This is a genomic window from Pseudomonas sp. URIL14HWK12:I5 (assembly GCF_900176445.1).
In the GTDB taxonomy this organism is placed as follows: Bacteria; Pseudomonadota; Gammaproteobacteria; order Pseudomonadales; family Pseudomonadaceae; genus Aquipseudomonas; species Aquipseudomonas monteilii.
In genome coordinates, this window is the sequence record NZ_FWXQ01000011.1 from 57672 (window position 1) to 113488 (window position 55817).

The 55817-nt window shown below is 62.8% G+C and carries 55 protein-coding genes, 1 tRNA gene and 1 riboswitch (2 of these 57 cut by a window edge); of the genes, 26 read left to right on the forward strand and 30 right to left on the reverse strand.

Going from position 1 to position 55817, the window contains the following annotated elements:
* The 5 genes from B9A31_RS22930 to B9A31_RS22960 form a co-directional block, all read right to left on the reverse strand.
* Nucleotides 1-1205, reverse strand: the 5' portion of a protein-coding gene (locus tag B9A31_RS22930) for a tetratricopeptide repeat-containing response regulator (RefSeq protein WP_019099592.1). The gene continues 403 nt to the left of window position 1, outside the view; the window shows 1205 of its 1608 coding nt (coding positions 1-1205); the start codon lies at nt 1203-1205; its stop codon lies off the left edge, out of view.
* 159 nt (nt 1206-1364) lie between these two features.
* A complete protein-coding gene (locus B9A31_RS22935) occupies nt 1365-4082 on the reverse strand; it encodes a LuxR C-terminal-related transcriptional regulator (RefSeq protein ID WP_019099593.1) in 2718 nt (905 codons plus the stop codon).
* Nucleotides 4083-4346: 264 nt separating this feature from the next.
* Entirely contained in the window at nt 4347-5711 is a 1365-nt protein-coding gene (locus B9A31_RS22945; RefSeq protein ID WP_019099594.1) for a DUF1329 domain-containing protein, read from the reverse strand.
* A 25-nt stretch (nt 5712-5736) separates the two neighbouring features.
* Complete coding sequence (locus B9A31_RS22950; protein ID WP_016713279.1) at nt 5737-7623, reverse strand: DUF1302 domain-containing protein; 1887 nt, start codon at nt 7621-7623, stop codon at nt 5737-5739.
* Between the two features lie 332 nt (nt 7624-7955).
* On the reverse strand, nt 7956-9638 hold the full coding sequence (locus tag B9A31_RS22960) for a fatty acid--CoA ligase (protein WP_019099793.1): 1683 nt from the start codon (nt 9636-9638) through the stop codon (nt 7956-7958).
* A gap of 219 nt (nt 9639-9857) precedes the next feature.
* Between B9A31_RS22960 and B9A31_RS22970 the strand changes: the two genes are divergently transcribed.
* From B9A31_RS22970 to B9A31_RS22980, 3 genes are all read left to right on the forward strand, one after another.
* Nucleotides 9858-10823, forward strand: a complete 966-nt coding sequence (locus tag B9A31_RS22970) for a 2-hydroxyacid dehydrogenase (protein ID WP_019099794.1) — start codon at nt 9858-9860, stop codon at nt 10821-10823.
* 54 nt (nt 10824-10877) lie between these two features.
* Nucleotides 10878-11876: a class I SAM-dependent methyltransferase gene (locus B9A31_RS22975; protein ID WP_016713282.1), complete on the forward strand. Its 999-nt coding sequence runs from the start codon at nt 10878-10880 to the stop codon at nt 11874-11876.
* Between the two features lie 40 nt (nt 11877-11916).
* A riboswitch (yybP-ykoY riboswitch) is annotated at nt 11917-12056 on the forward strand.
* A 91-nt stretch (nt 12057-12147) separates the two neighbouring features.
* Nucleotides 12148-12729: a TMEM165/GDT1 family protein gene (locus tag B9A31_RS22980; protein ID WP_174244692.1), complete on the forward strand. Its 582-nt coding sequence runs from the start codon at nt 12148-12150 to the stop codon at nt 12727-12729.
* 103 nt (nt 12730-12832) lie between these two features.
* Here the strand turns inward: B9A31_RS22980 and B9A31_RS22985 are convergent, their stop codons facing one another.
* The 4 genes from B9A31_RS22985 to B9A31_RS23000 form a co-directional block, all read right to left on the reverse strand.
* On the reverse strand, nt 12833-13651 hold the full coding sequence (locus B9A31_RS22985; protein ID WP_019099796.1) for a M48 family metallopeptidase: 819 nt from the start codon (nt 13649-13651) through the stop codon (nt 12833-12835).
* 89 nt (nt 13652-13740) lie between these two features.
* The gene (locus tag B9A31_RS22990) at nt 13741-14361 is read right to left on the reverse strand and encodes an SOS response-associated peptidase (protein ID WP_027615753.1); all 621 of its coding nucleotides are present in this window, start codon (nt 14359-14361) and stop codon (nt 13741-13743) included.
* A gap of 15 nt (nt 14362-14376) precedes the next feature.
* Entirely contained in the window at nt 14377-14637 is a 261-nt protein-coding gene (locus B9A31_RS22995) for a putative signal transducing protein (RefSeq protein ID WP_016713286.1), read from the reverse strand.
* Complete coding sequence (locus B9A31_RS23000; RefSeq protein ID WP_012270508.1) at nt 14637-14819, reverse strand: CPXCG motif-containing cysteine-rich protein; 183 nt, start codon at nt 14817-14819, stop codon at nt 14637-14639. The genes B9A31_RS22995 and B9A31_RS23000 overlap by 1 nt, the downstream gene beginning before the upstream one ends.
* A gap of 122 nt (nt 14820-14941) precedes the next feature.
* Here B9A31_RS23000 and B9A31_RS23005 point away from each other — a divergent pair, with 122 nt between their 5' ends.
* Nucleotides 14942-16111 (forward strand): 1-acyl-sn-glycerol-3-phosphate acyltransferase, encoded by a 1170-nt coding sequence (locus B9A31_RS23005; protein ID WP_161751628.1) that lies wholly within the window; start codon nt 14942-14944, stop codon nt 16109-16111.
* 34 nt (nt 16112-16145) lie between these two features.
* On the opposite strand, the gene B9A31_RS23010 is transcribed toward B9A31_RS23005, so the two are convergent.
* Nucleotides 16146-16406 carry a hypothetical protein gene (locus B9A31_RS23010; RefSeq protein WP_019099798.1) on the reverse strand — a complete coding sequence of 87 codons (261 nt, stop codon included), beginning with the start codon at nt 16404-16406 and terminating at the stop codon, nt 16146-16148.
* Between the two features lie 159 nt (nt 16407-16565).
* On the opposite strand from B9A31_RS23010, the gene B9A31_RS23015 reads away from it, so the two are divergent.
* The gene (locus B9A31_RS23015; RefSeq protein ID WP_003247353.1) at nt 16566-16772 is read left to right on the forward strand and encodes a hypothetical protein; all 207 of its coding nucleotides are present in this window, start codon (nt 16566-16568) and stop codon (nt 16770-16772) included.
* 65 nt (nt 16773-16837) lie between these two features.
* On the opposite strand, the gene B9A31_RS23020 is transcribed toward B9A31_RS23015, so the two are convergent.
* On the reverse strand, nt 16838-17422 hold the full coding sequence (locus tag B9A31_RS23020; RefSeq protein WP_016713289.1) for a YajG family lipoprotein: 585 nt from the start codon (nt 17420-17422) through the stop codon (nt 16838-16840).
* Between the two features lie 145 nt (nt 17423-17567).
* Between B9A31_RS23020 and B9A31_RS23025 the strand changes: the two genes are divergently transcribed.
* Both B9A31_RS23025 and mqo read left to right on the forward strand, forming a co-directional pair.
* Complete coding sequence (locus tag B9A31_RS23025; RefSeq protein ID WP_016713290.1) at nt 17568-17801, forward strand: hypothetical protein; 234 nt, start codon at nt 17568-17570, stop codon at nt 17799-17801.
* Between the two features lie 600 nt (nt 17802-18401).
* Nucleotides 18402-19910, forward strand: coding sequence for a malate dehydrogenase (quinone) (gene mqo / locus B9A31_RS23030; protein WP_016713291.1), 1509 nt, complete (start codon nt 18402-18404; stop codon nt 19908-19910).
* 57 nt (nt 19911-19967) lie between these two features.
* On the opposite strand, the gene B9A31_RS23035 is transcribed toward mqo, so the two are convergent.
* The 4 genes from B9A31_RS23035 to B9A31_RS23050 form a co-directional block, all read right to left on the reverse strand.
* Nucleotides 19968-20258 (reverse strand): PA4642 family protein, encoded by a 291-nt coding sequence (locus tag B9A31_RS23035; protein ID WP_003247360.1) that lies wholly within the window; start codon nt 20256-20258, stop codon nt 19968-19970.
* Nucleotides 20259-20326: 68 nt separating this feature from the next.
* The gene (locus B9A31_RS23040; RefSeq protein ID WP_019099799.1) at nt 20327-20797 is read right to left on the reverse strand and encodes a hypothetical protein; all 471 of its coding nucleotides are present in this window, start codon (nt 20795-20797) and stop codon (nt 20327-20329) included.
* A gap of 51 nt (nt 20798-20848) precedes the next feature.
* The gene (locus B9A31_RS23045; protein ID WP_027615755.1) at nt 20849-21322 is read right to left on the reverse strand and encodes a WbuC family cupin fold metalloprotein; all 474 of its coding nucleotides are present in this window, start codon (nt 21320-21322) and stop codon (nt 20849-20851) included.
* 2 nt (nt 21323-21324) lie between these two features.
* Nucleotides 21325-21882, reverse strand: a complete 558-nt coding sequence (locus B9A31_RS23050; protein ID WP_019099801.1) for a hypoxanthine-guanine phosphoribosyltransferase — start codon at nt 21880-21882, stop codon at nt 21325-21327.
* A gap of 162 nt (nt 21883-22044) precedes the next feature.
* Here B9A31_RS23050 and upp point away from each other — a divergent pair, with 162 nt between their 5' ends.
* Both upp and B9A31_RS23060 read left to right on the forward strand, forming a co-directional pair.
* Nucleotides 22045-22683: a uracil phosphoribosyltransferase gene (upp, locus tag B9A31_RS23055; protein ID WP_011532223.1), complete on the forward strand. Its 639-nt coding sequence runs from the start codon at nt 22045-22047 to the stop codon at nt 22681-22683.
* Nucleotides 22684-22685: 2 nt separating this feature from the next.
* Complete coding sequence (locus B9A31_RS23060) at nt 22686-23960, forward strand: uracil-xanthine permease family protein (RefSeq protein WP_016713295.1); 1275 nt, start codon at nt 22686-22688, stop codon at nt 23958-23960.
* Nucleotides 23961-24030: 70 nt separating this feature from the next.
* Here B9A31_RS23060 and hemH read toward each other — a convergent pair whose 3' ends face one another.
* Together hemH and B9A31_RS23070 are read right to left on the reverse strand one after the other, a co-directional pair.
* On the reverse strand, nt 24031-25044 hold the full coding sequence (gene hemH, locus B9A31_RS23065; protein WP_016713296.1) for a ferrochelatase: 1014 nt from the start codon (nt 25042-25044) through the stop codon (nt 24031-24033).
* A 13-nt stretch (nt 25045-25057) separates the two neighbouring features.
* Nucleotides 25058-25963 carry a TIGR01777 family oxidoreductase gene (locus B9A31_RS23070; protein ID WP_027609754.1) on the reverse strand — a complete coding sequence of 302 codons (906 nt, stop codon included), beginning with the start codon at nt 25961-25963 and terminating at the stop codon, nt 25058-25060.
* 187 nt (nt 25964-26150) lie between these two features.
* Between B9A31_RS23070 and B9A31_RS23075 the strand changes: the two genes are divergently transcribed.
* The 5 genes from B9A31_RS23075 (at nt 26151) to B9A31_RS23095 (ending at nt 31228) form a co-directional block, all read left to right on the forward strand.
* The gene (locus B9A31_RS23075; RefSeq protein ID WP_027609755.1) at nt 26151-27137 is read left to right on the forward strand and encodes an NAD(P)/FAD-dependent oxidoreductase; all 987 of its coding nucleotides are present in this window, start codon (nt 26151-26153) and stop codon (nt 27135-27137) included.
* 100 nt (nt 27138-27237) lie between these two features.
* The gene (locus B9A31_RS23080) at nt 27238-28206 is read left to right on the forward strand and encodes a YbgA family protein (RefSeq protein ID WP_019099803.1); all 969 of its coding nucleotides are present in this window, start codon (nt 27238-27240) and stop codon (nt 28204-28206) included.
* Complete coding sequence (locus tag B9A31_RS23085; RefSeq protein ID WP_084297402.1) at nt 28196-29095, forward strand: MerR family transcriptional regulator; 900 nt, start codon at nt 28196-28198, stop codon at nt 29093-29095. The genes B9A31_RS23080 and B9A31_RS23085 overlap by 11 nt, the downstream gene beginning before the upstream one ends.
* Nucleotides 29086-30513 carry a deoxyribodipyrimidine photo-lyase gene (gene phrB / locus B9A31_RS23090; RefSeq protein WP_027609757.1) on the forward strand — a complete coding sequence of 476 codons (1428 nt, stop codon included), beginning with the start codon at nt 29086-29088 and terminating at the stop codon, nt 30511-30513. The genes B9A31_RS23085 and phrB overlap by 10 nt, the downstream gene beginning before the upstream one ends.
* A gap of 13 nt (nt 30514-30526) precedes the next feature.
* A complete protein-coding gene (locus B9A31_RS23095; protein WP_084297403.1) occupies nt 30527-31228 on the forward strand; it encodes an SDR family oxidoreductase in 702 nt (233 codons plus the stop codon).
* A gap of 16 nt (nt 31229-31244) precedes the next feature.
* On the opposite strand, the gene B9A31_RS23100 is transcribed toward B9A31_RS23095, so the two are convergent.
* The 6 genes from B9A31_RS23100 to hemA form a co-directional block, all read right to left on the reverse strand.
* Nucleotides 31245-31763: an acyloxyacyl hydrolase gene (locus tag B9A31_RS23100; protein ID WP_025754819.1), complete on the reverse strand. Its 519-nt coding sequence runs from the start codon at nt 31761-31763 to the stop codon at nt 31245-31247.
* 106 nt (nt 31764-31869) lie between these two features.
* The gene (gene murI, locus B9A31_RS23105) at nt 31870-32667 is read right to left on the reverse strand and encodes a glutamate racemase (RefSeq protein ID WP_019099808.1); all 798 of its coding nucleotides are present in this window, start codon (nt 32665-32667) and stop codon (nt 31870-31872) included.
* A complete protein-coding gene (locus B9A31_RS23110) occupies nt 32660-33415 on the reverse strand; it encodes a molybdopterin-synthase adenylyltransferase MoeB (protein WP_016713305.1) in 756 nt (251 codons plus the stop codon). The genes murI and B9A31_RS23110 overlap by 8 nt, the downstream gene beginning before the upstream one ends.
* Nucleotides 33409-34239, reverse strand: a complete 831-nt coding sequence (gene prmC / locus B9A31_RS23115; protein WP_084297404.1) for a peptide chain release factor N(5)-glutamine methyltransferase — start codon at nt 34237-34239, stop codon at nt 33409-33411. The genes B9A31_RS23110 and prmC overlap by 7 nt, the downstream gene beginning before the upstream one ends.
* Nucleotides 34239-35321 (reverse strand): peptide chain release factor 1, encoded by a 1083-nt coding sequence (prfA, locus tag B9A31_RS23120; protein WP_016713307.1) that lies wholly within the window; start codon nt 35319-35321, stop codon nt 34239-34241. Before prfA ends, prmC begins: the two co-directional genes overlap by 1 nt.
* On the reverse strand, nt 35318-36595 hold the full coding sequence (gene hemA / locus B9A31_RS23125; protein ID WP_019099810.1) for a glutamyl-tRNA reductase: 1278 nt from the start codon (nt 36593-36595) through the stop codon (nt 35318-35320). The genes prfA and hemA overlap by 4 nt, the downstream gene beginning before the upstream one ends.
* A 986-nt stretch (nt 36596-37581) precedes the next feature.
* Between hemA and B9A31_RS23135 the strand changes: the two genes are divergently transcribed.
* From B9A31_RS23135 to B9A31_RS23180, 10 genes are all read left to right on the forward strand, one after another.
* Complete coding sequence (locus B9A31_RS23135) at nt 37582-39303, forward strand: tetratricopeptide repeat protein (RefSeq protein ID WP_019098858.1); 1722 nt, start codon at nt 37582-37584, stop codon at nt 39301-39303.
* Nucleotides 39304-39307: 4 nt separating this feature from the next.
* On the forward strand, nt 39308-39925 hold the full coding sequence (lolB, locus tag B9A31_RS23140; RefSeq protein WP_019098859.1) for a lipoprotein insertase outer membrane protein LolB: 618 nt from the start codon (nt 39308-39310) through the stop codon (nt 39923-39925).
* A gap of 4 nt (nt 39926-39929) precedes the next feature.
* The gene (ispE, locus tag B9A31_RS23145) at nt 39930-40787 is read left to right on the forward strand and encodes a 4-(cytidine 5'-diphospho)-2-C-methyl-D-erythritol kinase (RefSeq protein ID WP_019098860.1); all 858 of its coding nucleotides are present in this window, start codon (nt 39930-39932) and stop codon (nt 40785-40787) included.
* A 20-nt stretch (nt 40788-40807) separates the two neighbouring features.
* Nucleotides 40808-40882 (forward strand) — tRNA-Gln (locus B9A31_RS23150).
* A 48-nt stretch (nt 40883-40930) separates the two neighbouring features.
* Nucleotides 40931-41872, forward strand: coding sequence for a ribose-phosphate pyrophosphokinase (locus B9A31_RS23155; protein ID WP_003247410.1), 942 nt, complete (start codon nt 40931-40933; stop codon nt 41870-41872).
* Nucleotides 41873-41990: 118 nt separating this feature from the next.
* Nucleotides 41991-42584 carry a 50S ribosomal protein L25/general stress protein Ctc gene (locus tag B9A31_RS23160; RefSeq protein WP_016713313.1) on the forward strand — a complete coding sequence of 198 codons (594 nt, stop codon included), beginning with the start codon at nt 41991-41993 and terminating at the stop codon, nt 42582-42584.
* 79 nt (nt 42585-42663) lie between these two features.
* A complete protein-coding gene (gene pth, locus B9A31_RS23165) occupies nt 42664-43248 on the forward strand; it encodes an aminoacyl-tRNA hydrolase (RefSeq protein ID WP_012270476.1) in 585 nt (194 codons plus the stop codon).
* 24 nt (nt 43249-43272) lie between these two features.
* Complete coding sequence (gene ychF, locus B9A31_RS23170) at nt 43273-44373, forward strand: redox-regulated ATPase YchF (protein WP_016713314.1); 1101 nt, start codon at nt 43273-43275, stop codon at nt 44371-44373.
* 204 nt (nt 44374-44577) lie between these two features.
* Nucleotides 44578-45048, forward strand: a complete 471-nt coding sequence (locus tag B9A31_RS23175; RefSeq protein WP_084297405.1) for an OsmC family protein — start codon at nt 44578-44580, stop codon at nt 45046-45048.
* Nucleotides 45049-45137: 89 nt separating this feature from the next.
* Complete coding sequence (locus B9A31_RS23180) at nt 45138-46850, forward strand: SulP family inorganic anion transporter (protein WP_025754677.1); 1713 nt, start codon at nt 45138-45140, stop codon at nt 46848-46850.
* Here B9A31_RS23180 and B9A31_RS23185 read toward each other — a convergent pair.
* The 7 genes from B9A31_RS23185 to ycaC form a co-directional block, all read right to left on the reverse strand.
* Entirely contained in the window at nt 46847-47857 is a 1011-nt protein-coding gene (locus tag B9A31_RS23185; protein WP_025754678.1) for a DUF2955 domain-containing protein, read from the reverse strand. The two genes, B9A31_RS23180 and B9A31_RS23185, sit on opposite strands and share 4 nt — an antisense overlap.
* A complete protein-coding gene (locus tag B9A31_RS23190; protein WP_016713318.1) occupies nt 47847-48944 on the reverse strand; it encodes an HlyD family secretion protein in 1098 nt (365 codons plus the stop codon). Before B9A31_RS23190 ends, B9A31_RS23185 begins: the two co-directional genes overlap by 11 nt.
* Complete coding sequence (locus B9A31_RS23195) at nt 48941-50455, reverse strand: efflux transporter outer membrane subunit (RefSeq protein ID WP_084297406.1); 1515 nt, start codon at nt 50453-50455, stop codon at nt 48941-48943. Before B9A31_RS23195 ends, B9A31_RS23190 begins: the two co-directional genes overlap by 4 nt.
* 13 nt (nt 50456-50468) lie before the next feature.
* Nucleotides 50469-51566, reverse strand: a complete 1098-nt coding sequence (locus B9A31_RS23200) for an AI-2E family transporter (RefSeq protein WP_025754680.1) — start codon at nt 51564-51566, stop codon at nt 50469-50471.
* Between the two features lie 39 nt (nt 51567-51605).
* Nucleotides 51606-52802 (reverse strand): monovalent cation:proton antiporter-2 (CPA2) family protein, encoded by a 1197-nt coding sequence (locus B9A31_RS23205; RefSeq protein WP_019098864.1) that lies wholly within the window; start codon nt 52800-52802, stop codon nt 51606-51608.
* A gap of 36 nt (nt 52803-52838) precedes the next feature.
* Nucleotides 52839-53657, reverse strand: coding sequence for a polyphosphate kinase 2 (ppk2, locus tag B9A31_RS23210; protein ID WP_027615760.1), 819 nt, complete (start codon nt 53655-53657; stop codon nt 52839-52841).
* Nucleotides 53658-53765: 108 nt separating this feature from the next.
* Nucleotides 53766-54386, reverse strand: a complete 621-nt coding sequence (gene ycaC / locus B9A31_RS23215; RefSeq protein WP_019098866.1) for an isochorismate family cysteine hydrolase YcaC — start codon at nt 54384-54386, stop codon at nt 53766-53768.
* Nucleotides 54387-54614: 228 nt separating this feature from the next.
* Here ycaC and B9A31_RS23220 point away from each other — a divergent pair, with 228 nt between their 5' ends.
* Together B9A31_RS23220 and B9A31_RS23225 are read left to right on the forward strand one after the other, a co-directional pair.
* Nucleotides 54615-55004: a YybH family protein gene (locus B9A31_RS23220; RefSeq protein ID WP_025754682.1), complete on the forward strand. Its 390-nt coding sequence runs from the start codon at nt 54615-54617 to the stop codon at nt 55002-55004.
* Between the two features lie 93 nt (nt 55005-55097).
* On the forward strand, nt 55098-55817 hold the 5' end (the start) of the coding sequence (locus B9A31_RS23225; protein WP_084297407.1) for a purine-cytosine permease family protein. It continues 780 nt past the right edge of the window; the window shows 720 of its 1500 coding nt (coding positions 1-720); its start codon is at nt 55098-55100; the stop codon falls past the right edge of the window.

A 55817-nucleotide genomic window follows, 5' to 3' on the forward strand; every position in this document is an offset into this window, starting at 1 on the left:
ATAGCCTGCAACTGTGCGGCAACGGTCAGGGCCGAATCGACCGAGAAAAACTGGTTCATCTTGTCCAGGCGCTGGATCGCCTGCTCGGTCAGCTTGGCCGCCGTTTCCGGGTCGCCCGCCTGCTGCAGACTGGCGGCTTTCATCATCCGCGCGCGCACCTGCAAACCCTGGTCTTCGGGGTTTTCCTTGGCCACTTCGCTGAGCGTGGTGTTGATCTCGACCCGGGTACGGGCGTCCAGGCCGAAGCCTGCATTCTTGCTCATCAGGGCCTGCACCAGGCCCAGGTTGTTTTCGGCGTCCTTGTAGCGCGAGCTCTGCCCTTGGTTCACCGCATGACGGAACGCCTTCGACGCGCTCTCGAAGTCCTCGTTTTCCAGCGCCAGCTTGCCTAGGGTCGACTGCCGACGCACTGACAGTGGCGACAGGCGTACCGCCTCTTCCAGCAGGTTTTGCGCACGTCGGGTATCGCCCTGAGCCACCAGCACTTCGGCCATACCGTCGTAAAGCCCTGGCATGATCGGGAACGCCTTGAGTGCCTGCTCGTACACGCCCTGGGCCTGGGCATTCTGGCCACGCTTGTGCATCAGGGCGCCCAATGCAGCGTACACCCACGGCTGCGGGCGACTGGCCAGGATGGCCTTGAGGAATTTTTCCAGCTCCTCGAAGCGGTTGAGGTTGCGCAAGGCATCGGCCCGGTAGCGCAGGCACAGTGGTGCCAGGCGCGGGTCTTTCTTGCACAGCTCGGCGCAAGCCGCCAGCACTTCGGCCGGGCGACTGCGGTCCAGGGCCTGCAGAATCGGCTTGAGCAAGGTCTTGCGCTGATACAGCTTCTCGACGCGCTGGGCCAGGCCAACCCGGTTGAAAGGTTTGGTCAGGTAGGCATCGGGCTCGTGCTCGATGGCACTGAGGACAATGGCCTGGCTGCTCTCGGCCGTGACCATGATGAACACGCACTCATGGCTGATGTGCTTGTCGATGATCAGGTCTTCGAGCACCTGTTGGCCGTTCTTCTTGCCATCACCCAGGTGAAAATCCTGCAGGATGAAGTCATAGCGCTTCTGCGCGCACATGCGCAGCGCCTGCTCGCCGCTGTCAGCGGTGTCCACGTCGCGCACGCCCAACTCGCGCAGCATTGAACGGGTCGACGTGCGAAAGTCGGTAAAGTCATCGACGATCAGAAAGCTTTTTTGCCCGTACTGCAGCATCAACACGACCTGCCTTGGAATGATTGAAAAATCGCGCGAGGCGATGCCACCGATCGCTGTATCGGCAGCTGGTCGGGAAAGATGAGGGTAGAGCTTTGGCGGCCACAAACCATGGCCTCAGGCCATCACTTTAGCGGGCAATGACCTGCAGGGCCAGCATCACGCCAGCAACCCCAGGGATTTGGCCTTGGCCACCGCCTGCGTACGCCGCTCGACGCCCAGCTTGCTGTTGATGTGGCTGGCGTGGGTCTTGACCGTGTGCAGGGAAATGAACAGCCGCTCGCTGATCTGCTGATTGGAACAACCCTGAGCGATCAGTTCGAGCACTGCCAGCTCACGGCCACTCAACGCCTCGCCGCTGCCCGTGCTGGCGCTGGGCAGCGGTGGCAGGCGTTTGAGCAGTTCGGCCTGAACCGCGCACGCGGCACCTGCCTGCAGTTGCTCGTGAAGCCATTGCGGGTGTTTTTCCAGCAGCGGCTGGAACGGTTGCAGCACGCCGCCACGGGCGGCCTCAAGCAAGCCTGGCAGCAACCGCGCGGCCTGCGCTTCGCGGCCTTCGGCCAGCAGCAGGGAGAGCCATTGGCACAGGGCGCTGACGGTGAGCATCATGCCGCCACTGGCCTGCCCGCGCTCGACCAGGCTGGCCAGGCGTTGCACTGCATCGTCGCCACGTAACTGGATGCGCTCGAGCAGCGCCTGCTGCAGCGCAATGTGCAACGGCAGCAGTGGGTGGAACTCCGGTGCTGCCGCTGGCTGCTCACCGCCGTAGGTCTGGCCCAGGCGCAGCAGCCAGGACTCGGCCAGGTCGGTGCGCCCCTGGGCCAGCCACAGTTCGCATTTGACCAGGGTAATCATGGCCAGGTAGTAGACCGGGGGCACGTCCCAGATATGCATCAGGCGCTCAGCCTCTGCCAGTTCGGCAAAGGCCTCGGCAAAGTGACCTTCCCGCCCATCGAGCGTGGCGATCACGCAATGGCCGATGAGCACACTGATGTCCCGGCAGGCCCGCGCCTCGCCCAGCCCCGCGCGCAACCGCGCACGGCCCTGGGCAGGCTGCAGGCGCGAAACCAGCAGATAGCCCTCGTAAAGCGTCAGACGTGCGCGCACGGCATACAACCGCTGTGCCGAAAGCCCTTGCAAGCGTTGCAGCCCTTGGCGCACTTCGTCCAGCGCCCGCAATACTTCGCCACGGGCGTGCAGTACACGCGCCCGGTCGTAATGGGCCAAGGCCTCGAACAACGGGTTGCCGACTCGCTGGGCCAGTTCCAGGGCTTCTCGGTTCCAGCCGCGGGCCCGCCAGAAATCACCATCGGCGATGGCCAGGTTGGACAGCGTCGACAGGCACACCAGGCGCTGGCCATAGCGCTTGCTTGGCAGGCTCTGCAGCGCTTCGCTGCAATAGGCCAACGTGCGCTCACGGTCACCCCGGCCTCGGGCAATCACCCCACTCAGCGCCAGCCACTGGGCCAACATCGACTTTTGCGCGGTCGCCGAAGGTGCGGGCAGGAAGCGGCTGAGGTAGCCGGCAAGCTCCTCGGCCGCGTCCAGTTGGCAAGCCAGGCCCAACGCCCAGCTGTACAGCACGATCAGCCTTGGCGTGCTGATCAGCAGGCTGTCGGGCAAGTCCATCTTCCAGCGCAGCAACATGCCGACGTTCTGTTCGGCCAGCAGTTGCTCCTCGGACAGGCTCTGCACCAGGTCGGCGGCAACATCAAGGTGGCCGGCACGCAAGGCCTGCTCCACCGCCTCGTCCAGCAGGCCCTGGGCTTCGAACCAACGGCTCGCCCGCAAGTGCAAGCCGGCCAGCGGTTCGTTGGCCTGGCGACTGCGCAGCAAGTCGGAGAACAAGTGGTGATAACGGAACCAGTGGCCGTGCTCGTCCAACGGCACCAGGAATACCTGGTGCGCCTGCAGGAAACGCAGGATCTCGACACTGTCGTGGCGACCCCGCACGGCATCGCAAAGTTGGGCGCAGAAACGCTCCTGGCACGCGGTTTCGTACAAGAAGGCCTGCACATCGGCGGGCAGCATATCGATGACTTCTTCGAGCAGGTAGTCGCGAATCAGCCCTTCGCCACCATGCAGCGCCTGGGGCAAGGCCTGCTCGTCGGCACTGTCGCTGGCCGCCAGTTGCCAGAAACGCAACCCGGCCACCCAGCCATCACTGCGCTGGATAAGGTTGTCCAGGGCCTGGCCACGCAGGCCCGTGGGCTGGCGACCGATTACCGCCAGCGACTCTTCGGCGGTGAGGCGCAAATCCTGTTCGTTCAGCTCGACAAGCTGACGCGACAGCCGCAGGCGCGCCAGGTGCCAGTCCGGGCGCTGGCGACTGGTAACCAGCAACACCAGGCCGGCCGGCAGGTGGTTGAGGAAAAACTGCAGGCAACGGTCCAGTACAGGCCCTTGGGCCAGGTGGTAATCATCCAGTACGAGCAGCAACGGTGTATCCGCTTGCAGGTACAACGCCAGCTCGTCGAGCAGGCCGTCAAGCCACTCTTCGAAGGCGAACGGCTGATGGCGCTGGCGCATTTTCAGCAAGCCCATGGCCTGACCACCCAGGGCCGGGCAGTATTGCTGCAGCCCTTCGAGCAGGCGCTCAAGGAAGCGGCCTGGGTCTGCATCTCGCTGGCTCAGACCAAGCCACAGGCTGCGCCAGTGTTCGGGCAGTGCCTCGCAAAACTCGATGGCCAGGGAGCTTTTGCCGAAACCCGCCGGGGCGTTGACCAGCAGCAGGCGAGCGCCGAGGCCGGTGTACAGGCGCTGGCACAGGCGCGGACGCGGCACATGCCCCTCCGGCAGGGGGGGCCGAAAGAAACGCCCGTCCAGCAGGCCCAGGGCCTGGCTGGCGAATCCATGCGTACGGGACAAGTCTGTCATGGCCGGCTCGTTCTGGTTGGAAGACTACGGCGATATGGATGCTTGCGAGACTAGCCGGTAACGCAGCGCATTTGAAGATGATGGGCGCATTTGCCCCGGGAAAGACTGCGACAAAAAGCGACAAGGCTGATGGACAGCGGCTGGTGCGGGGGTTTGGGTGGGTATTCAGCAGGTTTATGGCCTGCCCGCGAAGAGGACGGGGCAGGAAAATAGAAACGCCCCGGCAGGCCGGGGCGTTCTGGGGATCACACGGAGTCTTTCAGGTTACCGAATACCCGACTGACGCAGCGCTGCTGGCTGGAAGTCAGCCTTGCTGGCACTGAAGCCGAAGTCGTAGGCACGCTTCTCTTCGTTCTTCATGCCCAAGGCCAGGTAACGACCCGACTGCAGGTCGTAAATGGCCTCCAGGGTGTACCAAGGCACCTCATTGTTGTAATACGGCTGGGAATGAGCTTCGGAAACGCGCCACAGCTGGTTGCGACCGTCGTACTGGTCGATCACCGCCGCCTGCCAGGTGTCTTCGTCGATGTAGAAGTCACGCTTGGCATAGATGTGGCGCTGGCCTGGCTTCAGGGTCGCGACCACATGCCACACGCGGCGCAGCTCGTAGCGGGCAAGGTCCTGGTTGATGTGCCCGGCCTTGATGATGTCGGTGTACTTCAGCTTGGGGTCGTCCAGCTTGAAGGCGTTGGAGGCGATGTACAGCTCTTTCTTGCCTTCCAGCTTCCAGTCGTAGCGGTCTGGCGCACCGTTGAACATGTCCAGGTTGTCGGAGGTACGCAAGCCATCGGCAGCGGTACCCGGGCCGTCATACGACACCTGCGGCGCCTGGCGCACACGGCGCTGGCCGGCGTTGTAGATCCACGCCTTGCGCGGTTCCTTCACCTGATCGAGGGTTTCGTGGACCAGCAGCACGGTACCGGCCAGGCGCGCAGGTGCGGTCACTTCCTGCTTGAAGTAGAACAGGATGTTGCCCGGGTTGTTCGGGTCGTAATCCTTCATCTTGTCGCGGAAGACGAACTGGTCGGAGAAGTACACCGGGTTGAACGAGCCGTTCTGCTGTGGCGTGGCCTGGGTTACCAGGCGGCTGACACTGCCCCCCCGGTAGCGGGTGATGTGGTTCCAGATCACCTCCAGGCCGGTTTTGGGGATCGGGAACGGCACAGCCGTGCGGAAGTTGTTCAGGCCGTTGCCGCCTTCCACCAGGGTGGTCTTGGTGGCGTTTTCCTTGATGGCCGCAAACACATCGGCCGGGACGGTTGAACCGCGATGGGTTTTGAATACCGGGATCTTGAAGGTGTCCGGGTAGCGCTTGAGCATGGCCAATTGGCCCGGCGAAAGCTTGTCCTTGTACTGGTCGGCGTTCTGCGCGGTGATGGTGAACAGCGGTTTTTCACTGCCATACGGGTCGGCCAAAAAGCCCTTGCCGTCGACGCTGCCCGCACTCTTCGACAGCGGCTCCCACGGGCCGATCGAGCCATCGGCGTTGCCGGCCTTCTCGGCGCCCATCGGGGTCAGGGTACTGCCCAGCTTGGCCGCCTCGTCGGCGGATACCGCAGCCATCACGCTGGTCGCCAGCAGGGACAGGCCCAGTACACCGGCTTGCAGCAGACTTCTGGTCTTGTTCATGTCGTGTCGTCCTGGATCTGTGTGCTTAGAAGTTCACGCCGAAGCTGAGCGCGACGAAGTCACGGTCATCCACAGTGGTGTACTTGCCATCGAAGAAGTTGGTGTACGACAGGCTCGCCGTGTAGGTGTTCTGGTACTCGGCGTCCAGGCCCAGGCTAACTGCCTTGCGGCCCTCCTCGAAGTTCGCACCAGGGCCTGGCGAGTAGCCAGACACGTCATGCGACCAGGCCACGCTCGGCTTCAGGTTCACCCCGGCGAAGACGTCGTTGTAGTCCCAGATGACGCGGGCGCGGTAACCCCAGGAAGTGCTGGTGGTGTAGCCGTCGTTCTCACAGTTGCGGTTCAGGTTGGCAGTGGATGCCCCCGCACCAGCGCCTGCGATGGTGCTGGCATTGAGCGCCTGGCAGGTGTCTGCGCCACCAGTGGATGGCAATGGACCAGGGCCGAACACCGGGTCACGACCGTAACGCGTGTCGTGTGCGTTCTCCAGCCCGCCGACATGGGTGACACCCACTTCACCCACCACGGTCATCCGGCTGGCGCCCATCACCTGGTCGAAGAAGTGCGTCAGGGTGGTCTGGAATTGAGTGATCTCCTTACGGCGATACCCGTGCAGGTCTTCCCCTGGCGTACCGGTCAGCAGCGAGGCGTTGGTCAATGCACCGCCAATCGGACGCACACCCGCGAACAGGATATCGGTGGTATTCAGCTGCACCGGGGCATTCGGCCGGTAGCTGATTTCGCCGCTCCACGCGGTGCCGGTGGGCAACGTGGTGGAGAAGCTCAGGCCATACAGGCGGATATCTTCCGGGTATTCGACGAAATACTTCGAGTTACCCGCGACGATCAACGGCGCCAATGCACGCAGCTGCGCCGGCAGCGCGCTCAGCCCGGCAAATACCGAAGGCGAGGCGCCGGTGGCGCTGAAGATCGGCGCACGGCTGTGGTAGTTCATGAAATAGGCGCCAAATTCAGTGTCGAGCGGTTCGAACATGTAGCGCATGGCCACACCGAACTGGCCACTGTCCCGGGCGTCGCGGTCGGCGCCGCGCGCCACCATCACACCTTCTTCATTGATGTTGACGCCACGGGTGGCGAGGAACTGCTGGGCCGCAGCCGGCACTGTGCGGCTGCTGTTGAGCACACGCAGGTTGTCGGTACAGCCGTCGGCGATGATGTCCGGCTGAGAGAAGAAGGTGCCGCAGTTGTCGACAACCGTCTGGTCCCACTCGATCTGGTAGAAGGCTTCGGCCGACAGGTTGTCGGTCAGGCTTTGCGAGATGTAGAACATGTTGACCGGGATCAGGCCTTCCTTGATCTCGGCCCCTGGGCGGCGGAACGCCGATACGTCGATGGGGTTGATCGAGTTGATGCCGCCGCCGATGAAGGTACTTTCGCCCCAGCTCACCACCTGCTTGCCAAGCCGCACAGAGCCAGGCTGATCAGCGATGGAGTAGTTGTGGTACACGAAGGCGTCGAGCAACTGGGCGCCGGACGACTTGGCGCCTTCCTTGCGATTGGAGTCGCTGATGTCCTTGAACTCGCGGCTTTCGTCCTTGAGTTCGAAGTCATACCAATACTTGCCGCGCACGAACACACCGGTATCGCCGTACTTGAGCTCCAGGTCATGGATGCCCTTGAAGATCTTGGAGAAGGTTTCGCCCTTCTTGAAGTTCAGGTGGCCATCGTCGGAGGTCTGCGACAGGCCCTTGCCGCCGTTGTTGACACCGATCAGGTTCTTGTTGGGGTTGGCCGTCGACCAGCTGGCGCCGATGGAGAGCGAGGAGTCGAACTGGCCTTCGATTTCACCAATGTTGAAGCTGACAGCGAAAGCAGGACTTGCGAGCGTGGAAGCAAGGCTGACGGCCAGGGGCAACTTGGCCCGGCGCCAGAACAGGTTTGCAGATTTCATCGACGCTACTCCATGTACTTTTTTGTTATGGCAGTGAGTCCTTTCAAGAACGGCCCGAGCGACCGGTTTGCAGGTTTGCACCTGCGACGACACGGCTTGCGCGTGTCGCCCTCCCCCATTCCTGAAAATCCCCTGGCCCCGACTATAGCCAGCAAGGCACAGGCGCTTGATCCCTCTAAAGTGTGATTTGCGCTCCATGCCGCCAACTCGCTGCACTGTTATCCCGGTTGCGGGCTGGCAGTGCTAAAGGATGGCGCATTTCAGCCGTTTGGCAAGGCGTGAAGGCCTCTAGCGTGCGGGTCGCGTTCTGGCGTTCGCGACCCGCACGGCGGTTACAGGGTGGAAAGGAAGGCGCTGTTGCTGGCTTGCCACTGGACGATGTCCTGGCGGATGCGTTTCTTGTCGAGCTTACCGACACTGGTCTTGGGAACTTCAGTAACAACGGCGATCTGGCTAGGAATCGCCCACTTGTTGATGTGCCCTTGCTCGACGAACGGTTTGAGGTGTTCCTTGAGCGCCTTGGCATCGATGGCCTGGCCGTCGCGCACCACCAGCAGGGCAAACGGGCGCTCGCCCCACTGCGGGTCGGCCACTCCGACCACCGCCACTTCACGTACGGCCGGGTGGCGGCTGATCAGGTCTTCCAGATCGAGTGAGGAAATCCACTCGCCACCGGTCTTGATCACATCCTTGATACGGTCACGGATGTCGATGTAGCCCATGCCGTCGAGGGTGGCGACGTCACCGGTGTGGAGCCAGCCGCCCTGCCACAGCTCCTCGCTCTTCTCCGGCTCCTTGAAATAACCCATGGTCAGCCACGGCGCACGCAGCACCAACTCGCCCTGGGTCTCGCCATCCGACGGAAGGAAGTTGCCGTCGCCATCGACAATCGCCGCTTCGACCAGTGGCACCGGCACGCCGGCCTTGATGCGGTAGGTGATGCGCTCGTCTTCGCTACCGGCCTGCAGTTCGTCGTTCAGGTGCGCGGCGGATATCAGCGGGCAGGTCTCGGACATGCCGTACGCTGCGGTTAGCTGGATACCCCGGGCCAGGGCTGCCTGGTACAACGAGCGGTTGAGCGCGCTGCCGCCGATGATGATCTTCCAGCCGCCGAAGTCCTGGCCCTGCGAGGTCGGGCAGTTGAGCAGCATCTGCAGAATGGTCGGCACACAATGAGAGAACGTGACCTTCTCCTCGCGCCACAGCTTGACCAGCATGTCTGGCTCGTAGCGTCCCGGGTACACCTGCTTCATACCGAGCATGGTGGCGGCGTAGGGGATGCCCCAGGCATGCACATGGAACATCGGGGTGATGGGCATGTACACGTCGTTGCTGCCCAGCAGGCGCACGCTGTCGATACTGCCGGTGACCGAAGCCTCGGCCAGCGTGTGCAGCACCAGTTGCCGGTGGGTGAAATACACGCCCTTGGGGTTGCCGGTGGTGCCAGTGGTGTAGAAGGTGGTGGCCACCGAATTTTCGTCGAAGTCGGGGAAATCGTAGTGCGGGCTGGCAGCGGCCAGCAATTGCTCGTATTCGCCCACCAGATCGGGTAGCTCGGCGGTCTTGTCCGGGCCATCGGTCAGCAGCAGGGTCTTGTCGACGGTGGTCAGCTGCCCGGCAATACCCTGGTAGAGGCCGACGAAATCACTGTTGACCAGCACCACGCGGTCTTCGGCGTGGTTCATGGTGTAGAGGATCTGCTCGGGCGACAGCCGCACGTTGATGGTGTGCACCACGGCGCCGATCATCGGGATAGCGAACATGCATTCCAGGTAGCGATGGCTGTCCCAGTCCATCACCGCCACGGTGTCACCGGCCTTTACTCCGGCCTCGGTCAGCACATTGGCCAGGCGTGCAATACGTTCGTTAAGCTGTGGATATGTCAGCCGCAACTGGTCGCGATAGACGATTTCACGGGTCTTTTCATAGCGGCTACCGGACATCAGCAGGCGCTTGATCAGCAGTGGGTAGGCGTAGGCGCCCTCGGCGGGCTTGATGATGCGGGTCTGCAACATGGGTATCCCTTTTCTGAAAAGCGAGCCGGACAGGTCTGACAACTACTGTAGTGCGGCAATGTGACGGCTAAATCAGCCGAAGGAATGATTTGCGAGCCAAAGGTATGAGTGGCAGGCGTTGACGGGCGGTAACCCCGGGCTAGACACTGCGCCTGTAGACGCGGGCGTACCCGCGAATGGCCATAACACCAATACCCCGCCCTGCCACCGGAGCCCCCCATGCCCAGCCCGCGTCGCGCCGTGTTTCTCGATCACCAGTCCCTGGACCTTGGCGACCTCGACCTCTCGCCCCTGAAGCAGCAGTTCGATGAATTCGAACTGTTCGCCGCCACCCGTCCCGACCAGGTGGCAGAGCGCCTGCAAGGCGCGGTCGCCGTGGTTAGCAACAAGGTAATGCTCGACGCCCCCACCCTGGCCGCCAACCCGCAGCTCAAGCTGATCCTGGTGGCCGCCACCGGCACCAACAATGTCGACCTGGCAGCGGCGCGCGCCCAAGGCATTACCGTCTGCAACTGCCAGGGTTACGGCACGCCGTCCGTCGCACAGCACACCCTCGCCCTGCTGCTGGCCCTGGCCACCCGCCTGTGCGACTACAACCAGGCCGTAGCCGACGGCCAATGGGCCAAGGCCAGCCAGTTCTGCCTGCTGGACTTCCCTATCGTCGAGCTGGAGGGCAAAACCCTCGGCCTGCTCGGTCACGGCGAGCTCGGCGGCGCGGTGGCGCGACTGGCCGAAGCCTTCGGCATGCGCGTGCTGAGCGGGCAGATTCCCGGCCGGCCGGAACGTGACGACCGCCTGCCACTGGACGAACTACTGCCGCAAGTGGACGCCCTGACGCTGCATTGCCCACTGAACGAGCACACCCGGCATATGCTCGGTGCCCGCGAACTGGCCCTGCTCAAGCCCAATGCGCTGGTGGTCAACACTGCCCGTGGCGGCCTGATCGACGAACAGGCGTTGGCCGACGCCCTGCGCCAGGGCCACTTGGGCGGCGCGGCAACCGATGTGTTGAGTGTGGAGCCGCCGGTCAACGGCAACCCGCTGCTCGAACCGGGCATCCCGCGCCTGATCATCACCCCGCACAGCGCCTGGGGTGCGGTAGAGTCACGCCAGCGTATCGTCGGCCAGCTCAGCGAGAACGCCCAGGCCTTCTTTGACGGGCAGCCACGCCGCGTGGTCAGCTGAGCCCGGCGCCCGCCTCTGCTACACTGCGCCACTTTTTTCCAGGAGGCGTCGTCCATGGACCCGCGCAGTGAAGTGTTGCTCCGCCAGGCAGAGCTGTTCCAGGGGCCGCTGCTGATCGCTGGCGCCCCCGCCGACGGCCTGCTCGCCCAATTGCCACAGGCCAAGGCCTGGACTTGGCATGCCGGCGATCAGGCCATGCTCGACAGCCGCTTCGCCGGCCGCAGCCATTACGGGGTAGAGCCGCCTGAAATGGCATTCGACAGCGCCGTGCTGTTCCTGCCCAAGTCCCGTGAGCTGGCGGCCTACCTGCTGAATGCCCTGGCATCACGCCTGGCCGGCCGTGAGCTGTACCTGGTCGGCGAAAAACGCGGCGGCATCGAAGGTGCGGCCAAGCAACTGCAAGCCTTTGGCAAACCGCGCAAGCTCGACAGCGCCCGCCACTGCCAGCTGTGGCAAGTGACCATCGAGCACGCCCCCGATGCCAAGCCGCTGGCAAGCCTGGCCGAGCACTTCGAGCTGGCGCTGGAAGACGGCCCCTTGCAGGTGGTCAGCCTGCCGGGCGTATTCAGCCACGGCCGCCTCGACCGCGGTACTGCCCTGCTGCTCAAGCACCTCGACGGCCTGCCAGGCGGCCATGTGCTGGACTTCGGCTGCGGCGCAGGGATATTGGGCGCCACGGTCAAGCGCCGTTATCCACAAAGCCGGGTAACGCTGCTGGATGTGGACGCCTTCGCGGTTGAGGCCAGTCGTCTGACACTGGCTGCCAACGGCCTGGAGGGTGAGGTGATCAGCGGTGATGGCATTGATGCGGCACCTGCCGAGCTGAGCCTGATTCTGAGCAACCCACCGTTCCATACCGGGGTGCACACCAATTACCAGGCCTCGGAGAACTTGCTGAAAAAATCTGCCGTTCATCTGCGAAAAGGAGGCGAAATGCGCTTGGTCGCCAACAGCTTCCTGCGCTACCAACCGCTGATCGAAGGGGCACTGGGCAACTGCCAGGTACGCGACGAGGCAGACGGCTTCCGTATCTACCAGGCAACCCACGGATAAAAAACAGCGCTTGCCGAAAGCGTTTTGCCTAGGCAGAATCCGCACCGTCCTAGGGGAGTAGTCTCCCGCGAGCGCACTGCTCGCCCGGTACGCGTCAACATACTTGGTCCACAGACCATGGCGCGTGCGACCCACCATGCCAGCCTGCATGGAGAGATCCGCGTAGACGGATCCCGGGTTTGACAAGACCTATGACACGCACACCTTACCCGGGGCGGGGAGGCTGTACGTGTCATAGCCGTGTCGACCCGCCCCCGTAGGAATCCTGATGCTGGAATCTCTGTTGGTCCCCACCGCTATCGTTGCCTTGGCCGAAATCGGCGACAAGACGCAACTGCTCGCTCTCATTCTTGCTGCCCGCTTCCGCAAGCCTTGGCCGATCATCGCCGGCATCATCGCCGCCACCCTGGCCAACCATGCTGCAGCCGGTGCCGTGGGCGCATGGTTCGGCAGCTTCTTCAGCGACTCGGCCCTGCACTGGATCCTGGCCGCGAGCTTTACCGCCACCGCGCTGTGGACACTGGTACCGGACAAGATGGATGAAGACGAAAACCCCGCACGTCGCTTCGGGCCGTTCCTGACCACGCTGATCGCGTTCTTCCTGGCCGAAATCGGTGACAAGACCCAGGTTGCAACCGTGATGCTGGCTGCGCAGTATCCGCACCTGATCATGGTCATTATCGGGACCACGCTGGGCATGCTGATTGCCAACGTGCCGGTGGTTCTGGCGGGTAACTTCGCGGCAGACAAGCTGCCCCTGACGCTGATTCGTCGCCTGGCGGCCACGGCGTTCTTCGTGCTGGCGATCGTGGCCGTGTACTCGGCGATGAAGGCCAGTGGCTGGATCGGCTAACTGAAAAAAAGAGGGGCACAAGGCCGCTCCTACAGGGGATCGCGTACCGTTGTAGGAGCGGCCTTGTGCCGCGAAAGGGCTGCAAAGCAGCCCCCTTGCGGTCTTACTGCTTGGCCGCAGCCTGATACAGCGGCATCACCTTCGGAATCGCCGCCTGCAGCGAAGCGATACGGCTTTCAGAAGCCGGGTGAGTGCTCATGAACTCTGGTGGCGCGCCTTCGGAAGCCTTGCTCATCTTGTTCCACAAGGTGATCGCAGCATTCGGGTCGTAACCGGCGCGGGCCGACAGTTCCAGGCCGATCAGGTCGGCTTCGTTCTCGTTGGCCCGGCTGTTGGGCAAGGTCATGGAGTAGTTCACCACGGCATCGGCCATGGCCATGCTGCCCTCGCCCAGGCCCAAGAGGGCACCGGCACCCTGACGGGCCATTTGCACGCCATAGGCCTTGGACATCGCCTCGCGGCTGTGCTCACGCAGGGCGTGAGCAATTTCATGCCCCACCACGGCGGCAATTTCTGCATCGGTGAGCTTGAGCTGATCGATCAGCCCGGTGTAGACGATGATCTTGCCGCCCGGGCCGCAGTTGGCGTTCAGTTCGTCGCTTTTTATCACGTTGACTTCCCAGTTCCACTGCGCGGCATCCGGGCGGAACTTGGGCGCCTGGGCGATCAGGCGGTTGGCGATGACCTGCACGCGTTTGGCATCGGCGCTGGACTTGTCGAGCACACCCTTGCTCGACGCTTCGCCCAAGGTCTGCTGGTACGACTGGGCGTACATCTGGTTGACCTCATCGGTCGAAAGCATGCTGAACATGTACTGCTGGCGCTGCACGCCGACAGCACCACCGCTGGTGGTGTTCACCGCCTGGCAGCCGGCCAGCAGGATTCCAGCACTCAACAGGCTGACAACAAAAGACTTACGCATGAAAACACTCCCTATCCACATGCGGCGTATCCTAGGCCGACTCGCCTGTGGCTGCCATAGCCGCAGGGAAGATTTTATCGACCAGCGCATCAGGCTGGAGTCAGGCACTCCGGCGCATCCAGCTTCGGGTCATTGACGAAATTGGCCAGCGCCCGCTCACGCAGCTGTGCCGCAGGGCTGGCCAGCAACTCGTGCAAGCGGGTAACCGGCGTGTCCGGGTCGAGCCAGGCTGCCTGCCCTGTCTCATCCAGTATCAGCGGTCGACGCTGGTTCATGGCCGCCTGGGTCACCACCGCACAGCTAAGCCACACCTGATCCTGCACGGGATAGGCCTCCCACACCGCAGCAAAGTACAGCGACGAGCCCTCCCCCGGGGTCAACCAGTACGGGCGTTTACGCACGCTGCCACGCCATTCGTAAAAGCCGTTGGCCGGCATCAGGCAGCGGCGCTGGCGAAACGCCTCGCGGAACATGGGTTGCTCGGCCAGCGTTTCGGCGCGGGCATGGGCGGGGGTGCGGGACAGGTCGGTAAGCCAGGCCGGGGTCAGCCCCCAGCGCGCCTTGGCCAGTTGCTGCTGGCCGTCGAGCTGGCGCTGGATCAGCACCGTGGCACCGGGAGCAATGTTCCATTGGGCCGGCTGGCCTTCGGGAAAACCAGGCAGGCTGGCCAGCGCCTGGGGCCAGCGAAACAGGGCGTAACGTCCACACATGGGCGAATTCAGAACCTAGCAGATCAAGGTACCGGGGAAACTCTCCGGTTCGTCGCCAACCAGTGGCTGGGCATCATTGTACGCATCGATCAGCCGCCGTGCGTACTCGGCCTGCTCATCCGCTACCGCAAGCCCCAACAAGCCTTGCATCGGCAACTCGCCCACACCGCCCATCAGGTCACGGCCCACCAGTTGAACATCGACACCCTCACTGGCCAGCATCCCGATCAGCATTTCGGCTTCGAGCAGGCTTTCAGGTTCATAGATCCGCCGCATCAGTCGTTCTCACCGAAGACATCCAGCATCCACTCCTCGCCATGAACCTGCAGTACGAAGCGGATAGGCTTGCAGCATACCTGGCAGTCCTCGATGTACTCCTGATCGCCGCCGGACAGGTCCACCGTCGTTTCGACTTCTTCGCCACAATAAGGGCAATCGTAGATCGCAGTTTCCAGCATCGCGGCCTCCGGGGTGACTTATGCGTATAATTGCCGGTCTGTTTACAGGGCCAGTGTGTGTCCGAGCCGTTTTTCGGAGCCCGCCCTTACCTTATTACCCTAGCCGTTTCCAACAAGAGAGCATGATGGGCGAATTCGATGCCATCCGACCGTACGACGACGCTGAGGTCCCTGCCGTTCTGGCACGCCTGCTCAGCGACCCGGCATTCCTCGATATCCTCACCCACTTCCGCTTCCCGCGTGCGGCCGGTGCTCTCGGCTGGTTGCTCAAACCGCTGATTGCCCGCCGCCTGCGCAAGGAATTCGCCGGCGTCACCTGCGTTTCCACCTTGCAGGACAAAGTCGAGTACTACGTCGACCAGACTATCGACCGTGCCACCGACGGCGTCACCTATTCCGGCGTAGAGCAGCTCAAGGCCGGCACTGCCTACCTGTTCCTGGCCAACCACCGTGACATCGTCATGGACCCCGCCTTCGTCAACTACGCGGTGTACCATGCCGGCCTGCCCACGCCGCGCATCGCCATTGGTGACAACCTGCTGCAAAAGCCCTTTGTCAGCGACATGATGCGCCTGAACAAAAGCTTCATCGTGCACCGTTCGATCAGCGGGCGCCGCGAGAAGCTGGCGGCTTACCAGTTGCTCTCGGCCTACATCAACCACTCGATCCGCAACGATGCCACCTCGATCTGGATCGCCCAGGCCGAAGGGCGGGCCAAGGACGGTGACGACCGTACCGACTCGGCGATCCTCAAGATGTTCCACATGAGCCGCAAGGACGAGCCGTTCGGCGCGGTGATCCAGAGCCTTAACCTGACGCCCGTGTCGATCAGCTACGAATACGACCCCTGCGACCAGGCCAAGGCCCGCGAGCTTTACATCCGCGCCACCACCGGCACCTACAAGAAGGCGCCGGGCGAGGATGACAACAGCATCGCCAAGGGCATTACCGGCTACAAGGGCCGGGTGCATATCAATTTCGCCCCACCGGTGACCGAATACCACGAGGATACCAAGCAGCTGGCGGCGGAAATCGACCGGCAGATCCTGGGTGGCTACCGGCTATTCCCGGTGCATTACCTGGCGTATGCGATGTGGGAGGGCAAGGACGAGGCCCTGCAGGTGCCGAGTGCCGAGAAAGTGTTCCCGGCCGATGAGTTGGCCAAGGCCAAGGAAGAATGGCAGCGCCGCCTGGATGCCTGCCCTGAAGAGCAGCGGCCTTACCTGGTGTTGCAGTATGCGACGCCGGTGCGTAACCAGTACCAGGTGCGGCAACAGGCACCTGTAGCCTGACAGATTGTCGGGGCCGCTTTGCGGCCCCATTCAGTCAAACCCAGGTACTGAGCCAGGACAGCAGCAACGCCATCGCCAGACACGAAAAACCGAGAATATAGAAGTAGCGCGGCACTCGGAGGTCGAACGCATCCACCACGCCCTCGTCCACCGCCATGTATTCACGGGTCTCGGCATCACGCCGCCGAGCACTGTGCAGCAGCAACCCACCTGGACACGTCAGCAGCAGCGCCAGCAGGTTGATCCACTTGGCGGGGTGGGCGGACAGAAACCCCCAGAGCACTTGCAAGGACATCAGGCGACCTCGGTGTGAGCAGCAACAAAGGCCCGCATTTTACCCAAGTCGCACCCGCGCACCCGCCTTGGACGACAAAGTGTCATTAAATTTCATCTGTCATTAGCTCGTCATCAGAACAGGCCACCCTATCGGCCTTTCATGACCCGGAGCTTGTTCATGTTGCACGCCGAAAACCAGGACCGCCTTTACCTCGTCGCCCAGAGCGATGAACAACAGGCGCTGATCGATGGTTTTGCCATCAACGTGCAGGACCGCCAATGGCTCGTCTACTGTGCGCTAGGTGGGCATGTGCACGAAGACTTGCCCGAAGTGGATGCCGGAACCGGCTTCAGCCTGCTGGATTTCCACATAGAAGCGGCTTGAACCCGTACAGACAAAAAAACCGCTGCCTGGCACCCAGGCAGCGGTTTCTTTTTATTGCTGAAGGCTTACTGCCCCAGTACCTGCCCGATGGTCGGGTCTTTGAACATACGGGTCAACGCATCGCTCAGCACATCACCCACCAGTTGGGTGTTGGTGTCCTGGTTCGGCGCCATGCCGAAACGCTGGTCCAGCGAAGCACCGTAACGGCCGCTGTAGCTGCGGCCGCCGTTGCGCACGTCGGCACGGAAGGTGGCGCCAATGGTGGCTTCGGTCACGTACAGGTTGTCTTTGGGCGACTGGTATTTCAGCTCGGCCAGGGTCACGGTCAGCTGCGGTGCGTTATAGGCATTTGGCGTCGGGGTGAAGCCGAGCAGGCGCACGGCAGCTTCGGCCTGGGCTTGCAGCTTGGGCACCACGTCGTTACCGCTGACGCTGATGGTGCTGGTTTCGGGGTACATGCCACCACGGGTACCCAGGGACTGCGAAGCCCGGCCGTCAACCACCCGGACCACCACCGGCTGGCCATGGCCGACCGGCGTGAGCTGGGCCTTGAGCGTGGGTTGCGGGTTGAGTTGTTGCGGGCTGTGGGCACAACCGACCAGGCTGAGGCTGGCCACGGCGATCAAACCGAACAACAGACGTTGCAACATGCGCGTTTCTCCAGAAAATGCGGCTAAGGCGCACAGTATACCTAGGCACGCATCGACCAGTCATCGGTCCGGCCCGCTTGTCACAATCGTTTCATGGCCTCGCCCTTATCCTCGCGCCAAGCCCTCACGCAAAGGACTCCTCGTCATGGCCTCGCTCTGGACGCTGCTCTTCCAACGCCCGCGCCACCATGCCTATGCCCGCCTCGATGCCCACGGCAAATGCGTGGCCTTCAAGCAATGCAGCCAGGCACCCAACGGCAGCGACTGGGTCCAGATTGGTGAAACCCGGTTGGCCTGGCTGGGCCACGAACTGCCTGCCGACGCCCGGGTTTGCGCCCGCGCAAGCCGCCGCTGGCACCAGCGCATCCTCGCGGCCTGACAAACGCTGCAATAAAAACCACGAATGGCGACATTTCTGCCCGCGACATCGCTATAATCTCCCCCCGATTATAAGGACGTCTCCTGATCGGGCCCCGCACTCGCCGATTGACCCCGGCAACTTCACCGCTTCGCCCACAGAGAGCCTTCCACTCAGGTCTTGCATCGGCTGTCGTGCCTGCTTTTCCGGCCCTTCACACTGCATGAACCTGCGGGTTGCCATCGCGCAGTCCCCCTTTGAGGTTCACGTCTCCAAAAGAGCGTGAAAAAACGGTTTTCACAACTTCACAAGAGTGTGGCGAGCAAATGAACAGTCTGGCATGTGCAAAAGCGGCAGATGTGTCCCGAACAGCCCTGAACAGGCGGCAAATGCGCTCATCCCGTATGAGTGTCTGAACCGTTCCATAACGCACGCACGACACCTTGACCATAAGTCGAATTGCCGCACCTGTGGCAAACGGCGTTCAATACCCGAACCCGAAGACTGATTGGCGGTGTCCGCGGAAGTTGCAAGAACTGCGAAAAGTCGGACATGGCGACCCTGGCGAACCCAGGTCCTATGCTGTCAATTAGGTAGCTGTAGATTGTGGAGACGCGTTAAATGGCGCAGAACGAATCGGTTGATGTGGTACTGGTAGGCGCGGGCATCATGAGTGCCACCCTGGCCGTACTGCTCAAGGAGCTCGACCCGACCCTGAAGCTTGAGGTCGTCGAGGCGATGGACTCCGGAGCCGCGGAAAGCTCCAACCCCTGGAACAACGCAGGCACCGGCCACGCCGGTCTGTGCGAGCTTAACTACACGCCCCAGGCCGCCGATGGCAGCATCGACATCAAGAAGGCCGTGCACATCAACACCCAGTTCGAGGTTTCGCGCCAGTTCTGGGCTTACCTGAGCAAGAAGGGCAACTTCGGCTCGGCACGTGCGTTCATCAACCCTGTCCCGCACCTGAGCTACGTCGAAGGTGACAAGGGTGTTTCCTTCCTCAAGAAGCGCTTCGAGCTGCTCAAGCAGCACCATGCCTTCGCCGACATGGAATACACCGAAGACAAGGCCGTGATGAACGACTGGATGCCGCTGATGATGCCTGGCCGCCCGGCCGACCAGCACATCGCCGCTACCCGCGTGGCCAAGGGCACCGACGTCAACTTCGGCGCCCTGACCAACAAGCTGCTCAAGCTGCTGGGCGACTCGCAGGACGCACAGGTCAAGTACAGCAAGAAGGTTGTCGGCCTGCGCCGTAACGGCAGCGGCTGGACCGTGAGCATCAAGGACGTCAACAGCGGCGGCAGCCGTGAAGTCGACGCCCGCTTCGTCTTCCTCGGCGCCGGTGGCGCGGCCCTGCCGCTGCTCCAACTGTCGGGCATCCCGGAAGGCAAAGGCTTCGGCGGCTTCCCGGTCAGCGGCCAGTGGCTGCGTTGCGACAACCCGGAAATCGTCAAACAGCACCAGGCCAAGGTCTACAGCCAGGCCGCCGTAGGCGCCCCGCCGATGTCGGTGCCGCACCTGGACACCCGTGTTGTGGACGGCAAGACTTCGCTGCTGTTCGGCCCGTACGCTGGCTTCACCACCAAGTTCCTCAAGCACGGTTCGCTGATGGACCTGCCGCTGTCGGTACGCATGGGCAACATCGGCCCGATGCTGGCCGTGGCCCGCGACAACATGGACCTGACCAAGTACCTGGTCAGCGAAGTGATGCAGTCGATGGAGCAGCGCCTGGAAGCCCTGCGTCGCTTCTACCCGCAGGCCAAGGCCGAAGACTGGCGCCTGGAAGTGGCCGGTCAGCGTGTGCAGATCATCAAGAAAGACCCGAAAAAAGGCGGCGTGCTGCAGTTCGGTACCGAGCTGGTCTCGGCCCAGGACGGCAGCCTGGCCGCACTGCTCGGCGCATCGCCAGGTGCTTCGGTTACCGTGTCGATCATGCTGGAACTGATCGAGCGCTGCTTCCCCGAGCAGGCCAAAGGTGCCTGGGCTGCCAAGCTCAAGGAAATCTTCCCGGCGCGTGAGAAGACGCTGGCGACCGATGCCGCTCTGTACCACAAGATCAGTGCCGACAACGACGTGGCGCTGGACCTGGTGGAAAGCAGCCCGGCAGCCAAGCATTACGCTTAATGCCGGCCTGAAACGAAAAAACGCCCCTCGGGGCGTTTTTTTGTGCCTGGGCCGTTATCAGCCGCGGGCTTTATCGATGATCTCGATGTACTCCGGCGCATTGCGCTGGTCGGCTATCTGCTCGACGAAGGTCTTGCCGTGCTCGTCCTTGCCATCCAGGTCCAGGCCCGCTTCGACGAAGAAGCCGACAAAGCGCTCGAAGTCATCGACGCGCAGGCCACGGTAGGCCTTGACCAGCTTGTGCAGCGACGGCGAGGTCACGCCATCGGCCGGCTCGAACTGAAGGAACGACTTGATGTAGTCGTCGCTGATTTCGTCACCGATTACCTGTTTCTTGTCTTTACGCATTGCCGACTCCAACTGGACCATCACGGAATTTCGAAGGCCGGCAGTGTACCCCTCGCAGGCCGCGTGCCTCAACGCGTACGTACGGTACCGGTGTGCAGGTCGGCCCAGATATGGCCGTTGTTATAGGTCAGAAACTGCACATACAGCGTTTCGTTGCGCAGCAGATCCATGATCACCCGATAGTCGCTGACCGGGTAATTCAGGCTCAGGGTGCGGGTTTTTTCGTCATACACGGGCTTCTTCAGGCTCTTGGCCGCCTCACCGTCGAACGTCAGCAGCACCTGGGCAATGGTCGCGCCCTTGCTCAGCGGCTTGCCTTTCAGGCGCACCTGCAACGACGACGTGATCGGGATCGGCTGCTGATCGGACTGGCGCTGGGCACCCACCACCACGGAGTAGTCGGTCACTTGCAGCAATTGCTGGCCGGTCGGCGCCTCCTGGCGTAAAGACAGGTCGTCAGGTGGCAGGAACTGACTGTGCAGCGGTGCGGCGGCAAGTGGCAGGCTGACTGCCAGCAGGAGGGGAAGAATCGCACGCATGTGAGGCTCCTTGTATGAAGGAGCACTCTAGCATGCCGTGTGCAGGCACTATCAATCGAACTGCGCGCGCATCCAGGCCTGGTACTCGGCGACACCCTCATCGCCTTCACGCGGCGCCCAGTGCGCATGCTCGCCCTCGCCCACGGGTCGGTAAGGCCCGGCCTTGCATTCGAACAGCATGCTGTCGGGCTCCAGCACCACCAACCCATGGTACGTGCCTGGTGGCAGGTCCACTCCCAGGCAGTCGCCGCCCGCCTGCAGCACCCGCTTGGCGGTTACCACGCCCTGCTCATCGAAGATCAGCAGGCCCAGGCGGCCCTTGAGCACGATCAGGGCCTCAGCCTTGTCGTCGCTCAGGTGCCGGTGCGGCGGGATATAGGTATTCGGCTGCAGCCCCACCGCCATGCGGTGGCAAGGCTCTTCCATCTCATGGAAGTTGTGATGCTGCCGCCCGCGCGGGTTGGCGGCCGCCTTTTCGGCCAGCCCGGCGAACAGCGATTGGTCGATGAACGCAGGCTGGCGCATGGTCACAGCCCCTTGACGGCGAAGATGCCGTTGGCGTTGCGCCAGTAGCCTTTGTAGTCCATGCCGTAGCCGAAGATGTAGCGGTCGACGCACGGCAGGCCCACGTAGTTGGCCTTGAGGTCCGGGCTGGCCTTGCGGTCGTGGTCCTTGTCGATCAGTACCGCCGTGTGCACCGAACGCGCGCCGGCATGCTTGCAGAACTCGATGATGGCGCTGAGGGTGTGGCCTTCGTCGAGGATGTCATCGACGATCAGCACGTCACGGTCGATGAACGACACTTCCGGTTTGGCCTTCCAGAACAGCTCACCGCCGCTGGTCTGGTTGCGATAGCGGGTGGCGTGCAGGTACGACGCTTCCAGCGGGAACTGCAGGTGGGTGAGCAGTTTGCCGGCGAAGATCAGGCCGCCGTTCATCACGCAGAACACCACCGGGTTCTTGTCGTGCAGGTCTTTGCAGATCTGCTCGCCGACGTTGGCGATGGCCGCTTCGACTTCGGCTTCGTTGTACAGGCAGTCAGCTTCACGCATGACTTGACGGATATGCTCGAGATCGGCGGACATGGCGCTCTCCGGGGGGTGCATTTTGGAAAAGCGGGCAAAGGTACGCATCCGCTCGTCACAGATCAAGCATTTATGGACTAACGTCCAGAATGACCAGACGACAGCACAGGCTGAATAGATTAATCTAGCGCGGTTTTTTTGCCCGCCTTTCGGAGCCCCCCTATGCCCACTCGTGAGATCCGCCATCCGCTGATCCGCCACAAGCTCGGCCTGATGCGCCGTGCCGATATCAGCACCAAGAATTTTCGCGAACTCGCCCAGGAAGTCGGCGCGCTCCTGACCTACGAAGCCACCCAGGACCTGCCACTGGAAACCTACGAGATCGACGGCTGGTGTGGCAAGGTTCAAGTTGAAAAAATCGCCGGCAAGAAAATCACCGTGGTGCCTATCCTGCGCGCCGGCATCGGCATGCTCGACGGCGTGCTCAGCCTGATCCCGGGCGCCAAGGTGAGCGCCGTCGGCGTTGCCCGCAACGAAGAAACCCTGGAAGCCCACACCTACCTGGAAAAACTCGCGCCGGATATCAACCAGCGCCTGGCCCTGATCATCGACCCGATGCTGGCCACCGGCGGCTCGATGGTCGCCACCATCGACCTGCTGAAAAAGGCCGGCTGCAAAGAGATTCGCGCCATGGTGCTGGTTGCCGCGCCAGAAGGCATCGAAGTGGTGGAAAAAGCCCACCCGGATGTGCAGATCTACACCGCCTCGATCGACCAGCGTCTGAACGAACACGGCTACATCGTGCCGGGCCTGGGCGATGCCGGTGACAAGATCTTCGGCACCAAGCAAAAGGACGCCTGACCATGCAGGACGGCTTCAACGACCCGCTCTGGCGCCAGGTCGTTTCGGGCGCGCAGATGCTCTTCGTGGCATTCGGCGCGCTGGTGCTGATGCCATTGATCACCGGCCTCGACCCGAACGTCGCGCTTTTCACCGCCGGCATCGGCACCCTGCTGTTCCAGCTGGTCACCGGCCGCCAGGTACCGGTGTTCCTGGCCTCCAGCTTTGCCTTCATCACCCCGATCATCCTCGCCAAGGGCCAGTTCGGCCTGGCCGAGACCATGGGCGGCGTGATGGCCGCAGGCTTCGTGTACACCTTCATGGGCCTGATGGTGAAAATCAAAGGCACCGGGTTCATCGACCGCATGCTGCCGCCGGTGGTGATCGGCCCGGTGATCATCTCCATCGGCCTGGCCATGGCACCGATCGCTGCCAACATGGCAATGGGCAAGGCCGGTGATGGCAGCGTGCTGCTGCCGTACAAGACCGCCATGATGATCTCGATGCCGGCGCTGCTCACTACGCTGATCGTCGCCGTGTTCGGTAAAGGCATCTTCCGCCTGGTGCCGATCATTGCGGGCGTGCTGGTAGGCTTTGCCCTGTCGTTCGCCTTTGGCGTGGTCGATACCGCCAAGATCGCCGCTGCACCGTGGCTGGAGATCCCCAACTTCACCGCACCGGCGTTCAACTGGCAGGCCATCCTGTTCATCGTCCCTGTTGCCCTGGCACCGGCGATCGAGCATATCGGTGGGGTAATCGCGGTCGGTAGCGTGACCGGTCGTGACTACCTGAAAAAGCCTGGCCTGCACCGCACCTTGCTGGGTGACGGCCTGGCCACTACCGCAGCCGGCCTGTTCGGCGGCCCGCCCAACACCACCTACGCCGAAGTGACTGGCGCGGTGATGCTGACCAAGAACTACAACCCGAAGATCATGACCTGGGCGGCGGTCTTCGCCATCACCCTGGCGTTCATCGGCAAGTTCGGCGCGCTGCTGCAAAGCATCCCGGTACCGGTGATGGGCGGCATTCTGTGCCTGCTGTTCGGCTCGATCGCGGCAGTGGGCATGAACACCATGATCCGCCACAAGATCGACCTGGCCGAAGCCCGCAACCTGGTGATCGTGTCGGTCACCTTGGTGTTCGGTATCGGCGGCGTGCTGATCGGCAGCGGTGACGGCCCGGATGACTGGGGCCTGAAAGGCATCGCCCTGTGCGCCATCGTGGCGATTGCCCTGAACCTGATCTTGCCGGGCAATGATGGCTGGAAGCACAAGAAGCTGGATGATCAGTTGCCGTGATCCGGCTTTAACCTGATCTGGCCTCTTCGCGGGGTTGCCCGCGAAGAGGCCGGTTCAGGCAACCATCGGATCAGGCTTTTTCGCACATCCCCGCCAACACCCTTACCCACTCAGGGTGATCATTCAGGCACGGCACCAGCACCAGCTCCCGCCCGCCGGCCTCGACAAACTGCTCGCTCCCACGCATGCCGATCTCTTCCAGCGTCTCGATGCAATCGGCCACGAACGCCGGGCACATCACCAACAATTTCTTCACCCCTGCCTTGCCCAGCTCATCCAGCCGCGCCTCGGTATAGGGCTCGATCCACTTGGCCCGCCCCAGCCGCGACTGGAACGACACCGACCACTTGCCATCCGGTATGCCCATCTTCTGCGCAAAGGCCTTGGCCGTGGCCAGGCACTGCCCGCGGTAGCACACCGCACGCATCTCGGCGCTGGCATCCTTGCAGCAGTCGGCTGCCTGGAAATCGTGTTTGCCGGTCGGGTCCAGCTTCTTCAGGTGCCGCTCCGGCAAGCCGTGGAAGCTCAGCAACAGGTGGTCGTAATCCTGCTCCAGGTACGGACGCGCGCTGGCGGCCAGCGCCTCGATATAGTCCGGATGCTCGTAGAACGGTTGCAGCACACGCATCTGCAACGGCAACCGACGTTCGTTGACCGTCTGCCTGGCCAGCTCGACCACAGTGGTCACCGTACTGTCGGCGAACTGTGGATAAAGCGGTGCCAAGGTCACCTTGCGTACACCCTGGGCCGCCAGGCGCTCCAGCACGTCTGGTAGGGCAGGCTGGCCATAGCGCATGGCAATTTCCACCGGGCCGTGGGGCCAGTGTTCGACCATGGCAGCCTGCAGACGACGGGTCAGCACCACCAGCGGCGAGCCCTCCTCCCACCAGATCGAGCCATAGGCATGCGCCGACTGCTCCGGGCGCTTGATCAGGATCAGCGACACCAGTAGCCGCCGCACCGGCCAGGGCAGGTCGATCACGTACGGGTCCATGAGGAACTGGTTGAGGTAACGGCGTACATCGGCCACCGAGGTGGAGGCCGGGGAACCCAGGTTGACCAGCAGCAGGGCGTGATCGGTCATGCAGCATCCTATGTCAGAGGCGGCTGGACAAGTTGTCCAGGGCCGATTGCAGATCGTTGAAGCGGAAGGTGAAGCCAGCCGCCAACAAGCGTACCGGGCGTGCCCGCTGGCCACCCAGCAGCAAGGTCGACAGCTCACCCAGGCCAGCCTTGAGTAGCAGCGCCGGCACCGGCAGCAACGCCGGCCGATGCAAGGTGCGCCCCAGACACCTGGCGAACTCGCGGTTGCGCACCGGTTCCGGGGCGCAGGCATTATAGGGACCGCTGGCATCCTTGTGCCGCAAAAGAAAATCAATCAGGGCGACCTGGTCGTCTATATGGACCCACGGCATCCACTGCCGACCATCGCCCAAAGGCCCGCCCAGCCCCAGCTTGAAGGGCAGGCGCAGCCGCGACAAAAAGCCGCCATCGCTGGCCAGCACCAGCCCGGTTCGCACCAGCACCACGCGGATGCCCTGTGCCTGGGAACGCAGGGCCGTTTCCTCCCAGGCAATGCATAACTGGCTGGCAAAATCTTCGCGCACCGGCGGTGATGCCTCGGTCAGCTCGCGCTCACCACCATCACCGTACCAGCCAACCGCAGAGCCGGAGATCAGCACGTCTGGTCGCTGCTCGCGGGTACCCAGCCAGCTCAGCAACTGCTCGGTCAGGGTAACGCGGCTGGCCCACAGCAGGTTACGCCGGGCCGCCGTCCAAGGCCGGTCCGCAATCGGCGCGCCGGCGAGGTTGATCACCGCATCCAGGTGATCGTCCGCTTCCAGTTGCTCCAGACGGGCAATGCCACGTACACCAGTGCCACACATTTTCGGCACTTGCTCAGGGCGCCGGCTCCACACCGTCAGGCGATGGCCTTGGCCAAGCCAGTGCTGGCAGAGGTGCCTGCCTATCAACCCGGTGCCGCCTGTCAGCAATATATGCATGGCTGTGTCCTCGCAGAATGCGGCGGTGGTCTATTTTTAACATCAAGGCACTTTTTTGACCCGACGCTCTCGGATAAACATAGGCCAACCTGTCCGCCAAAGCGGAATAACCTTATACAGAAATTCTGGATTGTACAGGTTTGCCTGACAGCGTAGTCTGCTTACAGCAAGGTTTGAAGAGGCCATCATGACAGTACCTATCGCCATCATCGGGGCCGGTATCGCCGGCTTGTCAGCTGCCCAGGCCTTGCAGAAGGCGGGGCAATCCGTGCATTTGTTCGACAAAGGCCACGGCAGTGGCGGTCGCATGGCAAGCAAGCGCAGCGAAGCCGGCGCACTCGACCTCGGCGCGCAGTATTTCACCGCCCGTGACCGGCGTTTCGTCGAGCAGGTACAACAGTGGGTCACCGCTGGCTGGGCCGAGCAGTGGAAGCCGCAGCTGTACAACTACCGTGACGGCGAACTCACCCCCTCTCCCGACGAGCAGACGCGCTGGGTGGGCGTGCCCCGCATGAGCGCCATCACCCGTGGCTTGCTCAAGGATGTGACGGTGAACTTCGGCTGTCGCATCACCGAGGTGTTCCGCGGCAAACAGTACTGGCACCTGCAGGACACCGAAGGCTGCAGCCATGGCCCCTACAGCCGCGTGGTGATCGCGGTACCGGCACCGCAGGCCACGCCGCTGCTGGCTGCCACCCCAAAACTGGCTGCCGTGGCCGCTGGTGTGCAGATGGAGCCCACCTGGGCCGTCGCCCTCGCCTTCCAGGCGCCGCTGGATACGCCGATGCAAGGCTGTTTCGTGCAAGACAACCCGCTCGACTGGCTGGCCCGCAACCGCAGCAAACCCGGCCGTGACGAACAACTCGACACCTGGGTGCTGCACGCCACGTCTGACTGGAGCCGGCAACACCTCGACCTGCCCAAGGAAGAAGTGATCGAACAGTTGTGGGGCGAGTTCGCCGAGCTGGTCGGCTGCGTGGTGCCCGCACCTACCTTCGCCCTGGCCCACCGCTGGCTCTATGCACGCCCCAGCAGCAACCACGAATGGGGCGCGCTGGCCGATGCCGACCAAGGCTTGTACGCGTGCGGCGACTGGTGCCTTTCCGGGCGCGTCGAGGGCGCCTGGCTCAGCGGCCAGGAAGCGGCACGGCGACTGCTCGAACACCTGGAATGATGTAGCGCTATACAAAAATAATGGTTTGCATAACTTCAGGGCTGTGCTGGAATAAACCTGTACAAGTTTTTTGTCATGTACAGGTTTACTGGAGACAGCCATGCACGACCCTTTCACCCACAGCAAGCCGCGTATCGCCATCAGCGCCTGCCTGACGGGCCAAAGCGTGCGCTATAACGGCGGCCACAAGGCCTCCGACCTGTGCCTGACGCAGCTGGAACAACATTTCGACTGGCAGCCGGTGTGCCCGGAAGTGGCCATCGGCCTTGGCGTCCCGCGTGACCCTATCCGCCTGGTAGGCAACCCCGAACATCCCGAAGTGGTCGGCACCCGTAACCCCGGCATGGACCTGACCGGCCCGCTGCGCACGTACGGCGAACAAATGGCCGACGAGCTCGACGACATTTGCGGCTACATCTTCATGCAGAAATCACCGTCTTGCGGGCTGGAACGGGTCAAGGTCTACCAGGACAACGGCCACCCGGCCCTCCAGCGAGGACGCGGCGTCTACGCCCAGGCGTTCTGTGTGAAACGCCCGGACCTACCCGTGGAAGAAGAAGGCCGCCTGCACGACGCCGTGCTGCGAGAGAACTTCATCAGCCGCGTGTATGCCTACGCCGACTGGCAGCGCCTGCTGGCCGAAGGCCTTAGCCGTGGCGCGCTGGTGCGCTTCCATTCGCGTTACAAATACCTGGTGATGGCCAACAACCCCCAGGCCTACCGCACCCTCGGGCGCCTGCTGGGTAGCATGAGCCGCGATGACGACCCGCAAAACATCGGCCCGCGCTACTTCAGCCAACTGATGCAGGCCCTGCGTCGCTGCGCCAGCCGCGGAACCCACAGCAACGTGCTGCAGCATCTCTGCGGCTATTTCAAAGACAGCCTGACACAACAGGACAAAGCCGAACTGCAGACGGTCATCGGCCAGTATCAAAAAGGCGTGGTACCGCTGGTGGTGCCACTGACCCTGCTCAAGCACCATTTACGCAACCACCCTGACCCCTACCTGCAGCAGCAAGCGTACCTGCAGCCGCACCCCGAAAACCTGGGCCTGCGCAATGCCGTCTGAAACCTTGTTGCCCATCGGTGAGCTGGCCCGTCGCACCGGCGTCAACCCGGTCACCCTGCGCGCCTGGGAACGCCGATATGGCCTGCTCAAGCCACAGCGCACCGCGAAAGGGCACCGCCTGTACCCGCTGGAACAGGTCGAACGGGTCGAAGCCATCCTTGCCTGGCTGCAGCGGGGGGCCTCGGTCGGGCAGGTCCGCGAGCTGCTCGACAAACCCTCCAGCACTGCGCCCAAAGGCGACTGGCAGGCCCGGCAGCTCCAGCTGATCGAGGCTATCGCCAACCTGTCACAGCGTGCCCTTGACCACCAACTCAACCAGGCAATGGCGCTGTACCCCGCCGTTACCCTGTGCGAACAATTGCTGCTGCCACTGCTCGACCTGCTCGACCTGCGCTGGCGCAATTACTTCAACGCGCAACTGGAGCAGGTGTTTTTCCACAGCTGGCTACGCAGCAAGCTCGGCGCCCGCGTGTACCACGACAACCAGTTGCTGCAGGGCCCGCCCGTATTGCTGGTGGAAGACGGTGAACGTGCTTTCAGCCCCGGTTTATGGCTATGCGCCTGGTTGTTCACCAGCAACGGTTTCCCGGTAGAAGTGCTGGAGCACCCGGTCACCGGCCCGCACCTGCAACGTGCCGTAAGCACGCTTGCCCCGCGTGCCGTGCTTCTGCACCTGGGGCCACGCGTTGATGGCAAAGCACTGCAACGCACCCTGCACAACCTGCCCGTGAAAACCTTGGCCGGCGGTGCGACGCTGGTACTGCATGAAGCGCAGCTGCGTGCCCTCGAGTTGCCAGACCTCGCCCTGTTCGACACCCCTCAAGCGGCTTTACGCTTGCTCCAAGCCCATGACCGCCAGCCTGAAGAGACGCCTGCACCATGCATTTGACCTGGCTGCGCAGTGACCTGCGCATCAATGACAACACTGCGCTCAGCGCCGCCAGTGAACGTGGCCCAACCATCGCCCTGTGGCTGGTCAGCCCCGCTCAGTGGCTGGCCCATGACGACGCTGCCTGCAAAGTCGACTTCTGGCTGCGCAACCTGCGCGACGTGCGCCAGTCGCTGGAAGGCCTGAATATCCCCCTGTTGATCCGCAGCATCGACACTTGGGATCAGGCACCACAGGCCGTGCTTGAGGTATGCCGCCAGCATCGGGTGGCAAGCGTTCACTGGAATGAAGAGTACGGCATCAACGAACAGCGCCGTGACGATGCCACTCGAGCCCTGCTGGAAAAGTCGGGCATTCAGGCACACAGCCACCTCGACCAGCTGTTCTTCCGCCCGGGCACGGTCCTCACTCGCAGCGGCGACTACTTCCAGGTTTTCAGCCAGTTCAAAAAAACCTGTCTGGAGCACCTGCACCGCAGCCTGCCAGCCATGGCTCACCGGGTTAAACAGCAAGCGCCCCTGCAGATCCAGAGCGACCCGATTCCGCAGCATGTGGAGGGTTTTGAAAAGCCCGAGCGCGCCCTGCAAGCACATTGGCCAGCGGGTGAGGCCGAAGCGCAGGGGCGATTGTCTCGCTTTCTCGATGAAACCATTGATGACTACCAGCAACTGCGTGACCTGCCAGCCAAACCCGGCACCAGCCAGCTTTCGGCCTACCTGGCCGCGGGGGTGATCTCGCCGCGCCAGTGCCTGCACGGTGCCCTGGCCAGCAACCGGGGCGAGTTCGACAGCGGCAGCGCCGGCGTGCAAACCTGGATCAACGAGCTGCTGTGGCGCGAGTTCTACAAGCACATCCTGACCGGTTTCCCACAGGTCTCTCGCCACCGCGCCTTCCGCGCGCAAACCGAAGCGTTGCCTTGGCGCGATGCACCGGCAGATCTGGAAGCCTGGGAACAGGGCCGTACGGGTTTCCCGATCATCGACGCCGCCATGCGCCAGTTGTTGCATACTGGGTGGATGCATAACCGCCTGCGCATGGTGGTGGCCATGTTCCTCAGCAAGAACCTGCTGATCGACTGGCGCAAGGGCGAGCGCTACTTCATGCGCCACCTGATAGACGGTGACCTGGCCGCGAACAACGGCGGCTGGCAGTGGAGCGCGTCTACCGGCACCGATGCAGTGCCCTATTTCCGCATCTTCAACCCGATTTCGCAGTCGCAACGTTTCGACCCACAGGGGCGGTTCATTCGGCACTGGCTGCCGGAATTACGTGACCTCGACGATAAAACCATCCATGAGCCCGTGAAACACCGAGATCTTTTTGATAATAATTTGTATCACTGTCCCATGGTGAATCTCAGCAGCAGTCGCCAGCGTGCACTGGAAGCCTTCAAGGGGCTACCACGTCGGCAGAATTAGAGGGCACAACGTCTTGACTGACTCACGCAGTTTTTGGGTTACAGGCGCCAGCAACGGATTAGGTCTGGCTTTGGTGGAACGCTTGCTCGAACAGGGCCATTGCGTTGCCGCCAGTGCTAAGGAAAGCGATGAATTGAACGCCTTGGCGGCACAGCATGGGCGGCGCTTCTTGCGCCTGCCCTGGCAGTTGCATGCCGATGGGCAAGCGGCCGATGCGTGCCAGCAGATATGCCATGCCTGGTGCTCGCTGGATGGTCTGGTCATCAACGCCGGTACCACCGACTACCTGGATGCCCCACTGGCGGGCAGCGATGTGTTCGAGGCGATTGTCACCAGCAACCAGCTGGCGGGTGAACATAGCCTTGCCAATGCGCTGCCTTTGCTGTTGAAAGGTGAATCACCGCAGGTGATGGCCGTTTTCAACCGCTATTCGGCGCTGCAGCTGTATGCACCAACCCAGGTGAGCGCTGGCTGGAACAATATGCCGCAATGGATGCGTGAACAGCGCAAGACGCTGAAAGGCCAAGGGATAGACGTTACGGTGGTCAGCCCCCAATCGCTGAAGACACCCGTGACGCCGGCGCAAGCCATACCGGAGGAATGGACGCCGCGGCGTGCGGCTGAAGAACTGCTGCGGCGGTGGCCACAGAGAGAGCCAGAGCTGGTGCTGGAAACACTTGATCTGAGCAGTCTATGGCCGCTGCCACGTAGCTAGACGGCTAACGTGCCGGCTACAGCGCCATGCGGTAATGCAGGCTGTAGCTCTCTACTCCATCGTTGGGCTCTTTGATACCCGCGTTGGAGTAGTGAATGGCCCGCACGCCGATCTCATGCCCGCCAGCAAAGCGCAAGCCAAAGCCGATGCGGTCTTCGAACTGGAATGCCGAGCCCAGCTCGTTGCTTTCCAGCTCGGTGCTGGAAAACGCTGCCACACCGATCCCGGCTTCGATGTAGGGCTTGACCGACGCCCCGGCAAACTCATAAACGAACACTGGCGCGAACGAAAGGCTGTGGTTGCTCGCCGTCTCATCGCCATCCCAATAGGTGTAGGCCCCATCCCAATAGCCGGTCAGGCGGCCAACGCTGGTCTGCCACCAACTGGCATCCCAGTTTGATTGCAGTCCAAGCCGGTAGACCATTGTCGAGTCACCGGTCTGACCTACCGAAAAGGAAACATCGGCTGCCTGCGCCGATAGTGCTTGCCCCAGAGTAAAAGCGGCAGCCGCCGCCAAGCCGAGCAGTTTCTTCATGAGAAACATCCTTCTTCCTGATGCTGTTATTAAAGCCTGCCTCATCTCAGGCAAAGCGGTAGAGCGCGGCAGTGGAACGATAGTTCAGCTAATTTTCACGTTTTTTTCACAACGCAAAGCTTTGCACATCGCCAGACTCATGCCACAGCATCGGTAGGATATTTCTGAGGGTTTGCGGGTCGGCGCTGGTCCAGAAGCGGGTATCCCGGGCCGGCCCATCGGCCAGCAGGTCATTCGCGCCCAGCAGCCGCTGCAACTGGCGCGCCACCGCGGCGCCGGTGTCGATGATGGCCACATCGGCTGGCACCATGCCGGCCAGCAACGGGCGCAGGAAGGGGTAATGGGTGCAGCCCAGGATCAGCGTGTCGCAGCCAGCGGCCAGCAACGGCTGTACATAACCTTGCAACAACTGGCGCACTGCCGGGCTGGCCAGGTCGCCGGCCTCGATCAACTCGACCAACCCCGGGCAAGGTTGGGTGATGACCTGTACGTCATTGGCAAAACGGTCGAGCAAGGCGGCGAACTTGGCGCTTTGCAGGGTACCGGTGGTGGCCAGCACACCGACCACGCCCGAGCGCGTGGCGGCGGCAGCGGGCTTCACCGCCGGCTCCATGCCCACCAGCGGCCAGGTCGGGTACAACTCGCGCAGGTCGGCCACCGCCGCCACCGTGGCGGTATTGCAGGCCAGTACCATGGCCTTGGCGCCCTGTTCATGGAAGAACGCAGCAATGCGCCGGAGACGCTCACGGATATAATCTGGCGACTTCTCGCCGTAGGGTATGTGGCCGCAATCGCCCACGTACAGCAGCGTCTCGTTGGGCAGCAGCCGCTGGATCTCGGCGAGCACCGACAAGCCGCCAACCCCGGAGTCCATTACGCCGATTGGCGCCGAACGCTCAGCCATCGCGCTTGCCGCAGACTGCACAGGCCGGGTCGCGCTTGACCCGCAATTCGCGGATGCGCGTGCCGAGAGCATCGATCAACAGCAGGCGGCCGACCAGCGGCTCGCCGAACCCGGCCAGCAGCTTCATCGCTTCCAGCGCCTGCAAGCTGCCTACCAGCCCCACCAGTGGGCCGATCACACCGGCTTCGCTGCACGTCAGCTCGGCTTCGCTGCCATGCCCGTACAGGCAGTGGTAGCAAGGGCTGTAGTCACGTCGCGGGTCGAACACCGACAACTGCCCTTCCAGGCGGATCGCCGCGCCGCTGACCAGTGGCTTGCCAGCCGCGACACACGCGGCGTTTACCGCCTCGCGGGTACCGAAGTTGTCGGAGCAATCCAGTACCAGGTCGACCGCCGCCACGGCGGCAGCGAGCGAGTCCTCGTCCAGTGCTTGGCGGTGGGCAACCAGGCTGATTTCCGGGTTGATCGCCTCCAGGCGCTGCAAGGCCGAGTCGACCTTGCTCATGCCGACACTGGCACTGTCGTGGATGACCTGGCGTTGCAGGTTGGTGAGGTCGACGGTGTCGAAGTCGGCCAGGTGCAGCTCACCCACCCCGGCGGCGGCCAGGTACAGGGCAACTGGCGAGCCAAGGCCACCGAGCCCGACGATCAGCGCCTTGCTCTGCTTGAGCCGCAACTGGCCATCGATGTCGATCTGGGCCAGCAGTACCTGCCGGCTGTAACGCAACAGTTCCTCATCACTCAGCATGGCAGGCGCCCCAGGGTAATGCGTTCACGGCCGCCCAGGTCCGTGCGGCTGGCAACCTCGATAAAACCGTGTTCCGCCAGCAAGGCGCGTACCGCTGCTGCCTGATCGTAGCCATGCTCCAGCAACAACCAGCCCCCCGGCAACAGGTGCGCAGGGGCTTGGGCAGCAATCACGCGCAGGTCGTCCAGGCCATCGACGCCAGCGACCAGCGCACTGCTGGGCTCGAAGCGCACGTCACCGGCCACCAGGTGAGGATCTGCAGCTGCGATGTAAGGCGGGTTACTGACAATCAGGTCAAAACGCTCGCCGACCAGGCTGTCGAACCAGTGGCTTACCCGCACCTGGGCATTAGCCAGGCCCAGGCGCTGGCGGTTGCGCTCAGCCAGGGCAGCGGCTTCCTCTACCCGGTCAACCGCAGTCACCTGCCAGGCCGGGCGATCACTGGCCAAGGCCAGGGCAATCGCGCCCGTACCGGTGCCCAGGTCCAGCACCTTGGCTGGCGAGGCGGGTTGCAGTTCGAGGGCCGTCTCGACCAACAGCTCGGTGTCTGGCCGCGGGATCAGGGTATGCGGCGCCACTTCCAGGTCGATTGTCCAGAAGCCCTGCTGCCCGAGAATGTAAGCCACCGGCTCGCCGCCACGGCGGCGCTGCAGGTAACCCGCGTAAGTCTCGGCATCTTCGCTGCTGACGATACGCTCGGGCCAGGTGTGCAAGTAACTACGCGACTTGCCGATGGCAGCCGCCAGCAGCAATTCGGCATCCAGCCGTTCGGTGGGCGATTCGGGCAACTGCGCGTTGCGCAGCAGGCTGGCGATGATGGTCATCAGTCCCCCAGGGCGGCCAGTTGATCGGCCTGGTATTCGGCCAGTAGCGGTTCGATCACCGCCTCTACGCCACCACTGAGGATGTCGTCCAGCGAATACAGGGTCAGGTTGATGCGGTGGTCGGTCACCCGGCCCTGTGGATAATTGTACGTGCGGATGCGCTCGGAGCGGTCGCCAGAGCCCACCAGCAGCTTGCGTTCGCTGGCGATGGCATTCTGTGCTGCGCTGGTCTGCATGTCGTTGAGCTTGGCCGACAGCCAGGACATGGCGCGAGCCCGGTTCTTGTGCTGCGAACGCTCTTCCTGGCATTCGACCACGATGCCGGTAGGCAAGTGAGTGATGCGGATGGCCGAGTCGGTCTTGTTCACGTGCTGGCCACCGGCGCCGGAGGCACGGTAGGTGTCCACGCGCAGGTCGGCCGGGTTGATTTCGATGGCGGCCTGTTCGTCCGGCTCGGGTAGCACCGCCACCGTGCATGCGGAGGTGTGCACACGGCCCTGGGATTCGGTCTCGGGTACGCGCTGGACGCGGTGAGCGCCCGACTCGAACTTGAGCTTGCCGTAAACGTTCTCACCCTCGACACGGGCGATGATTTCCTTGTAGCCGCCGTGCTCGCCTTCGTTCTCGGACAGAATTTCCAGGCGCCAGCCGCGCTTTTCGGCGTAGCGCGAGTACATGCGGAACAAGTCGCCAGAGAAGATCGCCGCCTCGTCGCCACCGGTGCCGGCGCGGATTTCGAGGAACACGTTGCGACCATCGTTAGGGTCTTTGGGCAGCAGCATGCGTTGCAGCTGCGCCTCCAGCGTCAACAGTTGCTCCTTGGCTTCACGCACTTCTTCCACGGCCATTTCGCGCAGGTCCGGGTCACTGTCCTTGAGCAGCGCCTGGGCGCCTTCGAGGTCGTCCTGCACTTTGCGCCACTCTTTATAAGCAGCGTAGACCGGCTCCACCTCGGCGTACTCACGGGAATACGCGCGAAAGCGTGTCTGGTCGGAAATGACTTCGGCGTCACCGAGCAGGGCGGTGAGTTCTTCGAAGCGGTCCTGGAGGATTTCCAGTTTATTCAGCAGCGACGCTTTCATTGCGGGGATTTGTCCGTGGAGCCCTCGTTGAGGGCAAAGAGTTCCTGGGCCATGGCCAGCGCATCGAGGCGGCCCTCGGCCGAGAGCTTTTTCAACTGCACGCTGGGCGCATGCAGGAGTTTGTTGGTCAGGCCCCGGGCCAGTTGGGCCAGCACGTCTTCGGGGTTGCCGCCGTTCGCCAGCAGGCGCTGGGCTTTTTGCAGTTCTTCGTCGCGCAGGCGCTCGCTTTGCTGGCGATAGGCCTTGAGCACATCCACCGCAGCCAGTTCACGCAGGCGCAGCATGAAGTCTTCGGCGCCCACCGACACCAGCTCTTCGGCGGCCTGGGCCGCGCCCTGGCGGCTCTTGAGGTTTTCCGCCACCACATCGTGCAGGTCATCGACAGTGTACAGGTAGACATCGTCCAGTTCGCCGACTTCAGTTTCGATGTCGCGCGGCACGGCGATGTCGACCATGAAGATCGGCTTGTGCCGGCGCTGCTTGAGCGCACTCTCGACCGCGCCTTTGCCCAGGATCGGCAACTGGCTGGCGGTGGAACTGATGACGATGTCGCTGTTGGCCAGCTCCTGGGGGATGTCGGCCAGCAGCACGGCATGCGCACCGAACTGCTCGGCCAGCGTGCTGGCGCGCTCCAGGGTGCGGTTGGCCACGACGATACGACGTACGCCCTGCTCGTGCAGGTGGCGGGCGACCAGGGTGATGGTTTCGCCGGCACCGATCAGCAAGGCCTGGCTGCGACCCAGGTCGGCGAAGATCTGTTTGGCCAGGCTGACCGCGGCAAACGCCACCGAAACCGGGTTTTCGCCGATTGCAGTGTCGGTACGCACCTGCTTGGCGGCGCTGAAGGTGGCCTGGAACAGGCGCCCGAGCAGCGGGCCGACGGTACCTGCTTCACGCGCCACGGCGTAGGCCGACTTCATCTGGCCGAGAATCTGCGGCTCACCGAGTACCAGCGAGTCCAGGCCCGAGGCCACGCGCATCATATGCCTCACGGCATCGTGCTCTTCGTGCACGTAGGCGCTGGCGCGCAGCTCGTCGAGGCTGAGGCGGTGATAGTCGGCCAGCCATTGCAACACGGCGTCGGCGGACAGGTGGTCCTGCTCTATATACAGCTCGCTGCGGTTGCAGGTCGACAGGATCGCCGCTTCGCGGCTGGATGTCAGTCGGCAGAGCTGCTGCAGGGCGTCTACCAGCTGCTCTGGGGTAAACGCCACGCGCTCGCGTACGTCTACCGAGGCAGTCTTATGGTTGATACCAAGTGCAAGAAAGGCCATGCAAGGTCGCTGGTTGTGACGGGAAGCCGATAATTGTCCTCTTTCGCAGGTTTTTGGACAACCACCGTTCGCTATTGCGCTGATAACGCTGCGGCTATCGCCGCGTCCAGGCCAGCATCAGCGGTAATTTCACCCCTCCCCCGCTTTTGATCTGGCTTTTGATCTGGCTTTTGATCTTGATCTTCGCGACTTCAGGAGGCCGAACGCAGGCCTTGCGGAGGGCTGTGACGGGCATGGATGCCCGTCAAGCGCTGGGCCCCAGGATGGGGCCTGCAGCGCGGTCCTCCCGGGAGCAAGGCCGGAGTGAGGGAACCCCGGAGCGCAGCGTAGGGGCCGGATGATGGGAGCGCAGCGTTTTTTGGTTACTTTTTGCCGCGTTTGGCAAAAAGTGACTCGCCGTAAGGGCGAAAAGGTGAGTATGCGTCGCCACCGCATACGAACTTATCGCTATATAAAAACCATCGCTTAAGCTTTTCGCTTTTCGCTTTTAGGCGTGGGCATCAACAACACAGTAAACATTCATTCTCGAAGGTGGCGCTCAGTCACCTTTCCGCCCTTACGGCGGGTCCCTTTTTGTCGTGGCAAAAAGGAACCAAAAACCGTCCGCTCCCATCATCCGGCCCCTACGCTGCGCTCCGGGGTTCCCTCGCTACGGGCTTGCTCCCGGGAGTACGCGCTGCAGGCCCCATCCATGGGGCCTCAGCGCTTGACGGGCATCCATGCCCGTCACCTCCCTCCGCAATCCCTCCGCTCGGCCTCCTGAAGTCGCAATCTGCAGCGCCTGAACTATCGCGCGCTTAGAAGCAAAAGCTGAAGCAAGAGCAAGAGCAAGAGCACTGGATCGTGTTGGCAGGCTCTGCGGCGAACCACGCAGGCGCTGCGCGGTCTGCATAAGCGAAGCGCAGCTTCATACCTTCGCAGGTGGGTTTGCCACCGCGCTTGTGTCATCATGCTCCGACCGCCGGTGAGTCCTTCTAAAGCCTTCTATGAACAAACCATACGCATTGCTGCTTGCCTTCGCCCTGCTTCAGGGCTGCCAGAGCCTGGCCCCGCAAAAGGCCGAGCCTCCCGTCGCCGAGGCCGCAAAGAGCGAGGCCCAAAAGCCCGTGGTGTATGGCTCGTTCAAGCAGGACACACTCTATAGCCTGCTGGTCGCAGAGCTGGCCGGCCAGCGCAACCGCTTCGACATCGCCCTGGCCAATTACACCGACCAGGCCGCCAAAACCCAGGACCCTGGGGTTTCCGAACGTGCCTATCGCATCGCCGAGTACCTCGGCGCCGACGAGCCATCGCTGGAAAACGCCCTGGTCTGGGCCCGCAACGACCCGCAAAACCTCGACGCCCAACGCGCCGCCGCCATCCAGCTGGCCCGCGCCGGCCGCTATGACGACGCCATGGCCTATATGGAAAAGGTGCTGCAGGGCCAAGGCGACACCCACTTCGACTTCCTCGCCCTGTCTGCCGCCGAAACCGACCAGAGCACCCGCGATGGCCTGCTGCAAAGCTTCGAGCGCCTGCTGGTGAAATACCCGAACAACGGCCAGCTGGTGTTCGGCAAAGCGCTACTGCTGAATCAGGACGGCAAGGCCGAAGAGGCACTGGAGCTGCTTGAGTCGCACCCGGCGCAGAACGGCGAAATCGCCCCGATCCTACTGCGCGCCCGATTGCTGCAGACTCTGGACCGTGGCCCGGAAGCCCTGCCACTGCTGCGCAGCGCTATCCGCGACAACCCGGATGACAAGCGCCTGCGCCTGACCTACGCCCGCACCCTGGTCGAGCAAGACCGCATCGCCGATGCCAAGGGCGAGTTCCTCAGCCTGGTCCAGCAGTACCCTGACGATGACGAACTTCGTTACTCCCTGGCGCTGGTGTGCCTGGAGAACAAAGACTGGGATGAAGCCGAAGGCTACCTGCAGGAACTGATCGAGCGTGACAGCAACGTCGACGCCGCGCACCTGAACCTGGGCCGCATCCGGGAAGAGCGCCACGATCCCGCAGGCGCTCTGCGCGAATACGCGCTGGTCGGCCCTGGCCCCGATTACCTGCCCGCGCAACTGCGCCAGGCCGATATCCTGATTGCCAACGGCCGAGGCACCGACGCTTCGCGCCTGCTCGCCGAAGCCCGCGAAGCCCAGCCGGACCTCGCCATCCAGCTGTACCTGATCGAGTCGGAAAGCTACAGCAACAACAACAAGGACGCCCAGGCCAACCAGGTGCTTCAACAAGCCATCCAACGGTACCCAGACGACCTCAACCTGCTGTACACCCGCGCCATGCTGGCCGAAAAAAGCGACGATCTGGCACAGATGGAAAAAGACCTGCGCGCCATCATCACCCGCGAGCCAGAAAATGCCATGGCCCTGAACGCCCTGGGTTACACCCTGGCCGACCGCACTACCCGCTACAGCGAAGCCAAGGCGCTGATCGACAAAGCCCACCAGTTGACCCCGGACGACCCGGCAGTGCTCGACAGCCTGGGTTGGGTCAACTATCGCCTGGGCAACCTCGACGAGGCCGAAACCTACCTGCGTCAGGCCTTTGCCAACTTCCCCGACCATGAAGTGGCCGCCCACCTGGGTGAAGTGCTGTGGGCCAACGGCAAGCGCCGCGAAGCCCGCCAGGTGTGGGCCAAAGGCTTCGAAGCCCAGGCCGACAGCCCCATCCTGCGCAAGACCCTCCTGCGCCTGACCGGATCCGAGACCCTTTAACGCCATGTTCCTGCGCCATTGCATCTCCTTCACCCTGATCGCCCTGCTGGCCGGTTGTGCCGGTTTCGGTAGCCGCGAGGCCCTGCAGGGCCACGGCAACCCACAACAGTGGCGCGCCCATAAAGAACAACTGAGCAGCCTCGATGGCTGGCAGATCAACGGCAAGGTCGGCATCCGCGCCCCGCGCGACTCCGGCAGCGGCACGCTGTTCTGGCTGCAGCGCCAGGACTACTACGACATTCGCCTTGCCGGCCCGCTGGGCCGTGGTGCCGCACGCCTGACCGGCCGCCCGGGTGGTGTGGTACTGGAAGTGGCCAACCAGGGCCGTTACGAGGCCACGAGTCCCGAAGCTTTGCTGGAAGAGCAGCTTGGCTGGCAACTGCCGGTGTCCCACCTGGTCTGGTGGGTACGCGGCCTGCCCGCCCCCGACAGCAAGAGCAAGCTGACCCTGGACGGTGACAGCCGTCTGGCCAGCCTCGACCAGGACGGCTGGCAGGTGCAGTACCTGAGCTACACCGAGCAGAACGGTTACTGGCTGCCCGAGCGCCTGAAACTGCACGGCAAGGACCTGGACGTGACCCTGGTGGTCAAGGACTGGCAGCCACGCCAGCTGGGGCACTGATCACATGCAACTCACCCTGCCCGCCCCGGCCAAGCTCAACTTGTGGCTGCACATCATCGGCCGCCGCCCAGATGGTTACCACGAGCTGGAAACCGTGTTCCAGTTTCTCGACCATGGCGACGAACTGAGTTTCGCCCTGCGTGACGATGGCGTGATCCGCCTGCACACCGAGATTGAAGCCGTACCGCACGACAGCAACCTGATCGTGCGCGCCGCCCGCAAGTTGCAGGAGCAATCCGGCACCACGCTCGGCGCCGACATCTGGCTGACCAAAGTGCTGCCCATGGGTGGCGGCATCGGTGGTGGCAGCTCGGATGCCGCCACCACCCTGCTGGCCCTGGCCCACCTCTGGCAGCTGGACTGGGACGAAGACCGCCTGGCCGCACTGGGCCTGAGCCTGGGCGCCGACGTACCGGTATTCGTGCGCGGCCATGCGGCGTTCGCCCAGGGCGTGGGCGAACAGCTCACCCCGGTAGACCCGGAAGAACCTTGGTATGTCGTGCTGGTGCCGCAAGTGTCTGTCAGCACAGTAGAAATTTTTTCGCATCCACAGTTGACACGTGATTCACTCCCCCTTAAGATGCGCCCCGTTCCCAAGGGAAACAGTCGAAATGACTGCCAACCGGTGGTAGAGCAGAATTACCCAGAAGTTCGCAATGCATTGAATTCACTGGGGAAATTCACTGAGGCTCGACTAACCGGCACTGGAAGTTGTGTGTTTGGGGCCTTCCCAAGCAAAGCCGAAGCTGATAAAGTTCTGGCCCTTCTTTCAGCGACCCAAACAGGGTTTGTGGCGAAAGGAAGCAATGTTTCGATGTTGCATCGCAAGCTGCAAAGTCTGGTCAAGAAGCCGAGCGCATAAGCGTTCGCAGCAACAGATACAGGGGCGTCGCCAAGCGGTAAGGCAGCAGGTTTTGATCCTGCCATGCGTTGGTTCGAATCCAGCCGCCCCTGCCATTTTCCTTATACTCATCCAGGTATACCCTCAGCCTTCAGGTACTGCGCGTGTCCAAGATGATGGTCTTTACGGGGAACGCTAACCCCGATCTGGCTCGGCGTGTCGTACGTCAGCTGCATATCCCTCTCGGTGACGTCTCTGTCGGTAAATTCTCCGACGGTGAGATCAGCACTGAGATCAATGAAAATGTTCGCGGTAAAGACGTTTTCATTATTCAGCCGACCTGTGCCCCGACCAACGATAACCTGATGGAACTGGTAGTGATGGCCGATGCCTTCCGCCGCTCCTCAGCATCCCGAATCACCGCCGTGATTCCTTACTTCGGATATGCCCGCCAGGACCGCCGTCCGCGTTCGGCACGTGTAGCCATCAGCGCCAAAGTCGTCGCTGACATGCTCACTGTCGTGGGTATCGACCGTGTTCTCACCGTCGACCTGCACGCTGACCAGATCCAAGGCTTCTTCGATATCCCGGTCGACAACATCTACGGCTCGCCCGTACTGGTCGACGACATCGAAGACCAGCGTTTCGAGAACCTGATGATCGTCTCCCCGGACATCGGTGGTGTCGTGCGTGCACGTGCAGTCGCCAAGTCCCTGGGTGTCGACCTGGGTATCATCGACAAACGCCGTGAAAAGGCTAACCACTCCGAGGTTATGCACATCATCGGCGACGTCGAAGGGCGCACCTGCATCCTGGTAGACGACATGGTCGACACCGCCGGCACCCTGTGCCACGCGGCCAAAGCCCTGAAAGAACACGGCGCTGCCAAGGTTTACGCCTACTGCACGCACCCTGTCCTGTCGGGCCGCGCGATCGAGAACATCGAGAAGTCGGTACTGGACGAGCTGGTGGTGACCAACACCGTTCCGCTGTCCGCCGCTGCTCAAGCCTGTGACCGTATCCGCCAGCTGGATATCGCACCGGTTGTCGCTGAAGCGGTACGCCGCATCAGCAACGAAGAATCGATCAGCGCGATGTTCCGCTAAGCGGAACGCGTGTTGATATGAAGCGCCCCGCCCCAACATGTGTTGGGGCGGGGCTTTTTTGCCATCCCCGTTGGCGCTGGTCGCAAACGCCCTCGGGGGGCTATTTTGGAGAAGTAAAATGACTGATTTCATCCTGAACGCCCAAGCGCGTACTGACCTGGGGAAAGGTGCGAGCCGCCGCCTGCGTCACTCGCTGAGCATCCCAGCCGTTGTCTACGGTGGCGATAAAGAAGCTCAATCCCTGACCATCCTGGCCAAGGAAATCACCAAGCTGTTCGAAAACGAAGCTGCCTTCAGCCACGTTATCGAGCTGAACGTTGACGGCGTTAAGCAAAACGTCATCATCAAGGCCATGCAGCGCCACCCAGCCAAGCAGTTCATCATGCACGCCGACTTCGTTCGCGTTGTTGCTGGCCAGAAACTGACCGCTGTTGTTCCAGTGCACTTCATCAACGAAGAAGCACCGGTCAAGAAAGGCGGCGAGATCTCCCACGTTGTTTCCGAGATCGAAGTTTCCTGCGAAGCCAAAGACCTGCCTGAGTTCATCGAAGTTGACCTGGCCAACGCCGAAGTCGGCACCATCATCCACCTGTCGGATCTGAAAGCTCCGAAAGGCGTAGAGTTCGTTGCTCTGGCCCACGGTGATGACAAAGCTGTTGCCAACGTTCACGCTCCACGCGTTGCTCCAGAAGCAGAAGGCGCTGCCGAGTAATCTACTCGCACGCCGGCGTTGATCGGGTTACAGTGCCGCGCGCCCTGTAACCCACCAACTCCAAGGAAGAGCCCCTGACGTGACCGCCATCCAGTTGATCGTCGGCCTGGGTAACCCCGGCCCCGAATACGAACAGACCCGGCATAACGCAGGGGCTCTTTTCGTTGAACGCATTGCCAGCGCACAGCGTGTTTCGCTGACCGCTGACAAGAAATATTTCGGCCTGACGGCTAAGTTCAGCCATCAGGGCAACGACGTTCGTTTGTTGATCCCCACCACCTACATGAACCGTAGCGGCCAGTCCGTGGCGGCCTTGGCCAATTTCTTCCGCATCAAGCCGGAAGCGATCCTGGTGGCACACGACGAACTCGACCTGCCTCCGGGCGTTGCCAAGCTCAAGCGCGGCGGCGGCCATGGTGGGCATAACGGCCTGCGCGACATCATCGCGCAGCTCGGCAACCAGAACGACTTCCACCGCCTGCGGCTTGGCATCGGCCACCCGGGCGACGCCAAACTGGTCTCCAACTTCGTCCTGGGCCGCGCGCCGCGCGCCGAGCAGGAGAAGCTCGACGCCAGCATCGATTTTGCCCTCGGCGTGCTGCCGGACGTGCTTGCCGGCGACTTCGCCAAGGCGATGCGCGAGCTGCACAGCCAGAAGGCCTGATTTCCTTTAGAGAGGGGAATACCCATGGGTTTCAATTGCGGCATCGTCGGCCTGCCCAACGTCGGCAAGTCCACCCTGTTCAACGCCCTGACCAAGTCTGGCATCGCGGCGGAGAACTTCCCTTTCTGCACCATCGAGCCAAACAGCGGCATCGTGCCGATGCCCGATGCGCGCCTGAATGCGCTGGCTGAAATCGTCAAGCCAAACCGCATCCTGCCCACCACCATGGAATTCGTCGACATCGCCGGCCTGGTGGCGGGTGCGTCGAAAGGCGAAGGCCTGGGCAACAAGTTCCTCGCCAACATCCGCGAGACTGACGCCATTGCCCACGTGGTGCGCTGCTTCGAAGACGAAAACGTGATCCACGTTTCCAACAGCGTCGACCCCAAGCGTGACATCGAGATCATCGACCTCGAACTGATCTTCGCCGACCTCGACAGCTGCGAGAAGCAACTGCAGAAGGTTGCCCGCAACGCCAAGGGCGGCGACAAGGAAGCCCTGGCGCAGAAGGCTATCCTGGAGCAGTTGATCCCGCACTTCACCGAAGGCAAGCCAGCGCGCAGCCTGATGAAGAACATGAGCGCCGAAGACAAGGCGGTCATCCGCGGCTTCCACCTGCTGACCAGCAAGCCGGTGATGTACATCGCCAACGTGGCGGAAGACGGTTTCGACAACAACCCGCACCTGGACGTGGTCAAGGCCATTGCCGAGGAAGAAGGCGCGGTGGTGGTGCCGGTGTGCAACAAGATCGAAGCGGAAATCGCCGAGCTGGACGACGGTGAAGAGAAGGACATGTTCCTCGAGGCCCTGGGCCTGGAAGAGCCTGGCCTGAACCGTGTGATCCGCGCCGGTTACGAGCTGCTGAACCTGCAAACCTACTTCACTGCCGGCGTGCAGGAAGTACGTGCCTGGACCGTACGCGTGGGTGCCACCGCACCACAAGCCGCTGGCGTGATCCACACCGACTTCGAAAAAGGCTTCATCCGCGCTGAAGTGGTGGCCTATGACGACTTCATCCAGTTCAAGGGTGAGAGCGGTGCCAAGGAAGCCGGTAAATGGCGTTTGGAAGGCAAGGATTACATCGTCAAAGACGGCGACGTGATGCACTTCCGCTTCAACGTCTAAGCGGTAGCCTGCTGTAACCACAAACCCCTTGAGGCTTACGCTTCAAGGGGTTTTGTTTTGCCCGGCCCCCCCAGCACCAGGCTCAGGTCCTCGGTCATGTGCAGGCGGGCATTGAGGTGCTGGAGGCCCTGCCCGCCATCGACAGTACAGGAAGCGCTATAGTCGGCGTTGCCCGCGATGGGCTCATGGGTTCAAGGAGGACAGATGAAAGAACACCAGTACGAAGTGCAAGTGACCTGGACCGGCAACAAGGGTGACGGTACTTCCAGCTATACCGCCTATGCACGCGACTTCAACGTTGAGGCCCCCGGCAAGGCTGCCTTGGCCGGATCGGCAGACCCCGCCTTTCGCGGTGACCCACAGCGCTGGAACCCGGAAGACATGCTGGTAGCATCGCTGTCGGCCTGCCACAAGCTCTGGTACCTGCACCTGTGTGCGGTGAATGGTGTAAATGTGCTGAAGTACGTCGACAAACCACTGGGGCGCATGGTGGAGGGCGATACACAGGCGAAGGGTCGCTTCACTCAAGTGCTATTGCGCCCGCAAGTGACCATCAGTGCAAGCTCGGACCGGGAGCTTGCCTTGCGTATGCATGAGGATGCGCACCATGAGTGCTTTATTGCCAACTCGGTGAACTTCCCGGTTGAATGCGCGCCAGTGGTGACGACTGCATAGATGGATTGAGATTGAAGGGGCTGCTGCGCAGCCCCCCATCCCAACATCTAAGCTGTGATTGAGTCCCCTCCTCCCCCAGAGCCTGCATCATGCCCGAACCCACTCGCTTCGACTGGCAACGCTGGTTACCTGGCCTGGTCACCCTGCTCCACTACAAGCCAGCCTGGCTGGCCAAGGACATCGCCGCCGGCCTGGTGCTCACCACCATGCTGGTACCCGTGGGCATTGCGTACGCCGAAGCGTCCGGCGTACCCGGCATCTATGGCCTGTATGCCACCATTATCCCCTTGCTGGCCTATGCCCTGTTCGGCCCCAGCCGCATCCTCGTACTGGGCCCGGACTCGGCACTGGCCGCGCCGATCCTGGCGGTGGTGGTGCAGTACGCCGCCAGTGACCCGCAGCGGGCAATCGCCATCGCCAGCATGATGGCGCTGGTCGCCGGGGCGTTCTGTGTAATTGCCGGGCTGCTGCGCCTGGGCTTCATCACCGAGTTGCTGTCCAAGCCGATCCGCTATGGGTACATGAACGGAATCGCCCTCACGGTGTTGATCAGCCAACTGCCCAAGCTGTTCGGCCTGTCGGTGGACAGCCAAGGACCGCTGCGAGATATCTGGAACCTGATTCAGGCCTTGCTTGCCGGCCAAGGGCATTGGCCAAGCTTCATGGTCGGTGGTGGCAGCCTGGTGCTGATCCTTTTGCTCAAGCCCTTCAAGCGGGTACCGGGCATCCTCATTGCCGTGGTGCTGGCCACGCTGGCGGTGAGCCTGCTGGGGCTCGACCAGCAAGGCGTGAAGGTGCTCGGCGAGTTGCCCCAAGGGCTCCCCGGTTTTGTCTTCCCCTGGGTCAGCGACATCGACCTGGTGGAGGTGCTGCTCGGTGGCATCGCGGTAGCGCTGGTGTCGTTCGCCGACACCAGTGTGCTGTCGCGCTCCTATGCCGCCCGCCTGAAAATGCCGGTCAACCCGAACCAGGAAATGTTCGGCCTGGGTATAGCCAACCTGGCTTCGGGGCTGTTCCAGGGTATTCCGATCAGCAGCAGTTCATCGCGCACGCCAGTGGCCGAAGCGGCAGGCTCGCAAACCCAACTCACCGGTATTATCGGCGCGCTGGCGGTAACCCTGTTGCTGCTGGTGGCGCCCAATCTGATGCAGCACCTGCCCAACAGTGCCTTGGCCGCCGTGGTGATTGCTGCCGCACTGGGCCTGTTCGAGTTCACCGACCTCAAACGTATATTCCACATGCAGCAGTGGGAGTTCTGGCTGTCGTTCACCTGCTTTGTCGGCGTAGCCGTATTTGGCGCTATTCCAGGTATCTGCATCGCCGTGGCCATCGCAGTGATCGAGTTTCTGTGGGACGGTTGGCGGCCGCACCATGCGGTACTGGGCCGGGTGGATGGCACGCGGGGCTACCATGATGTGCAGCGTTATCCAAAGGCCCGACGCATTCCAGGGTTGGTGCTGCTGCGCTGGGACGCGCCGCTGTTCTTCGCCAACGCCGAGCAGTTCCAGAGCACAGTGATGGCGGCAGTGGACGCGTCGCCTACACCGGTGCAGCGGTTGATCATCGCGGCGGAGCCAGTGACCAGTATCGACATCACTTCGGCCGACATGCTGGCCGAGCTGGACCGGGCACTGGAAGCACGGGGGGTGGAGTTGCAGTTTGCCGAGATGAAGGATCCGGTGAAGGACAAGATGCGGCGGTTCGGATTGTTCCACCATATGGGGGAGAATGCCTTTCATCCAACGGTGGGCGCGGCGGTGGATGCCTATCTGGATGAGAGCGGAGTTGACTGGCAACCCTAGGCAGCCCGAACCCGGCGCCGATCAATCCAGATCAGCATGGCACTGGCATACACCGACACCGCCAGAAACAGTGCCATGCGCACCGCAAACGCCTTGTACACATCCTGCCCGCCAGCACTGTCCTGCACCGACTGCCCCAGCAGGATCAACAGGGTCGTCAGGCAGCTCACCCAGTACGCCGGGCTCTGCCGGTTCTGCACCACCTGATACAGCCGGCGCGCCTGCCAGAGCGCGAACAGCAGCACCCACAAAAAAAACATCCACAGGTGCACGAACAGGCTCAACGCGCCCCACATCAGTATCGCCAGCAACCCGGCGAGCAACGTTGAGCCAACCAGCTCACGGCTGGCGTGCCGCGCGCGGGTTTCGCCGGCCTGTTGCCCCACACTCACTGCCTTCATGATCAGCGGCATGTACTGGTCCGGGGCAATCAGCGCCAGCAGGAAAGCCGGCATCACAATCAACGTGGCGCGCAACGCTACCCAGCTGACATGCGCGCGCCCCGGCAGCGGCGGTACCGGCTGTGCCGGCGCATTGGCAGGTTCGGGAAACAGCACATGGGCCAAGGCCGTGCCCAGCACCGCAAGCAACATGCCTTTGGCCAGCGCTTCGACCACCGAGAGGGCCAAGGTGAAGTCGCTGGTACCCGCAGCAGCAATCATGGTCAGGCCGACTATCAGCAAGTTGGCCAGCAGGCCGTTGCCGCCCATCAAGGCATAGCGCAACGTGAGAAAAACGCCCACGCCCACCAGCAACACTCCGCTGACCGGGGCGTGACGCAACAGTGGAATCAGCAATAACCCGCTGCCACACGCGAGCAGCACCAGTACCGCCAAGGCGGGTGCCGCGCGCAACGGCAATGGCTGGCTGCGCATGGCCAGCAACAGCACGGCGAACACCGGTGCCAGGATCGGCACGGGCAGGCCGATGCCGAAGCTGACCACCAGGCACAGCGCCACGCCCCAGGCCAGGCGCAGGGCCCGCAGGCGGCGCAATTCAATAGGCATACGACAGCCAGCTCATCAGCCACATGAACAACCTGCCCGGCAGGTTCAGCGGGTTGCCTTCGCCAGGCAAGGCCATGACCTCGGCCTGGCCACCAACCCGCAGCACGGTCTTGTCCTGAAGTTGGTCGCGCTCAAGCTCGACAATCACCGGGAAGCGCTGTGCCGAACGCAGCCACTCGCGGCTGTTCTGAACGGTCGGCAAAGTACCCGGCGGGGTGCCCTGGCCCACGCTCACGCCGTAGCCAATGCTGCGAACACGCCCCTTCAACACGGTACCGGGCAGCGCATCGAGCACCACCAGCACCGGGGTGTCGGGGCGCAGGCGGCCGAGGTTGTTCTCGGTCATGTCGGCACTTATCCACACGTCGTGGATACTGATCAGCGTCATCATCGGGCTGCCAGCCCCGACATAATGCCCAACGTCAGTGCGCAGGTCGGTGATCAGGCCATTCGCATCAGCGCGCACCACCGTGCGCGCCAGGTCAAGCCGTGCCTTTTCGACATTGGCCGCAGCACTGCGCAGCTGGGCGTTGTCCTCCTGCGCCCCGCCCTGCTGCTCACGGGCCCGCTCCACCTCCGCACGGGCCGCCGCCACCTGGCTGATGGCCTGGTCGCGGGTAGCCTGGGCGCCTTCCAGGCGACGTACCGATACTGTGCCGGGGTCCTCATCAATCAGGCGCTTGAGGCGCTCGGCGTCCTGCCGGGCCTTGCGTGCGTTGGCCTCGGCGGCCACGAGCGCGGCCTGGGCCGAGTCGATGCCGGCGGTACTGGCGCCGATCTGACGGCGCACGGTTTCGAGGTCGGCTTCGGCGCGGGCCAAGGCAATGCGGTACTGTTCCTGATCGAGCTCGAACAGCACATCGCCCTGGCGCACCTCCTGGTTGTTGCCGACTGCGACACGCTTGATCTGCCCGGCCACTTCGGCGGCCACCGGAACCACGTACGCCTGCAGGCGGGCCTGCTGGGTGTACGGCGTGAAGCGGTCGGCCAGCAAGTACCAGAGCAGGCTCACGGCTATCAGCAGCAGCACCCAGCGCATGCCGCGATCAGGGGCCGGCGGGGGGGGCGTAGGCGTGCTGTCGCTCATTGGTTTTCACCTTGTGCGTGTGCGGTGGGGGCTGGCTCGTCGAGCAGCTCGCCCCAGTCGGTGCGGTGCTGCATGTGCTGACGGGTGGCCGGGTCGATCGGTGCGCGGCGGGCATCCCAGCCACCGCCCAAGGCCTTGTACAAGGTCAGCAGGCTGCTGACTGCATTGCCACGGCTGACCAGGTAACCGTCCTGTTGCTGCAACAGCAATTGCTGGGCATCGAGCACGCGCTGGAAGTCGGCAAAGCCTTCGCGGTACTGCGAGCTGGCCAGGTTCAGCGAACGCTGTGCAGCCTGCGAGGCCTGGTCGCGAATGGTTGCGCTCTGCAGCGAGCGGACAAGCCCGCTGGCGGCATCGTCGGCTTCGCGGGCCGCTTCGCGCACGTTTTGCTGGTACAGCTCGATCAGTTGCTGCAAGCGGGCATCCTCTACGCGCACGGCATTCTTGCGCCGGCCATAGTCGAACGGGTTCCAGATCAGGCTAGGGCCAGCAGCCAGGTCGAAGGTGTCGGGCAGATGACTGGCGGATAAAAAGGTCCAGCCAATGCTGCCCAGCAGGCTCAGCTGTGGATAAAGATCGGCCTCGGCAACCCCAACCAGCGCCGACTGCGCCGCCACCGCCTGCTCGGCAGCGCGGATGTCCGGGCGGCGCTGCAAGAGGTTGGCCGGTACGTCCTGAAGCACCGCGCGGTCTGGCAATGGCAGCTGGCCATGGCCGGCCTCCAGCTGCGGTAGCGGTCCTGGCGGGCGGCCCAGCAGCGAGCACAGCACGTTGCGCAGCGCGTTGAGCTGGTTTTCGAACTCGGGGATGGTGGCCAGGGTCGCCAGGTATTGGGTGCGCGCCTGCTGCCAGTCGAGTTCGTCATTTTCGCCGTGGCGGAACAACCGCTCGGTGATCTCCAGGCTACGCGCCTGGCGCTCGGCGTTCTCGCGCGCGATATCCAGCCGTGCCTCGGCGGTCCGCAGGGCGAAGTAGGTGTCGGCCACTTGTGCACGCAACAGCAGCATGGCATCGGCGTAATTGGCCTGGGAAACGAAGTAGGCCGCATCTGCGCTTTCGATGGCGCGGCTGAAGCGCCCCCAGAAGTCAATCTCCCAACCGATGTCGAAGCCCACGCTGGATTGCCAGAACACCGAGTCGCGCGCTGCTGCAGCGCCGGACTGGTCTTGTTTCAGGTACAGGCTCTGCGCGCTCAACTGTTGCAACTGTGGATAACGCCCGGTCTGCACGATGGCCAGCTGGGCACGGGCTTCGGCGATGCGCAGGCCCGCCACGCGAAGGTTGGTGTTGTTGGCATCGGCCTCGGCAATCAGCGCGTCCAGCATTGGGTCGGCGAACACCGTCCACCAGCGGCGCAGGTCGGGCGCCGCAGCGCTGCGCCCTGCCTGCTCCAGCAAAGGCGTGCTCCAGCCAGCCAACCAAGGAGCCTGGGGCTTTTCGAAATCCGGGCCAACCTGGGTGCAGCCGGCCAGCACTACCAGCAGCCCCAGACCATAGCCGTACGTGGGCATGGCAACCCCTGGCTCAGGCAGCAGGTGGTGTTGGTTGCTCCGGCACCTGCAGTGCAACCCATTGCCAGAACAACACGTAGGTGACGCCAAGGATCACCGGGCCGATGAACAAGCCGATGATCCCTTTGACCACCATGCCGCCCAGCGCCCCGATCAGCACCACCGGCATCGGCACGTCCACCCCTCGCCCCAGCAACAGCGGCTTGAGCACGTTGTCGGCCAGCCCGGCAACGAAGGTGTAGATGGCAAACACGATGGTCGCGGCGGTAAAGCCTTCGACGTTGAACACATAGATGATCACCGGCACCGTGACAAGGGTAGCGGGCGCCTGGGCAATCCCCAGCATGAGGATGACGATGGCCAGCATGCCGGCCCCTGGCACCCCTTTGACCACGAAGCCGACGCCGATCAGCAACATCTGGATGAACGCAATGCCGATCACACCTTGGGCCACCGCACGAATGGTCGCGGTGCATAACTTGGCCAATGGCTTGCCCCGCTCCTCACCCGATACCCGCATGGCGATACGCTGTGCCGCGATTTCACCACGGTCACCAAAGGCCATGATCACCCCGGAGATGATGATCGCACCGATGAACAGCAAAAAGGCCCCCCCGGCACTGGCCGCAGCACCCAGCACCGTGCGCCCGGCGCCCTTGAGCTGGGGCATCCACTGGTTCAGCACACTGGCCATGTTTTCGGAGGCCGCCAACCAAAGGGCATGCACCTTCGGCCCGATCAGTGGCCAGGCCGCCACGGCGTCAGGTGGGGTCGGCACGCTCCAGGCTCCGCTTTTGAGTAACGTCACCAGGCTGTCCACCGATTCGCCGATGGACATCACCACCAGGTAGATCGGCACCAGCAGCACCACCAGTACCAGCACCACCACCAGCGTCGCCGCATACCCCTGCTTGAGGCCGGTACGGCGCTGGAGGCGACAATGCAACGGGTACAGGGTGACCGCGAGGATAACCGCCCACAGCATCAGCTCCAGAAATGGCTGGAACACCTGAAAGGCAAAGATCACCAAGGCAGCCACCAGGCCGGCTTTGATCAGCACATCGAGCAAACCCCGCGACAGGGCGCTGTCCAGCTTGATACCCGGTTGCATGCTTCACCTCCGAACATTCAGTTCGTCATGTGCCACGGTTCAGTCACTCGTTTCCGGGGTTGCCTGTACGGGGCTGGCGTCTCGTAACTGCCGCGCCAAGGCCATCATCACCAGCGGTACCACCGCCATCGACAAGGTAATGGCCAGCACCAGCACGTCATGCACTTGCCGAGTCAGCACCTGATGCTCCAGCGCCAGCTTGAACACCACGAAGGCAAACTCGCCACCCGAGGCCAGCACCACGCCCAGGCACAACGCCTGGGCCTTGTTGAGCCCGCCAACCGTACGCCCGAGGCCATACAGCAAGGGCAGCTTGATGGCGACCAGCAACACGGTCAGGCCTAACACCATCAGTGGCATGCCAAACAGCAGGCGCAGGTCGGCACTCATGCCCACGCCAACGAAGAACAGCCCCAGCAGCAGGCCTTTGAGCGGCTCGATCTGGGTTTCCAGTTCGTGGCGAAATGGCGACTCGGCCATCAGCACGCCGGCCAGAAATGCACCCAGTGCCATCGACACGCCCACGTGCTCCATCAGCCAGGCGGTGCCCAGCACTACCAGCAAGGCCGTGGCCGTCGACAGCTCGGGCAAGCCCGAACCCACCGTCCACTTGAATACCGGGGTCAACAGATAGCGACCAAAGACAATCAGCACGCCTATGCCGACAGCCACTGCCAGCAGCGGCCAGGCCCCTTCGTCGGCGGTGCTGACATCGCCCCCGAGCAGCGGCACCACGGCAATCAAGGGAATAGCGGCAATGTCCTGAAACAGCAGGATGGCCACCGCCAGGCGACCGTGCGGCTTGCCCAGGTCCTTGCGCTCGGCCAGTACCTGCAAGCCAAAGGCGGTGGACGACAGCGCCAGGCCAAGGCCCAGCACGATGGCAGCGGGTTTCGATTGGTCGAACAGCCAGTACGCCAGCAGCCCAAGCAGCACCGCAGTCAGCCCTACCTGCAAGCTGCCGACGCCGAACAGCGCCCGGCGCATGGTCCACAGACGCCGGGGTGAGAGCTCAAGGCCAATCACGAACAGCAGCATGACCACGCCCATTTCCGACAGCCGCGCCACGTTGTCCGGGTTGTCGAGCAGGCCGAACACCGAAGGACCAATCAGGATACCCGCCAGCAGGTAACCCGGTACCGCCCCCATTTTCAGGCGCTGTGCCAGCGGAACCAGAAGCACCACGGCCAACAGGAACACCACCGTCGCCTGCAACAGGCTGCCGTCATGTGGCATGAGCTCGTACCTTCGCAGCTCCCCGCAGGGAGGGGGTCAGAAGCGTTCTTCAACGACCTTGAACGGATAGGCCACAGCCTTGTACTTGCCGATCTTGCCGCGTTTGGGCAACTTCACCAGCTGGTCGCGGGTGATGTCCTTGTAGGGAATGCGGCCAAGCAGATGGCTGATGATGTTCAGCCGGGCGCGCCGCTTGTCGTTGGAATGGGCCACGAACCACGGTGCCCAGGCGGTATCCGACGCCTGGAACATGTCGTCACGCGCCTGGGTGTAATCATCCCAGCGGGTGTACGACTTGAGGTCCATCGGCGACAGCTTCCACAGCTTGCGGCCGTCATTGATGCGGTCCTGCAGGCGCCGGGTCTGCTCTTCGGCGCTGACTTCAAGCCAGTACTTGATGAGGATGATCCCCGACTCGACCATGACCTTTTCGAACACGGGCACACCGGTCAGAAACTTGTCCACTTGCTCGTCAGAGCAGAAGCCCATGACCCGCTCGACCCCGGCGCGGTTGTACCAGCTGCGGTCGAAGATCACCACTTCGCCCGCAGCGGGCAGGTGGCCCAGGTAGCGCTGCAGGTACATCTGGGTTTTCTCTCGCTCGGTCGGTGCGGGCAGTGCCACCACGCGGAACACCCGTGGGCTGACGCGCTCGGTGATGGCCTTGATGGTGCCACCCTTGCCGGCACCGTCACGGCCTTCGAAGACGATGCACACCTTCAGGCCCTTGGCGACCACCCACTCCTGTAGCTTCACCAGCTCTACATGCAGGTGTTTGAGCGCTTTTTCGTAGGCCTTGCCGCCCAGTTTTTCTGGCATTTCCTGGGTGGTTTTCTTCCTGGACGGCTTCGACATGACACTCTCCTTAAGGGGAATGAAGAGTCAGTATGGTCGATTCATGACGGTTTGCCGCTTCGCTTGCCGGCTGAGAGGGGGCTGCGGTGCAGCCCCCCCAAAAAAAACCTACTTGGCCAACTTGTTGTAGCTGGTCATCAGGTTGCGGTAATCCGGAATATGGTTGGAGAACAGGGTCCCCAGCCCTTCAATGTCATTGCGCCAATCACGGTGCAGCTCACAGGCCACGCCGAACCAGGTCATCAACTGTGCACCGGCAGCCTCCATGCGCCGCCAGGCGGAGTCGCGGGTGAGTTCGTTGAAGGTGCCAGAGGCGTCAGTGACGACGAACACCTCGAAGCCCTCCTCCAGTGCCGACAGTGCCGGGAAGGCCACGCACACTTCGGTGACCACACCGGCAATCAGCAGCTGCTTCTTGCCAGTGGCTTTTACCGCCTTGACGAAGTCTTCGTTGTCCCAGGCGTTGATGTTGCCGGGGCGTGCAATGTAGGGGGCGTCGGGGAACTGCTCTTTCAGTTCCGGCACCAGCGGGCCGTTGGGGCCAGTCTCGAAGCTGGTGGTGAGGATGGTCGGCAGCTTGAAGTATTTGGCCAGGTCGGACAGAGCCAGCACGTTGTTCTTGAAGCGGTCGGGGTCGATATCCCTTACCAGCGAGAGCAGGCCGGTCTGGTGGTCGACCAGCAGCACCGCAGCGTTGTTCTTGTCCAGACGCTTGTATTCGAAGGCCATGGCGGATCTCCTTGCTTCAGCGGGTTGGGAGTATCAGCGTAGGCAAGGATGCAGGGCTGCAGAGGCCGTCGGTCGGGTTTGCCTGGCCGCTCCCTTCAGCTTCAAAAGGAAGCTCTGCCATCACTTCACAAATTCCTGAACTGATTATTTGCCGCCAGCGATTTTTCCCCTCGCCAACCGCCACCAGAATCGCTTCACCATAATCACAAAAACCGTGAGGCCACTCCCGTGGACCAGACTCTCCAGGTACGGCAGGCGGCCGCCGACCTCGTCGCCGCGTTTGCCAGCAACGACACCGCCCGCTATTTCGCCTGCTTCAGCGAAGACGCCACCTTCCTCTTCCACACCTTGCCGCAACCGCTGCTGTCGCGCCGTGCCTACGAAGACCTCTGGGCCCAGTGGCAGGCCGAGGGTTTTGCCGTGCTCGCCTGCGAGTCGGGCAATGCTCAGGTGAGCGTGCAAGGTGATGTGGCGATCTTCATGCACGATGTGGCCACCCATATCCGCATCGCCGGTGAAGAACACCAGTTGAGCGAGCGCGAAACCATCGTGTTCCGCCGCCACGGCGAACAGTGGCTGGCCTGCCACGAACACCTGTCGGTCGTATCGCCGGCCTGATCACCTTTTTACGCGGCCCTGCCGCCCTGCCATCGCACCCACAAGAAGGCCCGCGCACTGCGCAGGCTACAACAACCGCGCTGGAGCATCACCATGAGCCACTCGACCGGTATCGAGACCAACGGCGTCGAACAGATCCCCGACGATCAACGCGACGCCTCCCCGCTGGACCTGTTCCGCCTGATCTTCGGCGGCGCCAATACCTTCGCTACCGCCGTGCTGGGCAGCTTCCCGGTGCTGTTCGGGCTGTCGTTCCAGGCAGGTGTGTGGGCGATTCTGCTCGGCGTTACCGTGGGCGCGCTGATCCTTGCACCCATGGGCCTGTTCGGGGCACTGAACGGCACCAACAACGCGGTGTCTTCAGGCGCACACTTTGGCGTGCATGGGCGTATCGTCGGCTCGTTCCTGTCGCTGCTGACGGCGGTGGCGTTCTTCTCGCTGTCGGTGTGGAGCTCGGGCGATGCTTTGATCGGCGGGGCCAAGCGCCTGGCCGGCCTGCCGGAAACCGACCTTACCCTGGGCCTGGCCTACGGCCTGTTCGCGGTGCTGGTGCTGGTGGTGTGCATCTTCGGCTTCCGCTTCATGCTGTGGGTCAACAAAATTGCCGTGTGGGCGTCGAGCCTGCTGTTCCTGCTGGGTATCGTCGCCTTTGCCGGGCCGTTCGATGCCGGTTACGCCGGCAGCGTCAACCTGGGCCAGGCGGGCTTCTGGGCAGCCTTCGTCGGTGCAGCGATCCTGGCCATGAGCAACCCGGTGTCGTTCGGCGCCTTCCTGGGCGACTGGTCACGCTACATCCCGCGTGAAACGCCCAAG

What these genes read in the sequence shown, in the direction of transcription:
- B9A31_RS22935 (WP_019099593.1), bottom strand. Translation starts at nt 4,082, where the DNA reads ATGACAGACTTGTCCCGTACGCATGGATTCGCCAGCCAGGCCCTGGGC.
- B9A31_RS22945 (WP_019099594.1), bottom strand. Translation starts at nt 5,711, where the DNA reads ATGAACAAGACCAGAAGTCTGCTGCAAGCCGGTGTACTGGGCCTGTCC.
- B9A31_RS22950 (WP_016713279.1), bottom strand. Translation starts at nt 7,623, where the DNA reads ATGAAATCTGCAAACCTGTTCTGGCGCCGGGCCAAGTTGCCCCTGGCC.
- B9A31_RS22960 (WP_019099793.1), bottom strand. Translation starts at nt 9,638, where the DNA reads ATGTTGCAGACCCGCATCATCAAGCCCGCCGAGGGCGCCTACGCCTAC.
- B9A31_RS22970 (WP_019099794.1), top strand. Translation starts at nt 9,858, where the DNA reads ATGCCCAGCCCGCGTCGCGCCGTGTTTCTCGATCACCAGTCCCTGGAC.
- B9A31_RS22975 (WP_016713282.1), top strand. Translation starts at nt 10,878, where the DNA reads ATGGACCCGCGCAGTGAAGTGTTGCTCCGCCAGGCAGAGCTGTTCCAG.
- B9A31_RS22985 (WP_019099796.1), bottom strand. Translation starts at nt 13,651, where the DNA reads ATGCGTAAGTCTTTTGTTGTCAGCCTGTTGAGTGCTGGAATCCTGCTG.
- B9A31_RS22990 (WP_027615753.1), bottom strand. Translation starts at nt 14,361, where the DNA reads ATGTGTGGACGTTACGCCCTGTTTCGCTGGCCCCAGGCGCTGGCCAGC.
- B9A31_RS22995 (WP_016713286.1), bottom strand. Translation starts at nt 14,637, where the DNA reads ATGCGGCGGATCTATGAACCTGAAAGCCTGCTCGAAGCCGAAATGCTG.
- B9A31_RS23000 (WP_012270508.1), bottom strand. Translation starts at nt 14,819, where the DNA reads ATGCTGGAAACTGCGATCTACGATTGCCCTTATTGTGGCGAAGAAGTC.
- B9A31_RS23005 (WP_161751628.1), top strand. Translation starts at nt 14,942, where the DNA reads ATGATGGGCGAATTCGATGCCATCCGACCGTACGACGACGCTGAGGTC.
- B9A31_RS23010 (WP_019099798.1), bottom strand. Translation starts at nt 16,406, where the DNA reads ATGTCCTTGCAAGTGCTCTGGGGGTTTCTGTCCGCCCACCCCGCCAAG.
- B9A31_RS23015 (WP_003247353.1), top strand. Translation starts at nt 16,566, where the DNA reads ATGTTGCACGCCGAAAACCAGGACCGCCTTTACCTCGTCGCCCAGAGC.
- B9A31_RS23020 (WP_016713289.1), bottom strand. Translation starts at nt 17,422, where the DNA reads ATGTTGCAACGTCTGTTGTTCGGTTTGATCGCCGTGGCCAGCCTCAGC.
- B9A31_RS23025 (WP_016713290.1), top strand. Translation starts at nt 17,568, where the DNA reads ATGGCCTCGCTCTGGACGCTGCTCTTCCAACGCCCGCGCCACCATGCC.
- mqo (WP_016713291.1), top strand. Translation starts at nt 18,402, where the DNA reads ATGGCGCAGAACGAATCGGTTGATGTGGTACTGGTAGGCGCGGGCATC.
- B9A31_RS23035 (WP_003247360.1), bottom strand. Translation starts at nt 20,258, where the DNA reads ATGCGTAAAGACAAGAAACAGGTAATCGGTGACGAAATCAGCGACGAC.
- B9A31_RS23040 (WP_019099799.1), bottom strand. Translation starts at nt 20,797, where the DNA reads ATGCGTGCGATTCTTCCCCTCCTGCTGGCAGTCAGCCTGCCACTTGCC.
- B9A31_RS23045 (WP_027615755.1), bottom strand. Translation starts at nt 21,322, where the DNA reads ATGCGCCAGCCTGCGTTCATCGACCAATCGCTGTTCGCCGGGCTGGCC.
- B9A31_RS23050 (WP_019099801.1), bottom strand. Translation starts at nt 21,882, where the DNA reads ATGTCCGCCGATCTCGAGCATATCCGTCAAGTCATGCGTGAAGCTGAC.
- upp (WP_011532223.1), top strand. Translation starts at nt 22,045, where the DNA reads ATGCCCACTCGTGAGATCCGCCATCCGCTGATCCGCCACAAGCTCGGC.
- B9A31_RS23060 (WP_016713295.1), top strand. Translation starts at nt 22,686, where the DNA reads ATGCAGGACGGCTTCAACGACCCGCTCTGGCGCCAGGTCGTTTCGGGC.
- hemH (WP_016713296.1), bottom strand. Translation starts at nt 25,044, where the DNA reads ATGACCGATCACGCCCTGCTGCTGGTCAACCTGGGTTCCCCGGCCTCC.
- B9A31_RS23070 (WP_027609754.1), bottom strand. Translation starts at nt 25,963, where the DNA reads ATGCATATATTGCTGACAGGCGGCACCGGGTTGATAGGCAGGCACCTC.
- B9A31_RS23075 (WP_027609755.1), top strand. Translation starts at nt 26,151, where the DNA reads ATGACAGTACCTATCGCCATCATCGGGGCCGGTATCGCCGGCTTGTCA.
- B9A31_RS23080 (WP_019099803.1), top strand. Translation starts at nt 27,238, where the DNA reads ATGCACGACCCTTTCACCCACAGCAAGCCGCGTATCGCCATCAGCGCC.
- B9A31_RS23085 (WP_084297402.1), top strand. Translation starts at nt 28,196, where the DNA reads ATGCCGTCTGAAACCTTGTTGCCCATCGGTGAGCTGGCCCGTCGCACC.
- phrB (WP_027609757.1), top strand. Translation starts at nt 29,086, where the DNA reads ATGCATTTGACCTGGCTGCGCAGTGACCTGCGCATCAATGACAACACT.
- B9A31_RS23100 (WP_025754819.1), bottom strand. Translation starts at nt 31,763, where the DNA reads ATGAAGAAACTGCTCGGCTTGGCGGCGGCTGCCGCTTTTACTCTGGGG.
- murI (WP_019099808.1), bottom strand. Translation starts at nt 32,667, where the DNA reads ATGGCTGAGCGTTCGGCGCCAATCGGCGTAATGGACTCCGGGGTTGGC.
- B9A31_RS23110 (WP_016713305.1), bottom strand. Translation starts at nt 33,415, where the DNA reads ATGCTGAGTGATGAGGAACTGTTGCGTTACAGCCGGCAGGTACTGCTG.
- prmC (WP_084297404.1), bottom strand. Translation starts at nt 34,239, where the DNA reads ATGACCATCATCGCCAGCCTGCTGCGCAACGCGCAGTTGCCCGAATCG.
- prfA (WP_016713307.1), bottom strand. Translation starts at nt 35,321, where the DNA reads ATGAAAGCGTCGCTGCTGAATAAACTGGAAATCCTCCAGGACCGCTTC.
- hemA (WP_019099810.1), bottom strand. Translation starts at nt 36,595, where the DNA reads ATGGCCTTTCTTGCACTTGGTATCAACCATAAGACTGCCTCGGTAGAC.
- B9A31_RS23135 (WP_019098858.1), top strand. Translation starts at nt 37,582, where the DNA reads ATGAACAAACCATACGCATTGCTGCTTGCCTTCGCCCTGCTTCAGGGC.
- lolB (WP_019098859.1), top strand. Translation starts at nt 39,308, where the DNA reads ATGTTCCTGCGCCATTGCATCTCCTTCACCCTGATCGCCCTGCTGGCC.
- ispE (WP_019098860.1), top strand. Translation starts at nt 39,930, where the DNA reads ATGCAACTCACCCTGCCCGCCCCGGCCAAGCTCAACTTGTGGCTGCAC.
- B9A31_RS23160 (WP_016713313.1), top strand. Translation starts at nt 41,991, where the DNA reads ATGACTGATTTCATCCTGAACGCCCAAGCGCGTACTGACCTGGGGAAA.
- ychF (WP_016713314.1), top strand. Translation starts at nt 43,273, where the DNA reads ATGGGTTTCAATTGCGGCATCGTCGGCCTGCCCAACGTCGGCAAGTCC.
- B9A31_RS23175 (WP_084297405.1), top strand. Translation starts at nt 44,578, where the DNA reads ATGAAAGAACACCAGTACGAAGTGCAAGTGACCTGGACCGGCAACAAG.
- B9A31_RS23180 (WP_025754677.1), top strand. Translation starts at nt 45,138, where the DNA reads ATGCCCGAACCCACTCGCTTCGACTGGCAACGCTGGTTACCTGGCCTG.
- B9A31_RS23185 (WP_025754678.1), bottom strand. Translation starts at nt 47,857, where the DNA reads ATGCCTATTGAATTGCGCCGCCTGCGGGCCCTGCGCCTGGCCTGGGGC.
- B9A31_RS23190 (WP_016713318.1), bottom strand. Translation starts at nt 48,944, where the DNA reads ATGAGCGACAGCACGCCTACGCCCCCCCCGCCGGCCCCTGATCGCGGC.
- B9A31_RS23195 (WP_084297406.1), bottom strand. Translation starts at nt 50,455, where the DNA reads ATGCCCACGTACGGCTATGGTCTGGGGCTGCTGGTAGTGCTGGCCGGC.
- B9A31_RS23200 (WP_025754680.1), bottom strand. Translation starts at nt 51,566, where the DNA reads ATGCAACCGGGTATCAAGCTGGACAGCGCCCTGTCGCGGGGTTTGCTC.
- B9A31_RS23205 (WP_019098864.1), bottom strand. Translation starts at nt 52,802, where the DNA reads ATGCCACATGACGGCAGCCTGTTGCAGGCGACGGTGGTGTTCCTGTTG.
- ppk2 (WP_027615760.1), bottom strand. Translation starts at nt 53,657, where the DNA reads ATGTCGAAGCCGTCCAGGAAGAAAACCACCCAGGAAATGCCAGAAAAA.
- ycaC (WP_019098866.1), bottom strand. Translation starts at nt 54,386, where the DNA reads ATGGCCTTCGAATACAAGCGTCTGGACAAGAACAACGCTGCGGTGCTG.